Source organism: Undibacterium sp. GW821-FHT11B02, assembly GCF_058808955.1.
On record NZ_JBXASD010000004.1, the window covers coordinates 346029 to 403699 of the forward strand.

At 52.1% G+C, this 57671-nt stretch carries 47 protein-coding genes and 1 tRNA gene (2 of these 48 cut by a window edge); 13 read left to right on the forward strand and 35 right to left on the reverse strand.

The features are described 5' to 3' along the window. The 11 genes from AC1RVX_RS10450 to AC1RVX_RS10500 form a co-directional block, all read right to left on the reverse strand. A protein-coding gene (locus tag AC1RVX_RS10450; RefSeq protein ID WP_493216522.1) for an efflux RND transporter permease subunit crosses the window boundary here: on the reverse strand, nucleotides 1-2065 show its 5' portion. Its footprint begins 1025 nt before the window's first position; the window shows 2065 of its 3090 coding nt (coding positions 1-2065); the start codon lies at nucleotides 2063-2065; its stop codon lies beyond the left edge, outside the window. Next, entirely contained in the window at nucleotides 2062-3312 is a 1251-nt protein-coding gene (locus AC1RVX_RS10455; protein WP_493216523.1) for an efflux RND transporter periplasmic adaptor subunit, read from the reverse strand. Before AC1RVX_RS10455 ends, AC1RVX_RS10450 begins: the two co-directional genes overlap by 4 nt. Before the next feature lie 287 nt (nucleotides 3313-3599). Then, nucleotides 3600-4622 carry a protein translocase subunit SecF gene (gene secF / locus AC1RVX_RS10460; protein WP_493216524.1) on the reverse strand — a complete coding sequence of 341 codons (1023 nt, stop codon included), beginning with the start codon at nucleotides 4620-4622 and terminating at the stop codon, nucleotides 3600-3602. A gap of 33 nt (nucleotides 4623-4655) precedes the next feature. After that, the gene (gene secD, locus AC1RVX_RS10465; RefSeq protein ID WP_493216525.1) at nucleotides 4656-6533 is read right to left on the reverse strand and encodes a protein translocase subunit SecD; all 1878 of its coding nucleotides are present in this window, start codon (nucleotides 6531-6533) and stop codon (nucleotides 4656-4658) included. 76 nt (nucleotides 6534-6609) lie between these two features. Next, nucleotides 6610-6876 carry a preprotein translocase subunit YajC gene (gene yajC / locus AC1RVX_RS10470; protein WP_493216675.1) on the reverse strand — a complete coding sequence of 89 codons (267 nt, stop codon included), beginning with the start codon at nucleotides 6874-6876 and terminating at the stop codon, nucleotides 6610-6612. A 493-nt stretch (nucleotides 6877-7369) separates the two neighbouring features. Beyond that, complete coding sequence (locus tag AC1RVX_RS10475) at nucleotides 7370-8815, reverse strand: YdgA family protein (protein WP_493216526.1); 1446 nt, start codon at nucleotides 8813-8815, stop codon at nucleotides 7370-7372. A 142-nt stretch (nucleotides 8816-8957) separates the two neighbouring features. Beyond that, complete coding sequence (locus AC1RVX_RS10480) at nucleotides 8958-10481, reverse strand: flavin monoamine oxidase family protein (RefSeq protein WP_493216527.1); 1524 nt, start codon at nucleotides 10479-10481, stop codon at nucleotides 8958-8960. 135 nt (nucleotides 10482-10616) lie between these two features. Further along, nucleotides 10617-11015, reverse strand: coding sequence for a DUF4124 domain-containing protein (locus AC1RVX_RS10485; protein ID WP_493216528.1), 399 nt, complete (start codon nucleotides 11013-11015; stop codon nucleotides 10617-10619). Nucleotides 11016-11115: 100 nt separating this feature from the next. Further along, nucleotides 11116-12249, reverse strand: coding sequence for a tRNA guanosine(34) transglycosylase Tgt (gene tgt, locus AC1RVX_RS10490; protein WP_493216529.1), 1134 nt, complete (start codon nucleotides 12247-12249; stop codon nucleotides 11116-11118). Further along, nucleotides 12242-13291 (reverse strand): tRNA preQ1(34) S-adenosylmethionine ribosyltransferase-isomerase QueA, encoded by a 1050-nt coding sequence (gene queA, locus AC1RVX_RS10495; RefSeq protein WP_493216530.1) that lies wholly within the window; start codon nucleotides 13289-13291, stop codon nucleotides 12242-12244. Before queA ends, tgt begins: the two co-directional genes overlap by 8 nt. 14 nt (nucleotides 13292-13305) lie before the next feature. Next, the gene (locus AC1RVX_RS10500) at nucleotides 13306-13446 is read right to left on the reverse strand and encodes a hypothetical protein (protein WP_493216531.1); all 141 of its coding nucleotides are present in this window, start codon (nucleotides 13444-13446) and stop codon (nucleotides 13306-13308) included. Between the two features lie 94 nt (nucleotides 13447-13540). On the opposite strand from AC1RVX_RS10500, the gene recG reads away from it, so the two are divergent. Next, nucleotides 13541-15715: an ATP-dependent DNA helicase RecG gene (gene recG / locus AC1RVX_RS10505; RefSeq protein WP_493216676.1), complete on the forward strand. Its 2175-nt coding sequence runs from the start codon at nucleotides 13541-13543 to the stop codon at nucleotides 15713-15715. Nucleotides 15716-15730: 15 nt separating this feature from the next. Then, nucleotides 15731-16213, forward strand: a complete 483-nt coding sequence (locus tag AC1RVX_RS10510) for a GNAT family N-acetyltransferase (protein WP_493216532.1) — start codon at nucleotides 15731-15733, stop codon at nucleotides 16211-16213. 1078 nt (nucleotides 16214-17291) lie between these two features. Here AC1RVX_RS10510 and AC1RVX_RS10515 read toward each other — a convergent pair. Both AC1RVX_RS10515 and queG read right to left on the reverse strand, forming a co-directional pair. Next, nucleotides 17292-17693 carry a hypothetical protein gene (locus tag AC1RVX_RS10515; protein ID WP_493216533.1) on the reverse strand — a complete coding sequence of 134 codons (402 nt, stop codon included), beginning with the start codon at nucleotides 17691-17693 and terminating at the stop codon, nucleotides 17292-17294. Continuing rightward, nucleotides 17693-18769, reverse strand: a complete 1077-nt coding sequence (queG, locus tag AC1RVX_RS10520) for a tRNA epoxyqueuosine(34) reductase QueG (RefSeq protein ID WP_493216534.1) — start codon at nucleotides 18767-18769, stop codon at nucleotides 17693-17695. The genes AC1RVX_RS10515 and queG overlap by 1 nt, the downstream gene beginning before the upstream one ends. A 79-nt stretch (nucleotides 18770-18848) precedes the next feature. Here queG and tsaE point away from each other — a divergent pair, with 79 nt between their 5' ends. Beyond that, complete coding sequence (gene tsaE, locus AC1RVX_RS10525; RefSeq protein WP_493216535.1) at nucleotides 18849-19334, forward strand: tRNA (adenosine(37)-N6)-threonylcarbamoyltransferase complex ATPase subunit type 1 TsaE; 486 nt, start codon at nucleotides 18849-18851, stop codon at nucleotides 19332-19334. Further along, entirely contained in the window at nucleotides 19298-20725 is a 1428-nt protein-coding gene (locus AC1RVX_RS10530; RefSeq protein ID WP_493216536.1) for an N-acetylmuramoyl-L-alanine amidase, read from the forward strand. The genes tsaE and AC1RVX_RS10530 overlap by 37 nt, the downstream gene beginning before the upstream one ends. Before the next feature lie 14 nt (nucleotides 20726-20739). On the opposite strand, the gene AC1RVX_RS10535 is transcribed toward AC1RVX_RS10530, so the two are convergent. Continuing rightward, nucleotides 20740-22065 (reverse strand): aminotransferase-like domain-containing protein, encoded by a 1326-nt coding sequence (locus tag AC1RVX_RS10535; RefSeq protein ID WP_493216537.1) that lies wholly within the window; start codon nucleotides 22063-22065, stop codon nucleotides 20740-20742. A 114-nt stretch (nucleotides 22066-22179) separates the two neighbouring features. Here AC1RVX_RS10535 and AC1RVX_RS10540 point away from each other — a divergent pair, with 114 nt between their 5' ends. From AC1RVX_RS10540 to AC1RVX_RS10550, 3 genes are all read left to right on the forward strand, one after another. Then, nucleotides 22180-22803: a LysE family translocator gene (locus AC1RVX_RS10540; protein WP_493216538.1), complete on the forward strand. Its 624-nt coding sequence runs from the start codon at nucleotides 22180-22182 to the stop codon at nucleotides 22801-22803. Nucleotides 22804-22934: 131 nt separating this feature from the next. Further along, entirely contained in the window at nucleotides 22935-23585 is a 651-nt protein-coding gene (locus AC1RVX_RS10545; protein WP_493216539.1) for a hypothetical protein, read from the forward strand. A gap of 219 nt (nucleotides 23586-23804) precedes the next feature. After that, nucleotides 23805-24335 carry an REP-associated tyrosine transposase gene (locus AC1RVX_RS10550; protein ID WP_493216540.1) on the forward strand — a complete coding sequence of 177 codons (531 nt, stop codon included), beginning with the start codon at nucleotides 23805-23807 and terminating at the stop codon, nucleotides 24333-24335. A 115-nt stretch (nucleotides 24336-24450) separates the two neighbouring features. Here AC1RVX_RS10550 and AC1RVX_RS10555 read toward each other — a convergent pair whose 3' ends face one another. Together AC1RVX_RS10555 and AC1RVX_RS10560 are read right to left on the reverse strand one after the other, a co-directional pair. After that, nucleotides 24451-24792, reverse strand: coding sequence for a hypothetical protein (locus tag AC1RVX_RS10555; protein WP_493216541.1), 342 nt, complete (start codon nucleotides 24790-24792; stop codon nucleotides 24451-24453). Nucleotides 24793-24823: 31 nt separating this feature from the next. Then, complete coding sequence (locus AC1RVX_RS10560) at nucleotides 24824-25471, reverse strand: VTT domain-containing protein (protein ID WP_493216542.1); 648 nt, start codon at nucleotides 25469-25471, stop codon at nucleotides 24824-24826. A gap of 84 nt (nucleotides 25472-25555) precedes the next feature. Between AC1RVX_RS10560 and mutL the strand changes: the two genes are divergently transcribed. The 3 genes from mutL (at nucleotide 25556) to AC1RVX_RS10575 (ending at nucleotide 28735) form a co-directional block, all read left to right on the forward strand. Next, nucleotides 25556-27475, forward strand: a complete 1920-nt coding sequence (mutL, locus tag AC1RVX_RS10565) for a DNA mismatch repair endonuclease MutL (protein WP_493216543.1) — start codon at nucleotides 25556-25558, stop codon at nucleotides 27473-27475. Nucleotides 27476-27486: 11 nt separating this feature from the next. Continuing rightward, nucleotides 27487-28440 (forward strand): tRNA (adenosine(37)-N6)-dimethylallyltransferase MiaA, encoded by a 954-nt coding sequence (gene miaA / locus AC1RVX_RS10570; protein WP_493216544.1) that lies wholly within the window; start codon nucleotides 27487-27489, stop codon nucleotides 28438-28440. A gap of 218 nt (nucleotides 28441-28658) precedes the next feature. Next, nucleotides 28659-28735: transfer RNA gene (locus AC1RVX_RS10575), tRNA-Met, on the forward strand. Nucleotides 28736-29129: 394 nt separating this feature from the next. On the opposite strand, the gene AC1RVX_RS10580 is transcribed toward AC1RVX_RS10575, so the two are convergent. The 3 genes from AC1RVX_RS10580 to AC1RVX_RS10590 all read right to left on the reverse strand — a co-directional run bounded on the left by AC1RVX_RS10580 (nucleotide 29130) and on the right by AC1RVX_RS10590 (nucleotide 33873). Next, entirely contained in the window at nucleotides 29130-30716 is a 1587-nt protein-coding gene (locus tag AC1RVX_RS10580) for a hypothetical protein (protein WP_493216545.1), read from the reverse strand. A 127-nt stretch (nucleotides 30717-30843) separates the two neighbouring features. Then, entirely contained in the window at nucleotides 30844-31929 is a 1086-nt protein-coding gene (locus AC1RVX_RS10585; RefSeq protein ID WP_493216546.1) for a primase 1D-like protein, read from the reverse strand. 12 nt (nucleotides 31930-31941) lie between these two features. After that, a complete protein-coding gene (locus AC1RVX_RS10590) occupies nucleotides 31942-33873 on the reverse strand; it encodes a patatin-like phospholipase family protein (protein ID WP_493216547.1) in 1932 nt (643 codons plus the stop codon). Nucleotides 33874-34214: 341 nt separating this feature from the next. Here AC1RVX_RS10590 and AC1RVX_RS10595 point away from each other — a divergent pair, with 341 nt between their 5' ends. Together AC1RVX_RS10595 and AC1RVX_RS10600 are read left to right on the forward strand one after the other, a co-directional pair. After that, nucleotides 34215-34655, forward strand: a complete 441-nt coding sequence (locus tag AC1RVX_RS10595) for a hypothetical protein (protein WP_493216548.1) — start codon at nucleotides 34215-34217, stop codon at nucleotides 34653-34655. Between the two features lie 115 nt (nucleotides 34656-34770). Further along, on the forward strand, nucleotides 34771-34920 hold the full coding sequence (locus AC1RVX_RS10600) for a type II toxin-antitoxin system PrlF family antitoxin (RefSeq protein WP_493216549.1): 150 nt from the start codon (nucleotides 34771-34773) through the stop codon (nucleotides 34918-34920). Nucleotides 34921-35019: 99 nt separating this feature from the next. On the opposite strand, the gene AC1RVX_RS10605 is transcribed toward AC1RVX_RS10600, so the two are convergent. The 12 genes from AC1RVX_RS10605 to AC1RVX_RS10660 form a co-directional block, all read right to left on the reverse strand. Further along, nucleotides 35020-37140, reverse strand: coding sequence for an AsmA family protein (locus tag AC1RVX_RS10605; RefSeq protein ID WP_493216550.1), 2121 nt, complete (start codon nucleotides 37138-37140; stop codon nucleotides 35020-35022). 258 nt (nucleotides 37141-37398) lie between these two features. Then, on the reverse strand, nucleotides 37399-39918 hold the full coding sequence (locus AC1RVX_RS10610) for a circularly permuted type 2 ATP-grasp protein (RefSeq protein ID WP_493216551.1): 2520 nt from the start codon (nucleotides 39916-39918) through the stop codon (nucleotides 37399-37401). 43 nt (nucleotides 39919-39961) lie between these two features. Beyond that, nucleotides 39962-43456 carry a transglutaminase family protein gene (locus AC1RVX_RS10615; RefSeq protein ID WP_493216552.1) on the reverse strand — a complete coding sequence of 1165 codons (3495 nt, stop codon included), beginning with the start codon at nucleotides 43454-43456 and terminating at the stop codon, nucleotides 39962-39964. 160 nt (nucleotides 43457-43616) lie between these two features. Continuing rightward, nucleotides 43617-44528, reverse strand: coding sequence for a transglutaminase family protein (locus AC1RVX_RS10620; protein WP_493216553.1), 912 nt, complete (start codon nucleotides 44526-44528; stop codon nucleotides 43617-43619). Between the two features lie 286 nt (nucleotides 44529-44814). Next, nucleotides 44815-45555, reverse strand: a complete 741-nt coding sequence (locus AC1RVX_RS10625) for a substrate-binding periplasmic protein (RefSeq protein ID WP_493216554.1) — start codon at nucleotides 45553-45555, stop codon at nucleotides 44815-44817. 40 nt (nucleotides 45556-45595) lie between these two features. After that, nucleotides 45596-45775 carry a hypothetical protein gene (locus AC1RVX_RS10630; protein ID WP_493216555.1) on the reverse strand — a complete coding sequence of 60 codons (180 nt, stop codon included), beginning with the start codon at nucleotides 45773-45775 and terminating at the stop codon, nucleotides 45596-45598. Between the two features lie 156 nt (nucleotides 45776-45931). After that, nucleotides 45932-46279, reverse strand: a complete 348-nt coding sequence (locus tag AC1RVX_RS10635; protein ID WP_493216556.1) for a copper-binding protein — start codon at nucleotides 46277-46279, stop codon at nucleotides 45932-45934. Nucleotides 46280-46290: 11 nt separating this feature from the next. Further along, nucleotides 46291-46839, reverse strand: a complete 549-nt coding sequence (locus tag AC1RVX_RS10640; protein ID WP_493216557.1) for a cupredoxin domain-containing protein — start codon at nucleotides 46837-46839, stop codon at nucleotides 46291-46293. A 153-nt stretch (nucleotides 46840-46992) separates the two neighbouring features. Next, on the reverse strand, nucleotides 46993-47337 hold the full coding sequence (locus AC1RVX_RS10645; protein ID WP_493216558.1) for a hypothetical protein: 345 nt from the start codon (nucleotides 47335-47337) through the stop codon (nucleotides 46993-46995). A gap of 101 nt (nucleotides 47338-47438) precedes the next feature. Further along, nucleotides 47439-47945: a TPM domain-containing protein gene (locus AC1RVX_RS10650; RefSeq protein WP_493216559.1), complete on the reverse strand. Its 507-nt coding sequence runs from the start codon at nucleotides 47943-47945 to the stop codon at nucleotides 47439-47441. A gap of 2 nt (nucleotides 47946-47947) precedes the next feature. Beyond that, entirely contained in the window at nucleotides 47948-48829 is an 882-nt protein-coding gene (locus tag AC1RVX_RS10655) for a TPM domain-containing protein (RefSeq protein WP_493216560.1), read from the reverse strand. Beyond that, nucleotides 48826-49443, reverse strand: a complete 618-nt coding sequence (locus AC1RVX_RS10660; RefSeq protein ID WP_493216561.1) for a LemA family protein — start codon at nucleotides 49441-49443, stop codon at nucleotides 48826-48828. Before AC1RVX_RS10660 ends, AC1RVX_RS10655 begins: the two co-directional genes overlap by 4 nt. Nucleotides 49444-49796: 353 nt before the next feature. Between AC1RVX_RS10660 and AC1RVX_RS10665 the strand changes: the two genes are divergently transcribed. Then, the gene (locus AC1RVX_RS10665; protein ID WP_493216562.1) at nucleotides 49797-51959 is read left to right on the forward strand and encodes a prolyl oligopeptidase family serine peptidase; all 2163 of its coding nucleotides are present in this window, start codon (nucleotides 49797-49799) and stop codon (nucleotides 51957-51959) included. Nucleotides 51960-52007: 48 nt separating this feature from the next. On the opposite strand, the gene AC1RVX_RS10670 is transcribed toward AC1RVX_RS10665, so the two are convergent. The 4 genes from AC1RVX_RS10670 to AC1RVX_RS10685 all read right to left on the reverse strand — a co-directional run. Further along, nucleotides 52008-52685: a hypothetical protein gene (locus AC1RVX_RS10670; protein WP_493216563.1), complete on the reverse strand. Its 678-nt coding sequence runs from the start codon at nucleotides 52683-52685 to the stop codon at nucleotides 52008-52010. A 183-nt stretch (nucleotides 52686-52868) separates the two neighbouring features. Continuing rightward, the gene (locus AC1RVX_RS10675; protein ID WP_493216564.1) at nucleotides 52869-55313 is read right to left on the reverse strand and encodes a two-component system response regulator; all 2445 of its coding nucleotides are present in this window, start codon (nucleotides 55311-55313) and stop codon (nucleotides 52869-52871) included. Next, entirely contained in the window at nucleotides 55313-57142 is a 1830-nt protein-coding gene (locus tag AC1RVX_RS10680) for a PAS domain-containing protein (protein ID WP_493216565.1), read from the reverse strand. Before AC1RVX_RS10680 ends, AC1RVX_RS10675 begins: the two co-directional genes overlap by 1 nt. Nucleotides 57143-57432: 290 nt before the next feature. Then, a protein-coding gene (locus AC1RVX_RS10685; RefSeq protein WP_493216566.1) for an AzlD domain-containing protein crosses the window boundary here: on the reverse strand, nucleotides 57433-57671 show its 3' portion. 85 nt of this gene lie beyond the right edge of the window; only the last 239 of its 324 coding nucleotides appear in the window; the start codon falls outside the window, past its right edge; it ends in the stop codon at nucleotides 57433-57435.

The following is a 57671-nucleotide window of genomic DNA, read 5'->3' on the forward strand; positions in this document are numbered from 1 at the left end:
TTTCCTGCAGCTTGATGGCCCAGTCACTGAGTGAACTGGCTTCCACGCTTTGCAAGATATACTGATACTGGCTCTTGCTTGGGCGTCCGCCTAATTGCAGGTTTTGCGTAGGTCGCAAAAACACGGCAATGCCAGGCACTTCATTGAGCTTCTTACGCAAGCCATCGACCACATCTTTCATCGGTTTGCGTTCACTGCGCGGTTTGAGGTTGATAAACATGCGTCCGGTATTTTGTGCACCACCTCCGCCGTTAAAAGACGTGGCAGTGGCCACATTCGGGTCATCACGAATGATCTTGGCTACCCTGTCTTGCAAGTTCACCATGGCAGGGAAAGAGGTTTCTTCCGACGCTTCCGTCGTGACATTGATCTGACCGATGTCTTCCTGCGGGAAAAACCCTTTAGGAATGATATTGAACAGGTAAGCAGTCGCGGCAAATGTCCCTAATGCAATCAGCAAAACAATTCCACGGTGACGCAAAGCCAAATCCAGCCCACGGGTGTAAGTACGAAGGGATGAATTAAAACTGTTTTCAAACACATGCAACATGGCTGCCACCGCTTTGGGCGGTTCTTTCAGCTCATGTTCATTTTTCAGGAAACGGCTGGCCAGCATTGGCACCAGGGTCAGCGATACAAAGGCCGAAGCTGCAATCGCCAGGGTAACGATGACAGCAAATTCATGAAACAGTTGACCGATCACACCAGGCATGAAGAAAATCGGGATAAATACGGCCACCAGCGAAGTGGAAATGGAGATGATGGTAAAACCAACTTCACGAGATCCCTGCAGTGCCGCCTTGAACGGTGGTTCGCCATTTTCGACGTGACGCATGATGTTTTCCAGCATCACAATCGCATCATCCACCACCAAACCAACGGCTAGCGTCAGACCAAGCAGAGACACATTATCCAGTGTATAACCAAAGCCCCACAACAGGCTGATCGCCCCCACCAAAGACACCGGCAATGACAAGGTCGGTATGATGGTTGCCATCAAACGACGCAAGAACAAGAAGATAACGACAACGACCAGAAAAATCGTCAACAGCAAAGTCAGGTTAACGTCATGCAAAGCGTCACGAACAGAAACCGAGCGGTCATTCACCAAATTAATTTTGACGGATGCCGGTAGCTGCGCCTTGAAGCCTGGCAAGGCTGCCTTGATGGAATCCACGACCTTGACAGTATTCGCATCCGTCTGCCTTTGAATCCCCATGGTGACCGAACTTTCACCATTGAAATTGGCTGCAGTCTTCACCTGTTCATAGCTGTCTTCGACCTGTGCCACTTCGCGCAAGCGCACTACCTGACCGCCTTTGTTGCTTACTACCAGATCAGCAAATTCGGCCGCGCTTTGTAGTTGCTTGTTCGCCAGTAACGTCAAGGTCTGCTTGTCACCATCAAGTGTGCCGACTGGCGTATTTGCATTGGATGTCTTGATTGAGGCCGATAATTCATCCAGCGTCATGTTACGTGCAGCAAGGGCGTCCGGCATCACGCGTATACGTACTGCATAACGCTTGCTACCAAAAATATTCACCTGCGCTACACCGTCCAGGGTCGACAGATTGGGTGAAATCAGATGTTCGGCATAGCTGGTCAGTTCAGACAGGTTGAGTGAAGGTGAAGTCAGGGCAATAAACAGTACCGGCGCATCGGCCGGGTTCACCTTGCGATATGATGGTGGCGATGTCATGTCCACCGGCAAGGACCGGGCAGCCCTCAATAATGCTGCCTGCACGTCCACAGCAGCTGCGTCGACATTGCGGTTCTGGTCGAATTCCAGAGTCAGCGAAGTAGAACCCAGCGTATTGCTGGAACTGATAACGGATAAACCAGGTATAGTCGCAAACTGCTTTTCCAGCGGCAATGCAACTGAGGTTGCCATGGTTTCCGGACTGGCACCAGGCAAGTTGGCATTCACGCTGATCACTGGCGTGTTATAACTAGGTAAGGCCGCAATCGGGATATAACGGTATGCCAAAATACCAGCCACCACAATTGACAGGTTCAGCAACACCGTCATAACTGGACGGCGTATAAACAGTTCAGACAGATTCATGGCGCACTCGCTGCAGAAGCCGACGACGCACTACCAGGAACAGAAGCTGTGGAAGCACCCGTAGCAGTTATGTCACTTTTAGCAGAACCATCTTGTTTGCCATCGCCATTACGTTCCTTGACGGCGACACCGGGACGCAGATTTTGTTTTCCATCCAGCACCACTTTGGCACCGGCTTCAATACCTGTGACCACCGCATCATTGCCGAAACTATTCGTCACGACAACAGCTTTCATGACAGCCTTGTTTTCGGCATCAACCACATAGACCGAATTACCACGAGCGCCGACGACAACTGCATCTTGCGGTATGACGACAGCATCCTTCAAGGTCTGTACACTCATTTCCAGATTAACAAAAGCGCCGGGCCAGAGCTTCATTTCCTTGTTGTCAAATACAGCCTTGACCTTGATGGTACCAGAAGCAGCATCAACCGCATTGTCGACAAACTGCAATTTGCCTTTGAACTTGGCATTGTTGTCCGGCAGACTGGCTAATACAAAACTGTCCGCCCGCTTCATGCTCTCCAGCGCATCCGGCAAATTGCGCTGTGGCAAAGGAAAGGTAATTGTCACCGGGTCCATCTGTGTAATCGTTACCAGAGCAGCAGCCGTCGGGCTTGGCTGCACCAGCGAACCGGGGAACACGCTGATGATACCGGTACGGCCTGCAGACGGAGCCACGATGCGGTTATAGCTAAGAGCAACACGGGCAGCGGTAACCGCTGCCCTGTCTGAGGCCACTACGGCCTGCTGGGTATCCACCAGAGTCTGGCTGGTATCCACGGCACTTTGCGCAACAAATTTCTTCTCTACCAGGTCTTTACTGCGCACCAATTGACGCTGATTGTCAGCTAACGTCGCCAGGTCCTTGTCAAGTTGCGCCTGTGCCTTGGCCAGATTCACTTCATCCGGACGGCTATCCAATGTGAACAGCACATCACCCGCACGAACAAACTGTCCTTCCTTGATATGTACTTTTGCAATCGTACTGGTGACTTGCGGACGTATATCTACGGTATTGAGAGCAGATACAACGCCATTGGCCGTCAACCGTACCGGATAATCACGTTTTTGTGCAATCACCGTCGACACAGTCACGGGACGATTTTGCGTGCCACCAGGACCATTTGCTGATTTGGCTGTATTTTCAGCATTTGCTTTGACAGAAGATTTCCATACTGTGTAAGTCACTCCAGAAACTGCCGCTATCGCCGCAACGATGATCAAGGTTTTGAATTTACTCATATTATTTTTATCCAGTGCAGAAACTCTAAGAAGTCATTGCAAAATCAGGCTGACAAACTGTCCCCATACCAAACTGGCTACCGTAAAAGTATAAGCGGTTTAAGCATTTTTACCACTGCCATCCAGATGGCGGCGTAAGGAAGACATACCAAATTGCAATTGCTTCTAAGACTCAAATCAACATCAAAAGTTCAGACACGAAATGCTAACAAAGAAAAAGCCAGCACACAGGCTGGCTCTTATTTTAGATACCTTCCGTTACATGGAAGCGACAGAGTTGCTGCGTTTCAAACAACAGCGCCATCTGTATCATCTTTTTCTTTGACCGGCTTGATCAAATCTTCCCGTTTCACGCCCAGCCACATCGCAATCGCGGCTGCCACAAACACAGAGGAATAAATACCGAAGCAAATACCTATCGTCAAAGCGACGGCAAAATAATGCAAAGTCGGGCCACCAATCAGCAACATCGACAATACCATCATCTGTGTACAGCCGTGGGTAATAATGGTACGGGAAATCGTACTGGTGATGGCATTGTCAATCACTTCCGTCACCGACATCTTGCGTTGCTTGCGGAAATTTTCGCGGATACGGTCAAAAATAACCACCGATTCATTCACCGAATAACCCAGCACTGCCAACACCGCAGCCAATACCGACAGATTAAATTCCCATTCGAAAAAAGCAAAAAAGCCAAGAATGATAATCACGTCATGCAAATTGGCGACGATAGCCGCTACCGCAAATTTCCATTCAAAACGTATGGCCAGGTAAATCATCACGCCCAGCACCACAAACAACAAGGCCATCAAACCATCATGCGCCAGTTCATCACCTACCTGTGCGCCGACCAGCTCCACCCTTTGCAGTTTTACCGGTTCATTCTTTGCGGCATCCTGACAGACCATTTTTTCTGCTGCTGAGCCACTTTCAGCACTGCTAACAACTTTTGTCAGATTACCATTTTCAGTCTTGCACAAGGCTTCAAATACCTTGTCAGACACGGGGACTTTGGCATCTTTCTTGGTTTCCGGCAAACGGATCACCACATCTTGCGCCTTGCCAAAAGTCTGCACTGGCGAATCGTCAAAACCCAGGTGTTCTATCGTTTTACGGATAGCATCTACATCTGCCGCTTTCGGGTACGTCACTTCCATGACTGTACCGCCGGTAAATTCGACAGAAAAATGCAAGCTCTTGTGTGCAAGGAAAAACACGGCAGCAACAAAAGTCAGTGCAGAAATGACATTGAATATCAGCGCATGGCGCATGAACGGAATGTCTTTTTTAATGCGGAATAATTCCATAATGTAGTCCTGTATTCTTGTTTGGCTGTGCGCTTATTTCACAGCATTTTCTGTTGGCTTCCAGATCTGGCCAATAGAAATGGAGGACAATTTTTTCTTCCTTCCATACCAATAGTTAACCACACCACGCGATACGAATACAGAAGAGAAAATGGAAGTAATAATACCCAGGCAATGCACGACAGCAAAGCCGCGAATTGCACCGGAACCAAACACCAGCAATGCCAAACCTACAATCAGCGTCGTCACGTTGGAATCCAGAATGGTTGCCCAGGCGTGACCAAACCCTTCTTCGATGGCTTTTTGCGGTGTTTTCCCAGCCCGCAATTCTTCTCGTATCCGCTCATTGATGAGTACGTTGGCATCAATCGCCATACCCAGCGCCAGCGCAATCGCAGCAATACCCGGCAATGTCAGCGTTGCCTGCAACAGTGACAGCAAAGCTACCAGCAGCAACAGGTTGACGGACAAGGCCAGCACGCTGAAGAAGCCAAACATCAGGTAATACGCCATCATGAAAATGGCAATCGCGGCAAAACCATACAACGTCGAATTGCGGCCCTGCTTGATATTTTCCACACCCAGTTGCGGGCCTATGGTGCGTTCTTCGATGATCTCCATCGGCGCCGCCAGCGAACCAGCACGCAGCAACAGAGCCAGGTCACCGGCAGCAGCGGTAGAGCCCATGCCTGTAATGATGAAACGATTACGCAATTCATCATTGATGGTTGGAGCAATCAGCACTTCGCCCTTGCCTTTTTCAAACAGCACAATCGCCATACGTTTGCCGATGCGGGTGCTGGTAGCCTGCCCCATCTTGCGACCACCATCGCCATTCAGGTCAACACTGACGGCTGGCTGCTGGTGCTGGTCAAAACTGGCCGTTGCATTGGTAATATCATCGCCAGTAATGACTGGATCCTTGGTCAGGATCAGGTTTTCACCACGATTGGACTTATACATTTCAGAACCAAATGGTACAGCTGTATTGGCATCAACCGGGCCAATTACGCTATCGTCCAGCAAACGTACTTCCAGTGTTGCCAAACGATTGATGATGCTCTTGGCGCGCGCCACGTCCTGCACACCAGGCAATTGAACAACGATACGATCAGCACCCTGCTGCTGGATAATCGGTTCTGCCACGCCCAGTTCATTTACGCGCTTGGACAAGGCTGTAATATTTTGCTTGATGCCTTCAGCGACAACATCTTTCAATGCCTTGGCCTTGAGACTGATCTGCAAATTAAATTCGCTGGTATCCGTACTTGCCACATCCAGCAGATCCACATCGCTCATCTGGCTGCTCAACACTGCTTTGGCTTTTTCACGGGTATCTGCATCACGGAACTTGACCTTGATCTGATCGCCTTCACGGCTGAGACCGGCATGACGCACGTCTTTGTCACGCAAGGTGGCACGGGTACTGGACAGCAGACCCTGCACGCGCTTATTCAATACTGCCTTGGTATCTACCTGCATGAGAAAATGCACACCACCGCGCAAATCCAGCCCCAGGTACATAGGCAAGGCATGCAGGCTTTGCAACCAGTTGGGTGTATTCGACAAAAGATTGAATGCCAGGGTATAAGCTGGGTCAGTCGGGTCGACATTCAGTTCTTTTTCCAGCAAAGCCTTGGCTTTGAACTGGGTATCCGTGTCTTCGAAACGCACGCGTATCGTGCCTTGCACGCCGTTGTTCTCGTATGCCAGTCCCTTGTTTTTCAAACCACCTCTTGTCAGGGCTTGTTCTACAACAGGCATCATGCTGGAGTCAATTTTGAGCGTGGCTTTGGCGCTGCTGATCTGTACTGCGGGTGATTCGCCAAAGAAATTCGGGGCTGTATACAGCGCACCAAAGACCAGCGCAATCAGAATCAGTAGATACTTCCAGAGTGGATAGCGATTCATAATGGGAAAAATAATTGGAAGCTAAAAAGCACAACGCAGCCCGGTATAGTAGGACTGCGTTGCCTGTATGTGCTGATTACAGCGTTTTAATCGTGCCCTTGGGCAGCAACATCGTAATCGCTACTTTCTGGACCACGATTTCTGTGTCTGCTGCCACTTCGATGGTGACATAGGCATCAGTAACCTTGGTCACTTTGCCCAATACACCACCGGACGTAATGACTTCATCATTCTTGGCCAACGCATCCATCATGGTGCGCTGCTCTTTCTGACGTTTCATCTGTGGACGTATCATCAGAAAATACAGCACCACAAACATCAGGATAATCGGCAGGAAACTCATCAGGTTACCGTCGAAACCGGCACCAGCAGATTGCGCGTAAGCATTGGAAATAAACACGTTCAGACTCCTGTCATTTTAATAATACATAAGCAGTTTTGCGACACAAAAGCGGATACATTTTGTTGCAATTATTGGTATATAGCGCCAAAAGTTTAATTTTCAATTGGCAAAGCCCCGTATTTTAGCATTGCACGTAGCAATTGCTTTCAATTGTCAGCATATACAAGATGATTCAGGGGTGGGAAAGGAGAAAAACTGCTTATAGCCTCAACTTCTTGCCAAAGCTACAAATAAAATAAGGGCAACATCATGGTGTTGCCCTTAGAACCTGTTTACGATCTGTAGCGAGCGAGCGTCAGCGGGGTCAGGCCAACATAAAACGCAGTGCAAAAAGCGGAATGTACTCTGGTACATGAGCATTTTGAGCAGCACATGAGCCCCGCGTGAACTCCGATTGCGCTCGCGCAGTAAGATCGGAAACAGGTTCTTGTGGTCACGGCCTTTCAAAAGCTTTGCCGTTCACTGTCAACTTGCCCTGCGCCCATTCAAGTTTGGCATTGAGCAGTTTACCGTTGCGATTAATATAACCCTGCTCGACAAAGTTGGTGATTTGCTGATTCATGGCATCCAGTGCCGCCTTTTGCAGTTCCGGGTCTTTTTGCGAAGCACCACCCAGCTTGCTGACAAGCACATCCGTCAAGGTAATATCCAGATTACCCTGGACTTTGGAATACAAAGCCATCACATTGCTGATGTCGGTGACATTGGTGTCCGCCAATTTCATTCCACCCGTCAGTTTTGCCTCGCCGTCACTGGTCACAATGCTAATGCGTTCCAATACCAGTTCTGGTTGACCATTGATGATGGTTGGTCCCACCTGCTCCCACATTGCCTTCAGGGCTGCCATTTTTTCAGGATCAGCAGTGGTGCTGGAATAGACTTCAGAAATCCTGGAAATGGAAGGGGCATGCAAATGTTTCAGCCCATAATCATAATGAAAGTCGCTGAATTCCTGCTGATCAAACATGAACTTGCTGACACCCAGCCTGGCAAATACTGACAAAAAATCATCTTTGATGCTGGCATCCGTATTCAAGCTTAACTGCTGCATGGAAAAACTTTTCTTTGCATCAGCCTTGTCGCTGAAACTGATACTGGCCAACGTGCTCTCGGATTTGCCTACATATAAAGATCCGGTAGGATAAGCCTTGCTGGCGTCACCCTTGATGCTGATAGCGCCCATCTTGAAAGACTGGCCTTCCAGGCTATCCACCGTCAAACCTGGTGCATTCAGATTAACGCGGAAATTTTTATAATCCTTGTCAAAATCTAACTCCATATTCAAGCCCTGCCAGGCCAGTTTGTCGCGGTCTCTGTCGGTAATGGTGGAGAAAGCCGGGCTGGACAAGGTCAAATGCCCCGCGCCGCCATAGGTAAGGCTGGAGCTGATTTGCAAGGGATTGGCATTGCCGAATATTTTTTCCAGTTGCGCCTTGCTGGCCGGATCCAACACCAGTTCAGTCTTGATGGAAGCCGCGCCGAAGCTGCGCAGGCCAGGAAAAGGCCCATGCTGGATACGGCTGATGAAATGCAACTGTATCGCCGGCAGCGGCACACTTTTGGCTGCCTGCGCTATTTGCGCAGCCTGGGCTGCGGGATCAGCACCAGTATTGTCACCAGCTGTCTCAGCACCAGAAGGAGCTGGCTGGCCGGGTTTGGGAATACCGGCCAGGTTGAGTTCAATCGTGGTGTCTTCGACAGATGAAAACACACCACGCTGATAATCCTGCTTCACCAGTTTGATGAAAGCCGTCTGCATGGGCTGGTCTTTCGACGCCATGAGTTTGGAAGCCACACGTTTCCCGGTGTACCAGGAGGCGGCAGGATAGGCCACCGCCACTACCACCACCAACACAATCCAGCGCGCACTTATTTTCACAGACTTCCTCCGTAGTGGCAAAAACGCTTTTCATCAATAAGAGCGGAAAGTGTAACAAGCTTCAATTCGCTTGTCATTGTTACACGCTCAAATAAATGATCTGTCTCTGCACCAAAACCACACTTGCGCATGGCACGCGAGATCAGGTGTTTTTTATCGTCGCCAATGCCAGTTCGGACGTATTCAAGGCACCTTCGACAAAGCCCTGGTAGTCGGAATAAGCCTCGCCAACAATATGGATATTCTTGGCACCGCTGCCAAAGTCAAAAGCCTTGAACACATCCATGACTTTCCATGAGCGCACACCCGGTTGCCAACCATGATTGGCTGCACCATATGGCGCCCTGGCCCAGTCGCGGATACCATAGGTGACTATGGAATTCTTGATGTAGTCGCGGGTTTCTTCCAGCGATTTTTCTTCAAACATATGCTGAGCCTGATCCGTCAGTTTCAAGCCAGAACGTTTGATATCAATGAGACGTTTCACATCGCGTGCCACGAACAGTGAGAAAGCGTCCACAATTTTGACGTTCTGGTCGATTTCAGCCCGGTCATGACGGTCAGACTCCATCACATAATGCTTCCAGAATTCAGTCGACGGACGGTCCATGTAGAGCAAGACCATGCCATGACCATCCTTGTCCTTGCCTTGTGGGCGGCGGAAATAATGAATCTCGCGGGTAGGCAGGCAGCTCGCGTACTGCTGCGGTCGTTGCGCATAATCCCACCAGGGTGAATCCGTCACGAAGAACAGTTTCAGCATGGGGAAGCCATTGACGGCATCCAGTTGCGAAGCCACATGTTCGGGCAGGCAGGAAGCCAGTTTCACCAGCGGCATTCTTGGCAGCGCCAAAATCAGTCTATCGGTCTGTAACTGTATGCTGCCGCTTTTGGTACGTACTTCCAGTTCCAGCAAAGGTTGGCCCATGGCAACCTGCTTGAAACTGGTCAGCATATGACCACCCGCCAAGGTGACATTGCTTGAGCCGCGCAATTTTGCCATCAGACTTTCGGTCAGTTTTGCGGTGCCACCATCGACACTGGCCAATTGTTGGCCGACAGTTTTCAACGCGCGCAACCACCAGATAATCCATTCAATGGCATTCAGGTTTTCGGGAATCATATGGTAGAAGGTACCGGTGTCCCTCAGCTTGGTCAGCGCCAGATGGCTGAGCACGCCTTCAGCGGACAGCGCATTCCAGAAGCCCATACTCCACAGCGGCTGTCCATTGAGTTGCGCGTGCTTGCGCATGCGCTGGTAATCGGCTTCAGTCTGATTATCTATCCAGGCCTGATCTTGCGGGTCTTGCCCCATCACCAGCATGATGCCGCGTTTTAGCAATTGCAGGGAATTGAGACCCATTTCTTCCGCAGGCAAATCGTAAGTAGGTGCATTGACCTCTTCCCCCTCAGGCCCGCTGAATTCTGTCAGTTTGACACCCAGATCGCGGCACAGCTTATCAAAGCGTGGCTGCAAGGTAGGCTCAAAACGCATAGGTCCCCATTCGGCAATAAAGCCATCCAGGTCTTCCGTTTCAATGCGACCACCCCAACGGTCAGATGACGCTTCCAACACCACTACTTTTTGCCCTGCCTGCGCCAGACGCCACGCACAATACAAGCCAGAAATGCCGCCACCGGCAATGATCACGGGATGATAATTCATAGAAAACCTTCTTTATTTTGCGTGATCTTTTGCACGCTTATATGTATAAAATCCACTCCATCAATAATGATGAAATGGATTCCGGTATTGAGCACAGTTTTATCAGCGCATGGAACTGGTGCTTAAAATAAAAAACTAAAACCCGTTACGCCTCGCTGCTGCTGCACGAGCACCTTCTTCACGTTGCAACCTTTCTTGCTCGTCAGCAAGTTGTTTGGCGCGCACGGCTGCTCTTTCGTCATCAGCTTTTTTCTTGGCTGCATCAGCTTCTTCTTTACGCAATCGGCTCTGATATCTCTCAGTAAATTCATCACTCTTTCTCATAAAGTCTGCGTGCTGTTTGTTTGATTCAGCCGCTGTAGGAGAGTCCTCTTTAATGATGACTTCAGTCGCACTTTTCGCGTTCTTGTCGCAGGGTTTGTCCACATAACTGGTCCTGCCATCTGCTGACACACATTTATAGACTTCGCGCCCCTGTGCGAATGTCACCAAACACAGGGAAAGCGTGAAAATAACGAATCGATTGCATTTCATAGCAGCTCCATGAATTGAACGACGTTCTCTAACATTCACAATTATGCAGATTAGCAATGCAGATGGCAAAACTTAATCTGCCTGACATACCGATACTACATCAGACACCACGCGCTCTGTCCGCATGGAATTGCGCGACAAATTCCGGGAAGCGTTCATCATCCAATGCCTTGCGGATATTCTTCATCAAATCCAGGTAATAGTGCAGATTGTGGATGGTGTTCAAACGCGCACCCAAAATTTCACCTGTACGATGCAGGTGATGCAGATAAGCACGTGAGAAATTCTTGCAGGCATAGCATTCGCAGGTGGCATCCAGCGGTTCTTTTTCTTCCTTGTAGCGCGCATTCTTGATCTTGATATCGCCAAAGCGGGTGAATATCCAGCCATTACGTGCATTGCGGGTAGGCATGACGCAATCGAACATGTCTATGCCATTGGCCACACCCGCCACCAGATCTTCTGGCGTACCAACACCCATCAGGTAATGCGGCTTATTTTCTGGCAGTCTGGGGCCGACATGGGACAGCACCCGCATCATGTCTTCTTTCGGCTCACCGACAGACAGGCCACCGATGGCGATACCATGGAAATTGAGTTCATTCAAACCCGCCAGGGATTCATCACGCAAGTGTTCAAACATGCCGCCCTGAACGATGCCAAACAAGGCATTCGGATTTTCACCCTGATTGAATTCATCGATAGAACGCTTGGCCCAGCGCAAGGACATGCGCATGGATTTGCCCGCTTCTTCTGTCGTCGCTGGCCTGCCATCAATTTCGTACGGCGTGCATTCATCAAACTGCATGACGATGTCAGAATTCAAAGCACGCTGAATTTGCATGGAAATTTCTGGCGACAAAAACAGGCGTTCACCACTGATAGGAGACGAAAACTTGACGCCTTCTTCCGTGATCTTGCGCATTGCGCCCAGCGAAAATACCTGGAAGCCACCAGAATCGGTGAGGATAGGTTTATCCCAGCCCATAAAACCGTGCAAGCCGCCAAACTTGTTCAGTACATCCATGCCGGGGCGCAGCCACAGGTGGAAGGTATTACCCAGGATGATGTGGGCATCGATTTCTTTCAATTCCAGCGGGGACATGGCCTTGACAGAGCCATAGGTACCCACCGGCATGAAGATGGGCGTTTCGATTTCACCATGGTTGACTTTGACACGGCCGCGACGGGCAGCAGTGGTTTTATCTTTTTTGATCAGTGTAAATTCAAGCATGGTCTTCCCCGGAGGAATTGGTCAACAGCATGGCATCGCCATAGCTGAAAAAACGGTATTGATGAGCAATCGCATGCGCATAGGCAGCGCGGACGCGATCATAACCGGCAAACGCCGATACCAGCATCATCAAAGTGGATTTTGGTAAGTGGAAATTAGTGATAAGCCGGTCCACGGTCTTAAATACATAGCCTGGCGTGATGAACAAACGGGTGTCATCACTGCCTGCCTGCAAGACGCCGCTTTGCGAGGCCGATTCCAGCGCACGCATGCTGGTGGTGCCGACAGCAACCACTTTGCCACCTGCTGCTTTAGTCGCCTGGACGGCTGCCACAGTTTCATCCGGCACGGTATACCATTCGCTGTGCATCTGGTGATCTGCCAGGTTTTCGGTACGTACCGGCTGGAAAGTGCCTGCGCCCACGTGCAGGGTTACATACGCCAGTTTGATGCCTTTATCCTGGCAACGCTGCAACAGCGCCTGGTCAAAATGCAGGCCCGCCGTCGGCGCGGCGACTGCACCCGGCACACGGTTATACACGGTCTGGTAACGCTGCTCATCAAAGTCATCGGCATCATGCTCGATATACGGTGGCAAAGGCAGGCGGCCATAGATTTCCAGCAAAGTGAAAATGTCAGATGGAAAATGCAGGGTAAAAAATTCACCCACACGTTCCCCCACCACGACATCAAAACTATCGGCCAGCCGGATTTTGCTGCCCGGCAGTGGCGACTTGGAAGCGCGCATTTGTGCCAGTACGCTACGTTCCTGCTCATTGTTTGAGAGTACACGTTCGACCAGCATCTGTATCTTGCCACCAGTTTCCTTGACGCCAAAAAAGCGCGCCTTCAACACGCGGGTGTCATTGAATACCAGCAAATCACCTGCCGACAGCTGGTCTATGACATCGGCAAAATGCCGGTCTATCAATTGATCACCGTCGACATGCAGCAGGCGTGACGCCGTGCGGTCGGGCAAAGGTGTTTGCGCGATCAGGGTATCGGGCAGTTCAAAATCGAAATCACTCAGGGAATAGCGCATGCAAGTATCAGACATCACACAAAAATCAGGGTCAAGCGCCGGAAAGCCACAGAAAGCTGCTGCATACTGTATAAAATATCAGTAGAATACACAGTATCAGGTAAAAACTGTTCCAATTGACAATATTTTTTGACGACAATATCTTGCTTCATCATGAATCCAGACACTCTCGATACAATACGGACACAGTTTTCCAGCTATGCTTACACAAAAAATAAGCTAACGGCAAAACCCACCATTTTACACTCCATGGCCGCTGAAGACCAAAGTGCAACAACAAACGCTGAAAATGCGCCTTCCGGCCAGCAGGAGCCTGCTACAGCGGCATCACCAATAAAAACTGCAAAAACAGCGGCAAAAAAGACCAAAGCCGCCTCTGGCAAAGTAACAAATGCCAGCAGTGCCAGCAAAATCAGTGAAAAATTGGCCAAACTGGGCTTGCGCAAAGACATGGATTTTGTCCTGCACCTGCCCATGCGCTATGAAGATGAAACCGAAATCGTCAGCATGCGCGACGCCTCTTTCCGTGGTGGCAGCAGCGTACAGGTCGAAGGCGTGGTCACCGAATGCGATATTCAGTACCGTCCACGACGCCAATTGGTCGTCACCATCGCCGATGACACCGGCCAAGTGGTACTGCGCTTTTTAAATTTTTACGGCAACCAGACCAAGCAGATGGCCGTTGGCATACGCATCCGCGCCAGGGGCGAATTGCGGCATGGCTTCTTTGGTGCAGAAATGGTGCACCCGCATTACAAGGTCGTCAATGAAGGTGCGCCGCTGCCAACCGCACTGACACCTGTCTACCCTTCTGGTGAAGGCGTGCCGCAAGCCCTGCTGCGCAAGGCCATCGCCAACGCCATGACACGCGTCAACTGGCGCGACACACTGTCCCCTGCCCGGCTGACCGCGCTGGGCTTGCAAGATTTTGAAAGCAGCATCCGCATTCTGCACAACCCACCGTCTGACGTGGATCAGTACAGTCTGATAGAACGCGAACATCCCGCCTGGGAACGCATGAAGTTCGATGAACTGCTGGCCCAGCAATTGTCGCTGAAGCGTGCCCAGATCACCCGCCGCAGCAAAGGCGCGAATGCCCTGCCACTGGTTGGCGAACTCAGCAATGCTTTCTTGCTGAACCTGCCGTTTTCACTGACCAAGGCACAAGAAAAAGTGCTGGCCGAAATACGCGCCGATTTGCGCGAAGCCTTCCCAATGCAACGTCTGTTGCAGGGCGATGTCGGCAGCGGCAAAACCATCGTCGCCGCCCTCGCAGCAGCACAAGCGATAGACAATGGTTTTCAGGCGGCCCTGATGGCCCCGACCGAAATCCTGGCAGAACAACATTTCAGGAAAATTGCCGCCTGGCTGGAACCCCTGGGTGTTAAAACTGCCTGGCTGACCGGCAGCCTGAAGAAAAAGGAAAAAGAAGCCGCCAATGCCCTAATCACCTCTGGCGAAGCACAACTGGTAATAGGCACGCATGCCCTGATACAAGACAGCGTGCAATTCAAAAAACTGGGCCTGGTGATCGTCGATGAACAGCATCGCTTTGGCGTCAGCCAACGCCTGAACCTGGCCAACAAGACGGAAGCCGGCAAGGTGCCGCATCAACTGATGATGTCAGCCACTCCCATCCCGCGTACCCTGGCCATGACCTATTATGCCGATCTGGAAGTATCGGTAATCGATGAACTGCCACCGGGCCGCACCCCCATTGTCACCCGCGTAATCGACCAGAACCGCCGCGATGAAGTCATCGCCCGCGTGCAGGCGGCAGGCCAGGAAGGCAAGCAAGTCTACTGGGTATGCCCACTGATCGAAGAATCTGAAACACTGCAATTGCAAACCGCCACCGACACCCATGCCATGCTGGCAGAAGCCCTGCCAGAACTGCGTGTGGGCCTGGTACACGGCCGCCTGAAACCGGCAGAAAAACAGGCCACGATGGAAGCCTTCATCCGTAACGAAAGTCAGGTGCTGGTGGCCACTACGGTGATTGAAGTCGGCGTCGATGTCCCCAATGCCAGCCTGATGGTGATCGAACATGCAGAACGTTTTGGCCTGTCGCAATTGCACCAGTTGCGTGGCCGCGTGGGTCGCGGTGCCGCCGCCAGCGCTTGTCTGCTGCTGTATCAAGGCCCATTGGGGGGCACCGCCAAACAAAGACTGGCCACCATGCGCGAAAGCAATGACGGCTTTGAAATCGCCCGCAAAGATCTGGAGCTACGTGGCCCCGGCGAATTTCTCGGTGCGCGCCAGTCTGGCGAAGCCATGCTACGCTTTGCCAATCTCGAAACCGACCAGTGGCTGGTAGAAAAAGCCCGCAACCTGGCCGACGATTTATTGAAAAACGACCCCGCTACCGTCATCGCCCATCTGGAACGCTGGCTAGGTTATAAAGAAGATTTTTTACGCGTTTAATACAGACAAACAGACATGCTCACCATCACCAACGTAGATCTGAATAACTCCACTCACGCCGCGGACCTGGTACGCATGCTCAATATGTATGCGCTGGACCCCATGGGCGGCAGCGAAGCCTTGTCCGATTATGCCAAGGCCAACCTGATCAAAGAATTAAAACAACGCAACACCGTCCGCGCCGTCCTGGCCTACGTTGACGACCAGGCCGCCGGTTTCGCCATCTGCATAGAAGGCTTTTCCACCTTCGCCTGCAAACCCTTGCTCAACATCCACGACTTTGCCGTCGCCCCCGACTTTCGCGGCCAAGGCGTGGCACAAGGCATCATGCAGCACCTGAGCACCTTGTCCAAACAACTGGGTTATTGCAAGATGACGCTGGAAGTCCTGGAAGGAAATACGCGGGCGCAAAACCTGTATCGTTCTGAGGGCTTTGCACCGTATGAGTTGAATCCTGAGTTTGGTGGGGCGATTATCATGCAGAAGAAGATTGCTTGAGCTTGAATTACATACATGCGCAACAATAGCAATTTTCGCTAGCTGACACCGGAGCGATTTCGTTCGTAGGACCGAATATTTAATGACGTCGCTCCAGCGCAGGCTGGAGGCTACCGGGCTGGCGCTCCAGTGGCGTTCACGGCATACCGTTTCGTCAATTAAAACGATTACCCTTCGTAGACACAAGCCGCATTCCGGTAAATTAACGGCAATCAGCATATCGTCGCTCCAGCGTAGGCTGGAGCCTAGTGGCGTTTGTTTCATACTTGTGTTGTATGTAAAACGATTGCTCTCCATGGAGGCAAGCCGGGTCTCGGCCCGGCTTGTGTCTACGAAGGGCAATCGTTTAAATCAACGTACGGCAGACAACGAACGCCGCTGGGCTCCAGCCTTCGCTGGAGCGACGATAATATGATTGCCGTTGATTTCCTAAAACCCGGCTTGTATCCACGAGTCAAAGCCAACGTCAACACAAGCTCATTCATATTTATTTGAAAGCCGTCAATTAACGTTGGTGTGGGGGTTGCAGTTGTTTTTGAAGTTGTAGTTGTTTTTGAAGTTGTAGTTGTTTTTGAAGTTGTAGTTGTTTTTGACCTTAATCCGCTTGGGCCCTGTGTCCCTGAAGGGAGACACACAGCCTTGCAAGGCTGTGTCGTTACGCAGGCGGAATGCAGGCATTCCGAATTCCCTGCTACACCGAAGCCATTTGTGTAGTGCAGAAAATGGAAAAAGAAGGGCCGATGTTTGAGCCGCAGGCGAGTTGCGGACCTTCCCATTTTTTGCGCTACATAAATGGGTACTCCCGCAGGGAGCGAGCCTGCGGTCGCCTTTCTTTGATTCCTTTCTTTGGCGAAGCAAAGAAAGGAATTCGGCCGCCGGGCCGAGACCCGGCTTGTATCCACGAAGGCTAGTCGGTTTAATTAATGAAACGGTATGCGGCGAACGCCGCTGGAGCGCCAGCCCGGTGGTCTCCAGCCTGCGCTGGAGCGACGATATGATAATTGCCGTTGATTTACCGAAATGCGGCTAGTGCTCATGAAAGGCAATTGCTTCAATCAAAGCACAGCACTTTTGTACATTAAAACTCGCAATTTTTCATATCAGGGAAATCGCACGAATCATCTTCTATCGCCACAAGATGAACAGAAGGCCTCATTTCAAAAACAAGCGCGTGATAATGAAATCCACGACCACCATGACCATACCGTATCGCCCATTTTGAACCAGAATATCCTGCCCAGTTAATCCCGCGCCAAGGCAGCGCTGCGTCTCTTCTAAAATCCGTTTTTTCGTAATCTTCGCCAATGTCTGCAAACGTGCACTGATGACAAAGACCGATCAGGGCCTTCATCACCTCAGTTGGAATGGCTACCTTTGCATTGACTGGCGTATATCCAGGCTTGTTATAAGCTGGCTCCGAATAGCCACAGGCAGTTACAAACAACGCAAAGCATAGAATAAAAATCAACTTGATTTTCATTACATCACAACCCCATGCCGCCCCAACGCCCACTCAACATGCTCCCTCACCATCTCCGAAGGATGCGTCAACCGCGCCTGCAAGGCAGCGACAATCTCTGCATCTCCCCGCATGCTGCTCGCCGCATTTCCCAGGCCAACCGCAATATTGCGTAACCAGCGTTCATGCCCTATGCGCCGTATCGGGCTGCCTTCCAGCATGCGCAGGAACTGTTCTTCGGTCCAGGCAAACAAATGCACCATGCGGGCATGGTCGAGGCCATTGCGAACGGCGAAGTCATCCACCGCCGCAGCCTGGGCGAATTTATTCCAGGGGCAAACCAGTTGGCAGTCATCACAGCCATAAACGCGATTGCCGATCAGGGGGCGCAGTTCCACCGGTATGCTGCCGTGCAATTCTATGGTCAGGTAAGACACACACAAGCGGGCGTCCACCGTGTAGGGGGCGACGATGGCCTTGGTTGGGCAGACATCGATGCAGGCGCTGCACTGGCCGCAATGCTGGCCTACCGGCTCATCCACCGGCAAAGGCAGGTCGGTCAGGATTTCACCCAAAAAGAACATCGATCCGGCTTCCCTACTCAACAGCAGGCTATGCTTGCCACGCCAGCCCAGCCCCGCCTTTTCTGCCAGAGCCACCTCCATGACCGGGGCGGAATCGGTGAATACCCTGTAACCAAAAGGACCAATTGCTTTTTCTATACGTTCGGCCAGTTGCTGCAGACGGGTGCGCAAGACCTTGTGGTAGTCACGTCCACGTGCATATAATGAAATGACAGCTTTATCAGCGGCCTGCTCTTCAGTACGCCAGCTATCGGTTTTTGGCAAATAATTCATGCGGGCAGAAATCACCCTGACCGTACCTGGCACCAGTTCTGCCGGGCGGGTACGCTTGCTGCCGTGGCTGGCCATATACGTCATTTCGCCATGGTAACCAGCGTCCAGCCATGCCTGGAAATCGGTTTCAATATGGGACAAATCAACGTCGGCGATGCGCAGTTCGGCAAAACCCAGTTCCTTGCCCCACAGGCGTATTTGCCCTGCCAGATCGGCCAGGGCGGCGCTGTCCAGACTCATGGCCGTGCCCCTGCGTTGCACACAGAGTGTGGCTGATGTGCTATGTTTAGCGAATTCATGAATAAGAACTTTGCAGGAAATGTCACATTATAAGACCACACTCGCCGATGAAGCAGCCACCCAGGCGCTGGGTAAATGCCTGGCGCATGCACTGACACCCGGTATAAGCATCTTTTTGCATGGCGACCTGGGGGCCGGCAAGACAGCCCTGACGCGTGCCATGATCCATGCTGCCGGTTATGCAGGTAACGTCAAAAGCCCGACTTATACCCTGGCCGAACCCTACCAAATCAACTTAAAGGGGCAAACTGTTACCATCATGCATTTTGACCTGTATCGCATGATCAGTGCAGATGAATTTGCTGAAGCCGGTTTCCGTGATGAGTTTAACGACAGCAATATTTGTGTGGTGGAATGGCCAGAAAAAGCTGATGGTGTGTTGCCAGAACCCGATTTGAATATATTTTTGCGCGTCGCCGGTGACGGTCGTGAGGTAGAATTGCACGCGTTGTCTGCCAAAGGTATCGCATGTCTCGCATTACTAAAGTTTGCCCCGAATCTGTAAGCGCTGTAAATAATACGGTGCGTTCCCAAAAACGCCGCGTCCTGCTCAAGGCAGGTGGCACCCTGCTGCTTTCCGTGATTGCCCCGACAGCAGCCAATGCGGCACAAATACTGGCTGTGCGTGTCTGGCCGGCAGAAGACTATACCCGTGTCACACTGGAAAACGACAGTGAACTGAAAACCAGCCATTTTGTGCTGAAGGACCCATATCGCCTGTTTGTTGATATCGAAGGTCTGGAACTGAATGCCAAGCTGAAAGAACTGGTCGCCAAGATCAAGTCGAATGACCCTTACATCAAACAGGTGCGCGTAGGTCAGAACAAACCGAATGTCGTGCGCCTGGTCTTTGACCTGAAAGAAGAAGTCAACCCACAGGTATTTACCCTGGAACCAGTAGGCAATTACAAACACCGCCTGGTGTTTGACCTTTACCCAGCCAATCCGCCTGATCCTATCGCTGCGATGATAGAAAAAGGTGAATGGAACAAGGATGGCATTCCAGTACCAAATACATCGAATGCACCGAATGCGGTAACAAGCAACGCCAATAAGCCTGACGAAAAACTAGCAACCAAGCCAGAAATCCAACAGCAGACCGCGCCAGAAAAAATGGCCGAGAAACCAGCAGATAAGCCGCTAGACAAACCAACTGACAAGCCAGCTGACAAACCAGTACAGCTAACACGCATGATCACCATCGCCATCGATCCCGGTCATGGCGGCGAAGACCCCGGTGCCATCGGTCGTGGTGGCAGTCGTGAAAAAGACGTGGTTTTGTCAATTGCAAAACGACTCAAGGCAAAAATTGAGCAACATCCCAATATGCGAGTCATGCTGACGCGTGATTCGGATTATTTTGTGCCGCTGAACGTCAGGGTGCAAAAAGCCCGCGCCGTACAGGCTGATTTGTTCATGTCAGTACATGCTGATGCCTTTGTGAATTCCAGCGCGCGCGGATCATCCGTGTTCGTATTGTCAGAAAAAGGGGCCAGCTCTACCGCTGCACGCTGGCTGGCAGACAAGGAAAACGCTGCCGATTTGATCGGTGGCGTCAACATCAAAACCCATGACAGGCAATTGGCCAGTGTCTTGCTGGATCTGTCCACCACAGCCCAGATCAATGACAGTCTGAAGCTTGGCAAGGTCGTGCTGAATGAAATCAGTGGCATCAACAGGCTGCACAAAGGCGCAGTGGAACAGGCTGGCTTTGCCGTATTAAAAGCGCCAGATATTCCTAGCATTTTGATAGAAACCGCCTTCATCTCCAACCCGGAAGAAGAAGCCAAATTGACTGACGATGCCTATCAGGATCAGTTGGCCGATGCTGTCATGAAGGGTATCAAGAAGTATTTCTCCAAGAACCCGCCGCTGGCAAAAAACCGCATGACCTGAAGAATACTCCCAGCTTATATACAACAAAGCCACTGCACCTTGCGCAGGGCAGTCGCCAGTGCTTCCATTGAAATGGAGCCTAGCGCCAATCGCAACCCCTGAGGTGCACTGGCACCAGCAGCAAAGGCATTGGCGGTACTCACCATCACCCCCTGCTGCGCCAGCGTGGCTGCAAGCTGGTCTGCCCGCATGCCGTCCGCCAATGTCAGCCACAAGTAATACGACGAAGGATGCCCCATCACATCGCAGCCCTGCAAAATACTGCGTGCCAGCCGCTGGCGCTGTCTGGCATCTTTACGTTTTTGCGCTTCCAGACTATCAACGACGCCTGCTTCTATCCATTGGCAAGCCAGGCTGACCATCAGTGATGGCGTGTTGCCGGAAGATACCCGTATTGCCGTTTCCAGCGCAGGTATCAAAGCTGGCGGTGCCACGACCATGCCTATACGCAAACCCGATGCCACGCTTTTTGACAAGCCAGATACATACACAGTCTGTGCTGACGCATAGGTGAACACCGGTCTGGGTGCGGGCTCTGCCAAAAATGCATAGGCAGCATCTTCAATGATTAAAAACTGATGTCGTGCTGCCAGTTGCGCCAGCTTTTTGCGTTCAGCATCCGACATCACCGACCCCATGGGGTTATGCATGCTGGGCATCACATATACTGCACGCACCGGTCGCCGCTTGCATAATGCTGCCAGTGCCTTCAAATCAAGCTTGCCATCACTTAAAGGCAATGCCTCTACATCCAGCCTGGCTTGCTGCGCCAGTATTTTCATCCCCGGAAAAGTCAGCGCGTCCATCACCAGAATATCACCCGGTGCCAACAGCCCCAACACAGTGACTGCCAGCCCCTGTTGCGCGCCATTGACGATCAATACCTGATCAGCAGGTACACGCAGGCCACGGTTGCGCAAATGCCTGGCCATGGTTTGCCGTTCATGCATACGGCCACCTTGCGGTGCCGAATGCAATAAGGCATCCAGATCACCCGAACTGGCAATGCTGCGCAAGCCTTCACGCAACATCTCAGCCTGCCCGGGCAAGGTAGGGTAATTGAAGACCAGATCAATGTCCCCTGACTGCAGCGCCTGTTGCTCCAGCCCCAGGCCACGCGGCAGCGTGGTATCACGTACAAAGGTGCCCCGCCCCATTTCACAGGCAACCAGGCCACTGGCTTCCAGTTCAGCATAGACACGCGATGCAGTTGCCAGGGCAATGCCCTGTTCACGCATCAGCTTGCGCAAGGTAGGTAATTGCGTACCGGGGCGCAAGCTACCGCTGGCTATGCGCAGTGAAAAATCATCAACGATGGATTTGTAGCGCGCCTGGGTCATAGAAAATTCATGGAAAGTATCTAGAACAATTTTTTTACTGTATCAGGTCACAAGACTACACTGCCTGCATATTTCCGGCAATCACAAATGACCGCCCTCATCAGGATGCAAACAATGATCAGTCTCAGCACACTCGCCACCTTCAGCCTTGCTGTTTTATTTTTGCTGTGTTCCCCTGGCCCCAACATGGCCTTTGTCATGACTTGCGGTGTGCAATATGGCGTGCGTGGCGGTGTTGCCGCTGCACTGGGTATAGGTGCCGCCGACATCCTGCTGACCGTGCTGACTGCCAGCGGCATCACCGCCATCATCACAGCCTGGCCACCGTCATTTGACCTGTTGCGCTATGCCGGCGCGCTGTACTTGTTGTGGATGGCTTACAAGGCGCTGCGTCGCCCAGCCATGATGATGCAGGCCAGCAAGCAGCAGTTTTCCCTGCAAAGAGTATTTGTGCAGTCCAGCCTGAACAGTCTGCTCAACCCCAAAGCCTTATTATTTTTTATGGTGTTTTTGCCGCAGTTTGTTGATGCGAAAAACGGCATGGTGGCGCAGCAGTTGGTGTTGCTGGGTCTGACACTGACAATAATCAGCAGCCTGTTTCACACTTTGCTGGGCAGCTTTGGTCATGTGATACGCAGTGTACTGGTCAGACATGCCTATGCTGCAACACTGCAAGCACGGTTGCTGGCGGTAGTGCTGGTGATGCTGGCTGCCCGCTTATTGCTGATGACACGCTGACGACACTCCAACGCCGCTGATCACGCAAAATTGGCAGGCACGAATTGTCTGTATGTTATTATTTGTTGGTAATTTATCCATTTCCCAACAAAAGGCAGGCAAAGGTACTGCCGCAGCGACAGGATATCAGTATGGCCATTAAAAGTATTTTGAATGTAACCACAGCAGCAGGCGTAAAACTGTCAACACGCATCATTGGTTATACGGCCTTTGGCATAGTCTTCAACCTGATTTTGCTCATTTTCTTTTCCAGCGCAGCGGGCAGATACAGCAACGGCCTGCCATGGATGCTGTTGCTGCTGATGTGCTTGCTGGCCCCCATTGCGTATTTCATTCTGGGTAAAAGACAAGGTACGGCCACCGCCCTGCATTTTATTGTTGACGAGCATGGTGATGACCTGAGCCGCTTCGTAGTCGGCAAACTGGCCGATACCTATCCACAATTGCTGGACACTGCGCACGCAAAAGGTAGTGCCATCCACGAAAAACTCAGTGCCGTCATCGCCAACATCAGCCAGCAATCAAGCGTCAACAAGGCGATATTCGACAAGTTGCTGGAAAAATTTGACTTTATTTCCGTCATCACCCGCGTGATGGAAAAAAATGTCGTCGATGGCGCAGCCACCCAGGAAGAAAAAGTAGACCGCATCGCCAATGCATTAAAAGCAGAAATCAATGTCGATGCCTTGAAACCAGACATGCGTCAGACACGCATGCTAGTGGCAAGCAATGCCGGAATGGCGCTGGTGTTTGCGTGGATACTGCCACTGATTTTCAGATAAACAGGACTTACGCAAAATTGTTCCAGAACGTAGTACGATTAACGCAGCGTAATCGTACGCATGTCCTTGAATCGTTTTCGTCATTACTGAGATAATATACGTGCGATTACGCTGCGCTAATCGCACCTACGACGGATATACTGAGCCTGTGTAGGTGCGATTAGCAAAGCGTAATCGCACGTATGATGTACTCCCAAATAACCAAAATCCTACAATATCATGTCCAACTATCGCCGCGCGTTCGTTCCCGGAGGTACATGGTTTTTCACCGTTAATCTACTGCAACGGCACGGCAATGACCTTCTGGTGCGCGAGATAAATCTATTACGGCAGGTGGTGAGAAACGTTCGCGATAAATATCCATTTCATATCGATGCCTGGGTAGTTTTACCTGAGCACATGCATTGCATTTTCACCCTGCCCGAAGGAGATAGTGATTTCAGCTTGCGCTGGCGGTTGATCAAAAGCAGTTTCTCACGCGCCTTACCCAAAACAGAATTGCTTTCTACAGTACGTCAGGCCGCCGGTGAACGGGGAATCTGGCAACGCCATTATTGGGAGCACTTGATTCGCGACGAGCTGGATTTCCAAAAACATGTCGATTATGTGCACGTCAATCCATTGAAACATGGCTTGGTCCAACGCGTCTGCGATTGGCCTTACTCCACTTTTCATCACTATGTCGATGCGGGAATATATCCTCTCAACTGGTGTGGCGATGTGGTGGCGGATATAGCTGGCGGTGATTGATACGCATGTTGTGTGTGATTTTTGTATTTTCTTTAGCAAACCTGCGGTTGAAGATAGCAAGTGACGGCTTGCATGCGTGCGATTACGCTTTGCTAATTGCACCTACACAATGTATTCAGGTTTGATCTTCAGGCCGGACGCCGCTGGCGGCAAGGGCATCTGAATCACAGGCCGTACCTGCCGCTATCCAGCGACTGACACGGCGAGCAAACCAGGTTTGCAAGCTTGCTGGCAACCAGGGCAAATAAGCAGATGGCTGTATCAGCATGCCGCAGCGATATTGCTGCACGTCTGCATGCCATTCCAGTGCATGGCAACTACCGCGTAACTGCCATAAAAAGACCCGTGCCACCGGGCAGGGTTCTGCTGCACAACAGACACCACAGCCATTACAAGGCTGACCAAGGGCGGGCTTCATCGGGGCGTCGGCTTTTAACCAGATGATAGTAGAGCTCATTGCATCTCCCCCCTTGGCAGAGTGCCGTCGATTAGCTGGCTTTGCGGGTACCCCGTAACAGCTTCCACAATGCGCCCAGCACCACAGGCACAACAGCAGTACCCACACCGATCAGGACGATGGCGTTCAGATGATCACGTATGAAAGGGATGTTACCGAAAAAATAGCCCGCCAGTACCACGCTGAATACCCACAGCACCGCACCCAGCACGTTATAGACCTGAAAGGTCTGGTGCGTCATGTCTGAAATACCTGCCACAAATGGCGCAAAAGTACGTACCAATGGAATAAAACGCGCCAGCACCACGGTCTTGCCGCCATGCTTTTCATAGAATTCATGCGTCTTCATCAGCGCCTTGCGATCTATCCAGCGAAAGTCTTTTTCCAGCACTTTGTGACCGATCAAACTGCCTATCCAGTAATTGATAGAGTTACCCGTGACAGACGCAATCACCAATAAAGTGATCAGCAGCCACACATTCATAGACCCTGTAGCGCTAAAGGTGCCCGCAATAAACAGCAGTGAATCCCCCGGCAAGAATGGGAAAATCACAAATGCCGTTTCACAAAACACGATGGCAAACAGCACAAAATAAACAAGGGTGCCATATTGCTCAATGACGGTGCCCAGCATTTTATCGACATGCAAGAGCATATCGAGGAGTTGCATAAAATCCATTATTATCCCAGGGTCAATACGAAGCCGCCGCAATCATACACCAGACCGCAATGTCTGAGACGCCCTGACAGGTATAATCATGGCATGAATGCGAACGCCCCTACTTATCGCCCTATACAGGCCCTGCCCGACAACCTTATTTCCCAGATCGCCGCTGGCGAAGTGGTGGAAAGGCCATCTGCCGTTGTCAAAGAAGTATTAGAAAATGCGCTGGATGCCGGTGCCAGCAATGTCGTCATCCGTCTTGAAGAAGGCGGCGTCAAGCGTATTGCGATTACCGACAATGGCCGTGGCATACCACCAGACCAGTTGACACTGGCCGTGGCCCGCCATGCCACCTCCAAAATCGCCAGCCTGGACGAGCTGGAACATGTCGCCACCCTGGGTTTTCGTGGTGAAGCACTGGCCTCTATCGCCTCCGTATCGTTGCTGACACTGACCACCCGCACTGCCGATGCCCCGCATGCCTGGCAGATAGAAAACGGCAAGGTCTCGCCCGCATCTGGCGCGCAAGGCACAACGGTGGATGTGCAAGACCTGTATTACAACACCCCGGCACGACGCAAATTTTTAAAGTCAGAACAGACAGAATTTGGCCACTGCGCAGAAATCGTGCGCCGTATTGCTCTGGCCCGCCCCGATGTCTCGTTTTCTTTAAGCCACAACGGCAAGGCTGTAGACCACTGGAATGTCAGTGCCATCGACAAACGCAGCGCCCAGATATTGGGGGATGCGTTTTCAAATGCCCGCCTGTCGCTTGATGAAAGCGCCGGCCCCTTGCGCCTGCATGGTTTTGTTGGCTTGCCAACGGCATCCAAGGCACGCGCCGATGCCCAGTTCTTTTATGTAAATGGCCGTTTTGTACGCGACAAATTGCTGACCCATGCGGTACGTGCAGCCTACCAGGATGTATTGCATGGCGACCGTTATCCATCTTACGTGCTGGGGCTGGACCTGGACCCTGCGCTGGTCGATGTGAACGTGCATCCATCCAAGATAGAAGTACGCTTCCGCGATAGCCGGTCTGTGCATCAGTTTGTGTTTCATGCTGTCAGCCGTGCACTGGCGCAGACATCTGCCACATCATTTGGTACCGTGCCGGGGCCAGCCACAGCTGTGCCGTCTGGCCAGGGCACGCCCTGGATCAGTGGTGAACAAACCAGCTTTGCGGCGCAGTTTGCCAATCCATCGCCCTATGGTGGTAACGGTGGTAACAGCGGTAGCTATGCAAGTGGCGGCGGTATGAATGGTAGTGCTTACCAAAACCCTTATCAAAACCCCTATCGCCCTCAAGATAATGGCGGCGTATCACAAAGCCTGGACAACTACGGCGCTTTTTTCCGATCAGGCAATGATGGTTCTGGCATCAACCCTGCCTTCAACCCATCAGCCCAAACAGGCAACAGCCTGCCCGAAGGTGAACACCCACTGGGTTTCGCCCTGGCGCAATTGCATGGCGTCTATGTACTGGCACAAAACACCAAGGGCTTGGTACTGGTGGACATGCATGCCGCACATGAACGCATTTTGTATGAGCAGTTAAAAAACGCCCTCGACGAAAACAGCATGCCCGTACAACCCATGCTGATACCCGTGACCTTTTTTGCCGATGCCCTTGAAGTCGGCACCGTAGAAGAACATCAGGACACCTTGAAGGCACTGGGCTTTGACATGGCCGCCATCTCGCCCACCACCCTGGCGGTGCGTGCCGTGCCTGCCCTGTTAAAGAATGCCGATGCCCAATCACTGGCCAGGGATGTCTTGCGTGAAGTGCGCGAATTTGGTGGTTCACGCGTGTTGATAGACAGGCGCAATGAATTGCTGGGTACCCTGGCCTGCCATACCGCCGTGCGCGCCAACCGCAGCCTGACCGTACCAGAAATGAATGCCCTGCTGCGCCAGATGGAACAGACAGAGCGTTCAGACCAGTGCAACCATGGCCGCCCAACCTGGGTGCAACTGGGTTTGAATGACCTCGACAAGATGTTCTTGCGTGGCCAGTAAACACCGTGTGTATGAATACCCCAAACAATAAACCAGCAAACAAAGTCATCGCCATCATGGGGCCTACCGCCTCCGGCAAAACCGCTGCCGCGCTGGAAATTGCGCGCCACTATCCGGCAGAAATCATCTCTGTTGATTCTGCCCTGGTGTACCGCGACATGAACATAGGCACAGCCAAACCCAGCGCCGAAGAACTGGCCGCCGTGCCACACCACCTGATCGATATCATCGACCCGGCAGAATCATACTCCGTCGCCCAGTTTCGCAAAGACACACAAAGACTGGTCGCCGACATACAAGCCAGGGGCAAACTGCCACTGCTGGTAGGTGGCACCATGATGTACTTCAAAGCCCTGATGGATGGCCTGGACGACCTGCCCGGTGCCGACCCCGCCATACGCGCAGAACTGGATGCCGAAGCCGCCCGCATAGGCGTACCCGGCCAGCACGCCAGACTGGCAACCCTGGACCCGGAAACCGCAGCAAGGCTGAAACCACAAGACAGCCAACGCATACAACGCGCCCTGGAAATCATCGCCATCACCGGCCAACCCATGTCCGCCCTGCTGGCCAAACAAGAGCGCACCGCTCCACCATTCGACATGCACGCCATTTCGCTGGAACCATCTGACCGCAGCGTGCTGCACCAGCGCATTGCCCAGCGCTTTGACACCATGCTCAAACAAGGTTTTATCGATGAAGTGAAAGCGCTCAAACAAAGGCCAGACCTGCACGCCAACCTACCGTCGATACGCTGCGTAGGCTACCGCCAGGCATGGGATTATCTGGATGGGCAAACCACCCTGGCAGAAATGCGCGAGCTAGGCATCATCGCCACCCGCCAACTGGCCAAACGCCAGATGACCTGGCTAAGATCCATGCCCAACCGCATCATCATCGACTGCCTTGCAGCCGATGCGCAAGCGCAGATCATGGCCAGCGTGCACCAGGCACTGGCAGCATAAACCAGCAACGCATCTTCGCAATACTGACACTAAACAGCGACAAAACCAGGACAAAGCCAGACCAAAACCAGGCAATAAGCCCCACCAACCACCTGGCAGAAACCCGACAAAGCCACAAAAACCATTGCTTTTTATGCCAAAACAGGGGCGTTTTCCAGCAAAATGAAGTCCAAAGTATTGACACCCCAAGCCCAAACTGACATAATCGCAGGCTTCTTGGTGATATAGCTCAGTTGGTTAGAGCACAGCACTCATAATGCTGGGGTCGGTGGTTCAAGTCCACCTATCACCACCAGAATTTTCTGGCAGAGCGATCTGTTGGATACAAAAAACCCGCTTTTAGCCTTGTGCTTGAGCGGGTTTTTTGTTTTGTCTTACGCTTTACACCTACGTCCAACACTTTTACAGTCAAACTTTGATCAATTATGTTGATTTGCACTGAAAATTGACCCACGGGTCATAATCCAGCGCAAACTAACACTCATTGCTCGAATAACAAATATTGCGTAGTCGCGAGTACAAGGAGTTGAACTAAGTTAGACGTTTTTCGCGCCATGCCAAACCGTCCTTGATTTTTGACTTCTGCAGAGCGTAGCTGTGCACGCTTGGGGGATGCCATGCGGCGGGAGTTGCATAGCATCCCCAAAGAGCGCCAACACGCATTGCGTCATTTTTAGTTGTGATGGCGACTAACTAGCGCAAGATGGGTTGTCATAGTCTACGATGTCCACTTTGGTATGTTGCGATTTCCACGTTGAAATTAGCTCGTGAAGAACGGTTCCGTCACCACTAACCCCATGAGTAGCCTTGTAGACGCAAATGCTGACTCTGTCCACCTCCCGCCTTTCTGCCCATTCCAACGATGTTATGGTTTTTTTAACCCAGTCTGTGATCGGCAAATGTCCATAGTTCCACAACAAATAGAGTCTTATTTTCCCGGAGGCGTTGTGGATCTCGTCGATAGCCCAGTCAAAACATGCATCCACGTCAGGCCTACCGAGTTGGCCCACTGAGAAGTTGTTTCCGGTAGCTTGGAAGCCGAGGGCGATTTCCAATTCGGCTACATTGCTGCGTTCTCTTAGGTATGCGACCCTTGCGCGACTGACAAATCGCGGCGCTGACTCGACACTTAAAGAGGCAACTTTTTGGGCCGCGATTGCATTGCAAATACCGTCCAAAGTTTCAATAGGAATTTCTCGTTCACTGAAGAAATTGCCGTCGTTGTAAAGGGCTAGTCTTCTCGGGCGGTATTGCACGAGCAACTTTTCAACGGTAGCCACAATGTCATAGCGTGGCGAAGAACGTCCGTATAGTGGGAGCGTACAAAAGTGGCACGTCGGAGTACTGCACCCACCCGAATTCAGGATTACCTTTAGTCGATCCCCTTCCATTGTGACCCAGCGCGCGCCTTCTATGGAGTTCAATTTGGGCACATCAATCTTCTGAATAGGAATTCGTTTTCGATTGGAAGTCAATTTGGTATTGCTGGCAGGTAGATTGATTGGTGGATGTTCAACCATAGGCGGCAACCACTGATGGCCCCCTGCATTCCGAAGGGCAGTTTCGAGAAATGCCCCGCTCGAAGAGTTCCCGCATGCCGCGAGTAACTTGAGGCGCTCAACCCTTGGAAGTCCCGGGGCGAAGCCAGTCTCGCATTGCGTTTGAGGATCGCGTAGGACGCCCGACACGAATTGCCTAAGTTTAAGGTAATCTTTGTTATCGCACTGCCACTTCATGGCCACCTGAATGCCCTCCGAGACGTTCGCGCATGCTAAATACTCACTTCGTAGCGTACGATGAGAAAAAACCCTTTCGCTGCCGTGATGGTCAAGAGTGGTAATAACTAAAGTTCGAGCAGCTTCGTGCGAAAGTAGTCGTGAGACTAATGTGCGTTTGATGTCCCTTGCTTCGGTCGCTCCTTTAATCAAGGCTTGAAAAATACTCTCATGTTCATTTTGGCGCAAGGCGCGACTTTTTTTTCTCCAATATTCACTTGCGGATTGCCACAACACCTCCAACGGAAATCCTCTGACCGCTAGTGGAAATGCTTCAGACAACCAATTACCCCACTCAACGTCCTGCGGCGCATTGCGTAACCATTTTTCATCTACGACGTTTAGATCAATTTTGACAGAACCCGCTGAGATTCGTCCATATTCATGAAACGGTGCGGATTCAGTGGAATCCAATATGAGTAGGTCTAAATCGCGTGAGGAATCAAGCCTTGCGATACTACCGAATGCGATAATTGCAAATGAAAAGGATTCTTCAGACATTGCGCCTTCAAATTGTGAGGCCATTCGACCACGAACTACATGCGGCAGCCCTTCTAAACTCAAGTTATTGAGAGATTGAGAGATTTTTTCTGACCACCACGACAATCTGGGCATTTGCTAACCTTGGTCAATAGATTAATAGCACGGAAGGGTACTTAGTTTTCGCTGAAACGCGCAAGCTGCAAGTTTTATGACGGAGGTGATGGGCGATATAATTCCTATCCACAAATGGGCAAAAGAACAGCGCCTGCATCATTATTTCAAGTAATCGGTCCAATTTGACCGGTCGAGTGCCGATAAGATGAAGTGACCGTCCTGAATGGATTACGGCACCACCTTCTGGAATGAGACGGCGCCCAATCTGCCAAGCTAGATACACACCAGAAGCATCAGATTTGCAGCGAAGATCCAACATTGGAATGTGCATTGTATCGCCCGACGTCATCTTGACTGCCGAAAGCATTGCGAGGCATTGGTCAGGAGCTAAGGATTCACATCTCTTCTGAAGTTGGCTCACGGTTAGATCATCCCTCGGTATACAAATTGGTTCAAATGCCCTCGGGTATGAGCGCATTGATGCATCGAGGAGTTGGTCGTCAAGAAGTCCTTGTTGCAATGCAACTGTCAGTAAAGCATCCCAAAATGGCAAATCATGTTTAGCAGCCAGACTTGCGGCAATTGGAATAGCTGGCTGCGCATGCGCATTCGCCGGTAAGCGGAATTGCAATTGCGGAGCAGAGTCAAATTTGACCAAAGAGTACTCGGCAACGTCTTTGTTCTTTCGTGCAATCTCATGCCAGAATTCTCCAACAGTTGGCGAGCTTGCAGCGTCAATAATATCAAACAGACCGTGGGTGCTTGTCCAGCGAGAAGCCATGTCACGAGCGACTTCTTCCTTAACGGAATGGATGTCGCCAAACCTTCCATGACACTCGATGATTCTAATATTTTCTGAAAGTGACAGATATTGATCAAGCTCACTCAGTTCTATAAAAGTATTCGAAACAACTACTCGATCACCATCGCGAAGGGCAGAGCGTGTATCCCTTAGGCAGGCGGCGTGTACCGAGGGCAGTCTGTTAGGTTTAAACTCATATACTCCGTCAATTTCAAAGTATATATCGGCCTCTAGGTTGCGGTATCCGATCATTTGACGCGCCAAAGTCGTCTTTCCACTTCCTGGCAATCCACGTACGAGAATTAATTCGTTCATAATTCACATCTCTCAGGTACGGTGCGGATGGCATGCCCCTTCGATCCGCCGAAAATGTTCATACGCAAAACCTGGCATGGTTGTCGCTGAATCTTCTGCAAAATCTATCAACGAAGCCTCCTGTACAGCGACAGATTTTCCAGGGAGCGGTGCAGATACTCCGCGGACAACAACGGCAACGATGGATTCTAGCTTCCGCCTTAGAGCAAGGAGTGTTCGTGTGTTTCCCTCTACTCCAATATAAAGTTCTTCCCCATGAACTTCGAATACGGGCGGGCACATAAGTGATGTGGTGCCATCGACGAGCGTCACTTTGACCGGAGAAAAAATTTCAATTCCATTTTCTTGGAACAATTCACCGAGCCGCAGCATCTGTTCGTACTTGTACGACCGAACCAACTTCGTAATAGTGCGTAGCTTAATAACTGGGACTCGCTCAACTGCAACAGTTACGGCCTGGTTTACATACTGGCTGACACCTTGCTTTAATGCCTGACATAGTTCGTCGTGGCCTGCTGGAACTACAGTCGGCACAAAGGTAGATGCGGAGTCAGCGACATAAAACTGAGCAGCAAGTTCTTTGTGTATTAGGCGAACGACTTGTTGTTTTGTTCCTCCCTCGTAACGCTCAGCAATTGGACCATGTGCACTTTGTGGTTGGAAAAGTATCGCTACACTCGCTCCAGCCGCATCTCGCACAAACACATAGCCTTGAAGGGTTAGTGCTTCAGACTCCTGAAGGATCACACCAATACCACGCATGCTGTTGCGTCTAAAACGCTCTTTTGCAGCGTCCGGCCCTGAGGTTGGCGCTGGCTCCAATAGAACTCTAACTTTTACTTGGCGAGCTCGCCAATAGAGTACTGTCGGGAAAATTTTCCAATACCAACCGCTGTCTCTCTCCGAAATGAGCACTTCCTCAGGTAAGGTTCCTGTTTGTCGGACCACTTCAAGGTACACTTGATCACGGTCTCTTAGCGGTTCCTTTTTCGGTTCGGCACGTGAGATTTGCATAACCTCGTTTGCAAAAAAATCCCGAACCGCTGTCCGTCCTCCGGCGATAAGTCGGTCGAGTACTTCCTTATTCATCTTGTGAAAATCGGTCGCGAGAATTCCATCAGTGCGAATGTCAATGCAGCTAACAGAGCGAAGTAGATCGACTTGAAGCTGTGCTGCTCCGTTAACTACGGAATCGATAAGCTGGGATGCCATGATCTTTGGCCCCCATTCGGCTGTTTGCATTTCGGTTCCCTGCAGCCTGAACGCAAGGATACGTCTTGCTGAAAATTGTTCGCTCTCAAACACAAAGGCAGGGAGATTGCTCAGGATCCCACCGTCCACAATGCGTGTTCCACCAATAAGTACCGGTTGAAAGAACAGCGGGATCGAGCAAGAAGCACGGACTGCAAGTGCTACACTGTCATTGCGATTTTCTCGTGTGCTCCAGACTTTCGCAGATTGTGTACCTAAATTAGTAGCAACTACGAATGTCGGTATGCGCAGGTCGCCGAATGTGATTGGTGACTTTGCGGCAGGCAGCAACAAACGCAACTGCATCTCAACCCATTCTTCAACGCCGCGCGACGAATAACAACCACCATATCTCATCACCTTGGATGCCATGCCCCAGTGAGTCGATATCCATCCAATTGGGCTACTCAGAATGCCAAAAATTCGAGGCCACAGATGAGGAAATTCACTGTGTCGCTCTGGTGGCTTCAGCAGGGAAATGAAGTCCAGATCGCGGAGCGCCTGCTCTATGAATTCGGGGGTTGCCCCTGCCCCCACTAAGACTGCTGCAATTGATCCAGCAGATGTTCCGGCAACCGCGGACATCTGAACACCTGATTCGCAGGCTTCTTTATATGCTCCAGCCAGAGCCGCTGCTCGAGCTCCGCCGCCTTGAAAAACGCCAAAACAGTCGTCGAAAAAGATAGATTGCAACTGATTTCCCCCTTATATCTAAGATATTGCGTCGATCCAGAATGATCTTTTGACGGCCATTAAACGTCGCCCTATTACTAACCAAAACAAGCTAGACATTAAGACTAAGTTCACGTTCATATAAAAAAACAGAAAAAAAGCCTTCACTCGTAAGTGATGAATGAATTGCAAATTTTTCCTCGGTGGAGTCTATAATATTTTTTTCAAGACGAACAAAGGTTGTAATCCTGTTATCCTGTAATCTTTTTTTCCCTAACCAAATACTTTATGGCCTGCTGCAGATTCCAGATATTCGAGAAAGCGGTCGCCAATGGATTGTCCGAGATCAAGGCAAAAAATACATGATACCCGGTGAATTGGAATTAGGTGTGACTAGCTACCGCCCATGTCAACATCTTATTGAGATTTATGGACATCCAGAAGGACCTTTTAGATTGTCTGGTGCGATTTGTTATGATGCGACGGACATTCGATTGGCAGCAGATTTGAGAGATAAGACCGATTTATTTGTAGTAGCCGCGCATAACCCTGACGTTAATACTTTTGACAATATGGCAGCGGCATTGCACTTTCACATGTTTCAACATATCGTAATCACAAATATTGGCCAATATGGTGGCACAACTATTCAAGCGCCATTCAAATTACCATATCACAGACTTATTTCACATGCACATGGAAGTGATCAAATCTCCATCAATATGGCAGATCTTGACTTAGCAGCATTTCGCCGACGAGTGAAATCATACAAGGAGATTAAAGCCAAACCTGCAGGCCTCTAAACCAAGATGAGTAATTGCATGCACAATAGATTGAAGCATCCAATTGCTTGACAATAAAGTTTTTATGATAACTAACGAGACAATTGCATTACCATATGTAAAAATGAATTTTATTGTGCCATTCTTGAATTTTCTTGCCAAGGATCTTACCCGTCATCCTGAGCAAATCAAGGCGATGGATAACGACTTACGCCAGCGTATTCAAAACCTGGTCGGTGAAATGGATGCGGACCTTGATGCGCCTTTGTCTGACGCTGACGAATGAAGTCGGTATCCAAACGCAAATCGGGGAAAAGCAAATCTGCTGTCAATGTGATTTAGAGATCACTAGCACCTACGAATAATTGCGCGTGTTCGCTTGACCTTACTTGCCTTTTTCGTCCTTCACCTTCCTCATTTGTTCTTTACTAACAGCCTTGGCTGGGGCGGCTACCCGTTCTGTCTTTGGTGCCTGCATGATTTTCGTTGCCTTCGCCAGCGCGCTTGCGCAGTCGGTATTTGGGGTGTTACCCAGATTAACCAGTGGCAGCAGGGCTGCAACTGGGGCGACGGCGACCAGTGCTACTGCGGCACCGGCTTTTAGCGCCAGGGGGCCTTTATAAAGGCCTATGTCCGGGTGCTTGAATGTGCCTTTGGCATATAGCGGCGTCCGTAAAGAAATGATGCGTACGCCTTTGGTTTTGGGGTTGATGTCCAGGTTCAGACGTTCTTGTGCGAGGTTGATGTCACCGGTAACGTCGATCACTGCGTCGTCGGTATCGATGACAAAACGGTTAACTTCTGCCAGACCGTTTTTCACCCTGAAGTCACTGGCGAGGCAATTCAGGTGAATTTGTTTGTCGCCAAAGACTTTAACGAATATGGCATTGGCGAGATTCATGCCTGCGATTTCCAGCATGAAGTGGCTGACTGTGCCTTCGGTGACGACAGCGCCAAGCTGGCCATTGGAGGTAGCCAGCATTGTGGAGATGGAATTACCGTGGCCTGTCAATGCGGCGTCGCCATTGATTTCACCAAAGCTTGCCTGCATTGATTCCAGTGCAGGCAATAATTCGCGGACTTTCAAATGACGTGCGGACAGCTTGATCTGGGCGGTAATTTTTTCGTTGCGGCCATCAAGCGAGATGTTGGATGTCACGTCGCCGCCTGCCATGCCAAAATTCAAAGGCGTCAGGCTCAGTACTTTGTCTTTCATGTGTATTTCTGCAACGACGTCCTGCAGGGGTATTTCATGGGTACGCATCAGTTTTTTGCCTTTGAATATGACATCGGCATCAAGAGCGTCCCATTTTGCGGTATTAAATTGCATCACCGGCAGCACTTTTTGATCCGGCTGACCTGTTGCCTTGTTCCCGGCTACTTTGGCCGCACTGCTATCTGCACCTATTGTTGGCCCCAGGTCTTCCAGCCGCAATTGTTGTGATGTGATCGTGCCGCTTAGTAAAGAGCGGGGTCGTTGCCGCAGGTATTGCAGGCTGCCAGCCAGGTCGCTGCTGCCGACGGTACCGGTAAAGTCCTGATATTGCCAGTTCCAGACTGCGTTCACTTTTTTGCCTGTCAGGTGGCCCTTGGTGGTGTAGGCAGGGGTTTCAGGCAACAATACGCCTGTCAGCGGATACAGGTCTGCCATGCTGGCACCACCCAGTGTCAATTGAAGGTCGATGCCTGAAAGCGACCTGGGGTCGGTCAGGGTGCCAACAATGCCGATCTTGTTTTTGCCAAGATTGGCATGCGCCTCGACCGGGTAAATCGTATGCTGGTCTTTCAGGGACAGCAGCGCGCCTGCCTCGCCGCTGCCGGTGATTGGGGCATTGCGGTAAGTGCCGGCCAGATCAATTTTGAGGGCGAACTTTTGTACCTGGGCTTTCTGGGTGGAAGCTGCTGCGTTGGCTTTGGTGTTGGATCTGGCGACAGCGTCTTTGTCGGCCAGGGATGTGACCTTTGCCTGCATGTCGAGCTTGATGCTTTCGTCCAGGTAACGCACATTGCCTTCTGTGAGGGCTATGCGCTGGATTTCTACGGTCCAGTCTGAAGGTCCGTTGTTTTTCAGCGTCCATGAATTGCTGCCATCGGCCCGTCGCTGCAGCGCCACCAATGCGGAATCAAGGGACAGGTCCGTCACCACAATGTTTTTATGCAGCAAAGCGAACGGATGCAGGGCGACCACGATACGGCGGGCACTGGCCATCTGCGGGCCTGCGGTGCTCCATGCGGGGTTGCTTATTTGCACATCTTCAGCGCTGATTTCTGGCCTTGGCAGGTTAGGCCACCAACCCGGTTCTGTGTCAGTGCCTTGCGTCAACTGTACTTTGAGGTTGCCGCGAATGGCAAATTCGCGCCCGGTGCTTTCCGAAACTTTTCGATTGATATAAGGCCGGGCCTGGTTCCAGTCAAAGGTCGCGATGAAAACAAACAGGGCCACCATTGCCGTAAATAAACCGGCAAAGGTCCAAATGATGATTTTTACTGTTCTGGGAACTGCCATAATTACTCTGTGGGTAGAATTCGGGCCTGCTTCAGGCCATATTACCTCGGCAAGGGGAAAGCTTCTGTGCGCTTTCATACAGAAGGTTTACTACAAAAATCGGGTTTAAAGAGCCTGTCAACATATCTGTGTAAATTCTTCCAGTCATAAGCTCATCTAAAGGCTGTGCATTAATTTATAAGTGGTCGCGCCACGGACGCATTCCGTGTCCGGCATCAGGTGAGTACGGTTACCCGGCATTGGGGGAAAGAGGTGTTGCTAGCTGCCCTCTCCCGCCGGTTTTCCTGTATGGCTGAAGAATTGTACGCCTATCTGTTCCGACAAGGTTTCGCTGGCCTGGATCAGGCGTTGTAGCAGATCGCGCAGGTAGAGACTGCCGCCGACCAAGTCAGCCTCTGGTGTCAGCGCCTGCAATTCGTCTGCCAGCGCTGCCAGTTGTTCGGTGCCAGACGGGCCGCGACCAGGTGCCATTTGCTGCAAGGTCTTGAGGATACCGTCGACCTGGAACACAATGGAGCGGGTATTACTTTCATCCAGCAGCAGCAAGTCTAGCAGGGGCAACCATTCTGGCCGCGCCTGATAGCGCGCACGGTAGGTGATGATGCTATCAGACAACAGCAGCATCCACTCCAAGTCGCCACCATCCATGGCCAGCCCACGCCGCAATATCTGGCACTGGAATTGCAGCCGTTCCAGCCGCCGCCCCAGTGACAGGAAGCGCCAGCCAAGGTCTCGACTCATGCCGTCCAGCGCGTAGCCGGACATTAACATGGCGGTCTCGGTGGCGTCGTCCAGCCTTCGCATTGCTTCGGCCTGGGATGGTTGTTCTTCGACGGCACTGTCCTGCCGCATCTTGCTGATCGCACGCCAGTTATCGAGCGAAATACGCTCGCGCAACTGGCTGGCGCAGCGGTACAGTTGCTGTTGTTGTTGCACCAGCCCTGGCACGTCCGGCGACACCACGGCCCGCAGCAGTGCCGATTCGATTTCAGCATCGGTCAACACTGCGGTTGGTAGCTCTGGTGCACCCGTGGCATCAGTTGGTTCAGGCGGTTCGATCAACGAGTACCAGTGGCACAGGCTGGTCATGGCTGCCCATTCGGCACCGCGATCATCGGGACGTACCTGGAACAGGAAGTTGAGCGTGACGCGCAGCACCCTGGCAATGTTGTCGCAACGTTCTGCGTTGCGGCCAAACCAGTGAAGGTTTTCTGCCACCCGGCTTGACAGGTGAGTGTCATCACGTACCGGCTCGCGCCGCTCGGCGCTACCACGCTCATGATGTGGCAGGTCTTGCTGGGCCTTGGCCTGGACCCAGGTATCTTTGCTGCCGCCACCTTGCTGCATTGTGATCACACGCGCATCTGGCCCGGTGGCCACGCGGGTCAGCCCACCCGGCATCACGACATAGCCCTTGGGCGTGGCGCAGGCGTATACACGCAGGCCAGTGGCGCAGGGATACAATCCGGCGCGGGGTGTCTCTTTCCAAACCGGTGCCTGTGACAGGCGGACCAGTTCTTGGGCCACATAATTGCCGGGGTTGGCGCGCAGTTGCCCAATCAGTGAAGCACGCGCCTCACCGCGCTGGTCAGCACCGAATACCGGCCCCTGACGCAGTTGCGGAAACGCTGGCTTGATCACGAGGCTGTCGAGGCGGCTGACTACTGTATCCAGCGCGGCTGCTTCGCCGCACCACCAGGTCGCCACCGACGGCATCTTGAGCGGTTCGCTCAACAAGCGCTGGCACAGTGACGGCAAGAAGCCCAGCAAGGCACCTGATTCTAATAAACTCGATCCCAGACTATTGGTCACCAGCACCGTGCCGCGCCGGACGGCGTCGGTCAGGCCGGCCACACCCAGCGCGGAATCAGCGCGCAGTTCCAGCGGATCGCAGAAATCATCGTCAACCCGGCGCACAATGACGTGCACGCGCTGCATGCCGGAAAGGGTCTTGAGCCAGACCATGCCGTTACGCACCGTGAGGTCGCCGCCTTCCACCAGCGGCAGGCCAAGGTAGCGTGCCAGATAGGTATGTTCGTAATAGGTTTCGTTATGCGGGCCTGGGGTCAGCAGCACCATTAGTGGCGGCTCGCCCGCACGCAGTCCGGCACCGGCGCTGCGCCGCCCCCAGTGTGCCAGGCTGTCGCGCATGGTGTCGAAAAAACCTTCCAGCTTGCGCACCTTGAGGTCACGCAGCAGGTCGGGGAAGATGCGACCAACGACGGCGCGGTTTTCCAGCGCATAACCAGCGCCGGACGGTGCCTGGGTGCGGTCGCCCACTACCCACCAGCGGCCATCGGGCGCGCGCGCCAGGTCCAGCGCATAGAAATGCAAGGCGATATCGCCCTGATGGCGTATGCCCTGACAAGGCCGCAAGAAGCCAGCATGGCCGTGCACCAGTGCCGGTGGCAGCAGGCCCTCGGCCAGCAGACGCTGCTCGCCGTAGACATCGAGCAGGATGCGATTGAGCAAGGTGGCGCGCTGTATCACTGCTGCCTCCACCTGCGCCCACTCTTCATATGGCAGGATCAACGGCAGGACGTTCAGGTCCCATGGCCGCTGCATGCCTTTGGCATCGGCGTAGACGTTGTAGGTGACACCGTTCTCACGCACCTGGCGTTGCACTACCTCGATACGCTGACGCATGATGCCTGGCGGCTCACCGGCCAGGCTATCGAGCATGGCGCGCCAGTGCCCACGTGGCCGCATGCTTGCTTCCATCATTTCATCGTAACTGCCGGGTGTACCCGGATAACCCGCCAGTAGTGTGTAGTCCATGCGTCTCCTGTTCTGCTTTTTTTTCTGCTTTTTTATTTTGCTTTTAGCCCGGCTGCCAGCGCAAATCCAGCGTCATTGGGAAGCTGGGATTGGGCGCTTCGCGCAGCACGGTCATCGGCCCTGGTGTGTGTCCATAGGCCCAGAACCGGGCGAAGCGGCGGGCCTCGGCGGCGTTGGCGTTGACTGGCGAACCATTCTCGGCACGGCCACCCGGATGGCTGACATGATAGGTGCAACCACCCACTGCGCGCCCGCTCCAGCTATCAACCAGGTCGAAAGTCAGCGGTGCTTGTACCTTGATGCTAGGATGCAGCGCCGACCATGGACTCCAGGCGCGGAAGCGCACACCGGCTACGTATTCTCCTGGCACGCCGGTCGGATGCAGCGGCAGCATGCGGCCATTGCAGGCGACCACGTGGCGCCCGTCCGTCAGGCCACGCACCAGCAATTGCATGCGTTCGACCGACGAATCGACATAGCGTGCGGTGCCTCCAGCGCTCATTTCCTCGCCCAGCACATGCCATGGTTCGATCGCTTGGCGCAGCTCCAGTTCGACGCCCTGGTAGACCACCGTGCCGTAGCGCGGGAAGCGGAATTCGATGAAGGGGTCAAACCAGTGATCTTCAAAGGCGTAGCCCGACTCACGCAGGTCGCGTGCAACATCGCGGATGTCCTGCGCCACCACATGTGGCAACATCCAGCGGTCGTGCAGTGCCGTGCCCCAATGTACCAGTTTGGCCTGGTAAGGCTGACGCCAGAAGCGCGCCACCAGCGCCCGCAGCAACAGCATTTGCAGCAGGCTCATACGTTCGTGCGGTGGCATTTCGAAGGCACGGAATTCGACCAGGCCAAGACGGCCAGTTGGCCCATCTGGCGAATACAGCTTGTCGATAGAGAATTCGGCGCGGTGGGTGTTGCCAGTCAGGTCAACCAGCAAGTTGCGCAACAGCCGGTCAACCATCCACGGCTTATCGCCAGGATGCAGCGTGGGCAGCAACTGGTCCATCTGCTGGAAGGCAATCGCCAGCTCGTACAGATTGTCGTCGCGCGCTTCGTCCACCCGCGGTGCCTGGCTGGTAGGACCGATGAAGGTGCCCGAGAACAGGTAGGATAGCGATGGATGGTTTTGCCAGTAGGTGATCAGGCTCTTCAACAAATCGGGGCGTCGCAGCAGCGGGCTATCCTCAGCGGTAGCACCGCCCAGTGTCGCATGGTTGCCGCCACCCGTGCCGGTATGGCGACCATCGACCATGAATTTTTCTGTGCCTAACCGACACAGGCGCGCCTCTTCATACAAGGTGGACATGTTGTAGACCAGCTCTTTCCAGCTGGCCGCCGGATGGATATTCACCTCGATCACGCCGGGGTCGGGCGTGACGCTCAGCAACTTGATGCGCGGGTCGCGTGGCGGCGGATAGCCTTCGATCCATAGCTTCACCTTCAGCAGCGCGGCAGTGCTTTCAACCGCTGCTACCAGCGCCAGATAGTCTTCGACCCGGGTTAGCGGTGGCATGAACACGTGCAAACGGCCAGCGCGCACTTGCACGCACAGCGCAGTATGGATCACGTCGCGTGGTGCCAGTTTGGACGCTGCACCGGCTGGCTGACCGGCCTTGACTTGTTGATCAACCTTAACTTGTTGATCGGCCTTGAGTTGTTGATCGGCCTTGAGTTGTTGATCGGCCTTGAGTTGTTGATCAGTCTTGACTTGCTGACCTGCCTTGACTTGTTGATCGGACTTAACTTGCTGACTGGCCTTAACTTGCTGACCAGCCTTGGCAGCGGCCACGTTCAGTCCGGGCTGCTTGTCGTAAAGCGGCGGTGCCAGTGCATCACGTGGCGCGAAAGGATCGCGATCGAACACCGGCTCTTCGTCTTCCGGCATCACCCACGGCAGCGCATTCAGTGGCAGGCGCAAGCCCATAGGCGAATCGCCGTCCAGTAGATACAGATGCTCGCGCTTGAGCGGCCAGCGCGAAGTGCGCCACAGGGTGCCGATGGCGAGCGACTGGTCGGTTGGTTCCGGTTTGAGCGGCAGTACGTAGCCGACCACCTCTCCCAAACCTGTCTGCAACAGGCGCGCCAGGCGGCGTCGTTCATCGGACTGGGCCAGGTCAACACTCAGCGGATCAAGATTGACTGGCAGTTCCTGTTCACGCCGGGCCTGCTGCAGTACATCTTCATAGGCCGGCAGGTGGCTGTCGGCGGGCAGGCGCAACGCGCGTGCCAGTGCTGCGGCGAAGCGTTCGGCCTCCTTCGGGCCGTAGCCATCGTTGACCTCTTCGTCAGAGAACAGGCTGACATCCAGCCACATCGGCTGGCCATCCACGCGCCAATAGATATTCAGCGCCCAGCGCGGCAGCGGCTCGCCCGGATACCATTTACCCTGGCCATAGTGCAACATGCCGCCGGGTGCGAAATGGTTTTTCAGACGGTGCATCAGCTTGCCCGCCAGGCGGCGTTTGTCGTCGCCGTGAGCCTCGGTGTTCCACTGTGCCCCATCCATATCATCGATCGAGACAAAGGTCGGTTCGCCACCCTGCGTGAGGCGCACGTCCTGACGCCGCAAGTCGGCATCGACCTGCTCGCCCAAGTGGTCGATCCGTTGCCAGTCCGCGTCTGAGTATGGCTTGGTCACGCGCGGGTCTTCATGGATGCGGGTGATCGTCATCTCATGCTCGAACGTCACATCGGTCTCGTCGGTATAGCCCGTGACCGGTGCCGCCGATGACGGCAAGGCGGTACACGCCAGGGGAATGTGGCCTTCGCTGGCCAGCATGCCAGAAGTCGGGTCGAGGCCGATCCAGCCAGCACCCGGCACATACACTTCGGCCCATGCGTGCAAGTCAGTGAAGTCGACGGTGGTGCCGCTGGGGCCATCCAGCGCTTCTTGATCGGCCCGCAACTGGATCAGGTAGCCTGACACGAAACGGGCCGCCAGGCCTACGTCACGCAGTATCTGCACCAGCAGCCAGCCGCTGTCGCGGCAGGAGCCGGCACGTAGTCCCAGGGTTTGCTCAGGAGTCTGCACCCCCGGTTCCATGCGCAACTGATATGAAATGTCAGTCTGCAGGCGCTGGTTGATGGCGACCAGAAAATCGTTGGTCCCCATGCCGTCCTTGAGCAGCTCGCTGCGCATCCGGCTCACCCATTCCTGACGCATTGCGCCGGGTTCTTCGTTCTGCAGATAAGGCCCCAGTTCGGCCTTGAGCTGGGCCGGATACTCGAACGGGAAGGTCTCGGCATATTTCTCGACAAAGAAATCGAAGGGGTTGATGACCGTCATGTCGGCCACGAGATCGACCGTGAATTCCAGCCGGTCAGTCTTCTCGGGAAACACGAAGCGACCGATATAGTTGCCATAAGGGTCTTGCTGCCAGTTGATGAAATGCTGCTCTGGCGTCACTGTCAGTGAATACGACAGGATAGGGGTACGGGCATGTGGCGCCGGACGCAGGCGCACTTCATGGGGTGACAATGCGACCAGGCGATCATAACGGTAGCTGGTTTTGTGGTGCAGCGCGACTCGGATTGCCATGCGGAGACCTTTGTGTGAGTGAGGGGCGACCCAGTTAATCTAGCAGGATCTATGCCATTGGTGCAAGGAAATACTCTGCTGCCAGCGGTGTGTGTTGCGCCCGGCTTCGCCCGGCACACCCCATGCTGGTGCAATGCGCACCGACATCGCCCGCAACGGATCAGGACAAGGGGGTGACCGTCACGTTGACCTGCAGCTCGTGGGCGCCACCACCCAGCACCACACCCCGCATCGGGGTGACATCGCTGAAATCACGTCCCCAGCCCAGTGTCAGATGTTCGCGCTGCACCAGGCAACGGTTGGTCGGGTCGAAATCGACCCAGCCCAGTACCGGGCAAAATACCGCAACCCAGGCGTGTGAGGCATCCGCCCCGACCAGCCGTGGCTGCCCTGCCGGGGGATGGGTCTGGATATAGCCGCTGACATACCGGGCTGGCAGGCCCAGGCTGCGCATGCCGCCTATCATCAGTTGGGCAAAGTCCTGGCACACGCCACGCCGGCCAGCCAGCACCTGTTCGAGCGGGGTGGCGATGTCGGTTGCGTTGCTGTCAAATTCGAAATCGTCAAAGATGCGACTGGTCAGATCCAGCGTAGCGTCCAGCAAGGGCCGGCCAGGGGTGAAACTGGTCCGTGCATAGCGCTCTACTGCCGCATTCCAGCGCACATGTGGCGACTCGTACAAATAGCTGCAGGCGTCGAGTATGACTGGCTGGCGCGACTGTTGCACAGTGTCGCGCACTGTTTCCCACCGCGGCGAAACGGCAATACGCTCAATGCCGGGACGGGCTGCCAGCGCAACGGTCGACTCGGCCCGCACACGCAGCACCTTGTGTGGCGTGGTTACGGTAAAGCGGCGGGTGGCATTGCCGAAAAAATCGACCCCATCGGCACCTTCGTCCGCATCGGGATCGACCAACAAGTGGTGCGATTCGGTCTGCTGTACGGCAAAACAACGCGGTGCCATGTGCAGCAACTGCTGCGACAGTGTCACCAGGCTCTGGTAAGTGTAGCGGGTTTCATGTACCACGCTGTAGCGCAACAGGGGCATGGTGCGGGCCACGGTTGAATTCATGGCGAATTGAGTAAGAAGCAAAAGACGTAATGTAGCATGGTTGCTTGCACACATCACCTGCAAGTTCAATTGAGGGAGATGGATATACCACCGCCCCCAGGCCATAAATTCGATCTGGATCACTGATTTTGTATGCAAGGCTCAGTAACATGCGTCCATGCGGCCCGTCTGTATCTCCCATCCTGGCAGTTTGAACTGAACGCCGAACGTAACAACCATACAACAATGGGCATGCAACTACGATTTGCGGTTCAGTCCAAATTTTTCCCGCTTCACTGTGCCATTCTTAAGCTTTACCGTAGGTTTTCTTGTTAGTCGCAATGTAGGCATTCAACTGCTCAAGCAATCCTGCACTGGCCTTGCGCGTGATGAAATTGAAGGTTTCATTGCTGCCGTCGATATGATGAATATCCGCCAATGCCAGGCCGCCTTCAATGTCCTTGCCGTAGGTTTTGCAGAGGTATTGGTTGCTGACATCGCCTTCACCGAAGGCATCGATCTTGTTTTCTAACAGCATCCTGACGATGTACTCTTGCGCGTCAGGCTGACCATCAGGAACAAGTTTGTCAACGAATTCTATCGGGCAACGCGGGTAGTAACGCGCTTTTGCGTCGATGTCTGCGGTTGACCCTTTGGTCACGACTATCGTTTTTCCGGCCACGGTTTTGTAGTCGTCAAACGCTGCTTTGTCGGCGCTGCGCACCAATAATGATCTTTGTACCTGGAAATAGGCTTCGCTCCAGCAGCCGCCCGGCCCTACATCCCGGTTATCACGTTGCTGGATGCCAGCTGCGGCGATGTCGCATTTATTTTCGTTAGGCATGGTCCAGATGAGATCGAATTCATGTTCTATCCAGACGATCTGCAAGTCCATGCAAAGTGCGAATTTTTCCAGGAAGGTGACGTCAAAGCCAATGGGCTTATCTTCTGGATTTTTTTTGTAGCAAACTGGCGCAAATCCGCCGTAAGTGCAGACGGTCAGCTTTCCGGGGGTCAGGGTTGTGAGGGTTGTTGCGTCGTTTGTCATTTTGTTTCCTTTTTTTGGTGTTGATAGGAAAAACTATCTGCTACTCCTGCTTGGTACGTGCCTTGTCAGGTTCATCGAGGTTCTCGGCCTTCAGCAATTTTGCTGTGGTCAGGATACCGATCTTGACGACTTTGTAGCCTTTCAGGGCTTCACAATGTATCGCGCCTTCAGTCAAGGTCAGGGAGATAGCTATCTTGGGAAAACAAGCCAGAGCAAACAAATTTTGCTTGCAACATTGCTCACATTAAACACCAGTCGTTCATCCTTTGACAATGTTTTTGTACATTATTTACCGCACGTGCGCGGCCCCACAATGTAGATTGAATGCAGCCTGCCACGTTTAACACAACATTGGCAGACTGCACTGGCTATCAATTTATTTTACGACTTGAATATCAACAACATAGATTGCGCCATTGGCTTTTTCTGCCCTGAACTTCACTTTGTTGCCGGGTTCCAGTTTATCCAGCATGGATGGTTCTTTGATTCTGAACACCATGGTCATGCCTGGCATGTCCAGGTTTTTGATGGGGCCATGCTTGATAGTGACTTTGTTGCTGCTCTTGTCAATTTTGATGACTTCACCATCGGTTGCATCTGCCATTGTGCTTGCAGCCGCTGAATTGTCCTGCCCTGCAGGGCTGGCGTTGTCAGCATAGACATTCGCAAATGGCAGGCTCATGCCAAACACCACAGCAAGCGCCATTATTTTCATACTTTTCATGGTACGCCCTTTCATTGTGCCTGGTGTTGGTGGTCATCTGCACTGGCAGTGGTTTTGGCTTTGCCGACTTGAACTTCACCTTTCATGCCTGCGTCGTAATGGCCAGGTTGCAGACAGGCGAAATCGATCTTGCCGGCCTTGGTAAATTGCCATAGCACTTCACCGGTCTGGTCAGCGGCCACAGTCACCATGTTGGGGTCGCTATGTTCCATTTCAGGATTTTTTTTCATCACTTCGTAATGTTCTTTCAATTCTTTTTCTGTACCGAGCACAAACTCATGTTTCAACTTGCCAGAATTTTTGATGACAAAGCGTATGGTTTCGCCTTGCTTTACCTGAACACTGGCTGGCGTGAAACGCATGCTGTCGCTCATGTCGATATTGACGGTGCGTGTCACTGCACTGGCTATGCCGGGCTTGCCGATTGCTTCTTCATGATGGTCATGCCCACCTGCATGTGTGCCAGACGCCAGCACGGCACCCGAAGAAAATAACAGGGAAGCAGCAAGGCCAGCGAGGCCCGTCGACAAGGTGTTTGATTTTTTTAAAACGGTTTTCATAAGATACTTTCTTTTCCATGAATGTGGAAACGCAATGCCGCTACCGTTCAACATCCAATACTGAACGTGCGCGCATGGTTCGCAGGCATACGATGCCTGCGGAAATGATTTAATGACCTGGCAATGCCAGCTTATATCCGGGTAAGGGAAGTATCAGAACCTGGGTGGGCGTTCCAGGCCATCACTGATGTGGCCTGTATATGAAGAAAAAATCAGGTCGATTCTTTCTGAGGAAGGGCGAAGAAGTGGAAGCACGACATCCTGGCTGAGGATGGCAGTCGCTATACAACACGCATCGACGGATGCAGCATGATCTATAGGGTGTTGCTCTGCTGACGTGTCAGTATGGTGCTGGTGTAATTGCTGCTGTGTCGCGGAGACAGAAGAGACAGGATGCGGTTCGTCAGCGCAACATAGCCTGGTGGCTGCCAGGACACCCTGCACAGGGATAGTCAGCATCATGATGCACAACAACAATAAGCGAACCAGTTTTTTCATGGGCCTGATTATAACTGCTTTTTGAATTTGCTTATCTTTGTGGCTCGACAGATGTTGTTTGACCTGATTACTGGGTTGCCAGATTATTCTCTTCCATACGGCTATAACACTACAACAGCGTCTGGCAATTCATTCAAATTATCGCCATCCGCAGGGAAGTGTTTCGTCAAATGCTGGCCTACGGCCTGTATGCCACGGATCACGCCTTCTTCGTACTGCCCCAGCTTGAAGGCACTTTCCATCATGCGACATATTTGTTCCCATTCGTCAGCTGTTGCCTTGGCATGGATGCCACGGTCTGCCACAATTTCTACGTCACGGTCAGCCAGTAGCACGTAGATAAGCACGCCATTATTGTGGGCTGTATCCCAGATATGTAATTGCGAAAAAATTTCTATGGCGCGTGCGCGGGCTGTCTGGTCGCAAAACAAGGGGCTGCAGTCAAGCGCCGTTTCGACAACGAAGCGAATTTCACCCAGGTGATTGGATTCACAGGTTTTGATGGCTTGCTCTATGGCCTGCAAGCTAAGTGGCGGAAAGGCACGTCTAAGTTGATGATGGGTGGTCAGCAAGTGTTTGGTGATGCGTTTGAAATTGAAGTTACTCATGATTACCACCGCCCCGATGCGCCACCGCCGCCAAAACCACCACCGCCACCACTGAAGCCGCCGCCACCTCCAAAGCCACCTCTGCCACTACCGCCATAATATGCACCAATACCACGAGCCCCAAGACTGCCGCTTAGCAAGGTAAAGAACAATGCCAGCACACCCGCAATCAAGGCCATGGATATGGCACCTGCGATCAGCCAGGCAATTCCACCGACGATGCCGCCAGTGACAATGGCACCTGGCAGTCTGCCAAACAGTGCACGTAACACACTACCGACCACCAATGCCATGATAAATAGTACCGGGGCATATTGCTGGAAGCCGTCTACATCGCTGGTCCGGCGCAAGGGTTTTGCGGGCAAGGGCTCACCATCAACCACACGCATCATTTGATCAACACCAGCCTGTATGCCGCCGCTAAAATCACCCTGTTTGAAATAGGGGGTGATGGTGTCGCTGATAATGCGTTTGCTGGTGGCGTCGTTGAGTGCACCTTCCAGCCCGTAGCCGACTTCTATGCGCAGGCTGCGATCATTTTTTGCAATCACCAGAATGGCACCATCATCAATTTTTTTGCGCCCCAACTTCCATTGCTCGGCAACGCGCAAGGCATACTGTTCTATTGTCTCTGGCGCTGTAGTGGGGACGATGAGGACAGCAATCTGGCTGCCTTTTTTACTTTCAAAATCACGCAGCTTTTGTTCCAGTTCGGCTTTTTGTTCAGTGGTCAGCGTTGCAGTCTGGTCAGTGACGCGGTTCTGTATGGGTGGAACCACGATCTGGGCAAAGGCGGCACCGGCCCACGCCAACATGCAGCTCAACAGCAGCGCCTTTGCTGTCTTTGCTACCTTTGCCGCCTTTACGTTTAGCAGGATATTCATTGCGCGCTGCTGGGCTTGGCCGCGGGTGCACCAAAATCCACTACCGGTGGTTTGGCCAGTTCTTTTTCATTTTCGACAGCGAAGTTAGGTTTGACCTTGTAACCAAACATCATGGCTGTCAGGTTGGACGGAAAAGACCTGACCAGTACATTGTATTCCTGCACTGCCTTGATGTAACGGTTGCGGGCAACGGTGATGCGGTTTTCTGTGCCTTCCAGTTGTGCCTGTAAATCACGGAAATTGGCATCTGATTTCAGTTGCGGATAATTTTCTGTGACGACCAACAACCGTGACAATGCACCGGACAATTGACTCTGGGCCGCCTGGAATTTAGCAAAGGCTTCAGAATCATTCAACAGTTCTGGCGTTGCCTGTACGCTGCCGACTTTGGCACGGGCATTGGTGACGCCCAGCAAGACATCTTTTTCTTGGGCGGCAAAGCCTTTGACGGTGTTGACCAGATTAGGTACCAGGTCGGCACGGCGCTGGTATTGGTTCAAAACTTCTGACCAGCTGGATTTAACTTGCTCATCCCCACTTTGAAAACTGTTATATCCGCAGCCAGAGAGGTTCAGTAAGAGTATTGCTGACAACAGCAGCCAAAACTTGCGCATGGGAATTTCTCCTGATTGTTTCGTTTCTCTCACCCAAATGATGAAAGCGGTACACATGCCCACAATATTAACAATAATACATCACGAGCAGCTTGCCATACAGACCGGAAAATCACTGTGCGGTAACGTACTATACAAGGCAATTGACTTTCACTATCTGTACTATCGGTATCTAAGTCCAATTTGGTTTATTGTGATTTGATAAAGCGCAAAAAACTGCCTGTCAGTTTTTGAAAGCTTCGTTTTGCCTGTCTACGATTAGCATGTCGCCATCATGGAATTTGTATATTGTCACTCCGTTGCGAATCCATCTATACTCGTCAGCACAGTCTTTTACTGAGAGGAAACCGCTGATGATCACCCGTCGCAGATTTGCTTTGTCGCTTTCGACACTAGCCTTGTCACCAATCAGTTCACATGTTCATGCTGCGATCAGGAAAATACCGGCCCTTTTGCGCCAGCCTGTGGCAAGAGAAGAAGCGGTGACCGACACTCTGTGGGGCAAGTCTGTTGTGGACCCGTATCGCTGGATGGAGCAGAAACCCGATACCGACGAATTTGTCAGCTACCTGAAAGCGCAGGGTGCCTATGCAAGGCAGATGCTGGACCGCCTGCCGGGCCGGCGTCAGGTGGAAGCATCGGTGACACGTTTCACCACAGCAGTGACCGATGTGGCAATACGCCTGATCAGCAGTAGCTATATCATTTTTGCGCGCCGCCTGCCCGGGCAACAGACTTACAAAATTTATGCGCGCCCACATACAGGAGGTGCCGACCTCTTGCTGATAGACCCCGAAGCCAGCACCAAGGATGGAGCCCCGCGCCGGGTCACCGGTTTGCTGATGTCACCAGACAGCAAACATCTTGCTTACACCATCGATACGGGCGGCAATGAGATACGTGAATTGCGCGTGCTGACACTGGATGGTGGCAAGGATGTATTGATCACCCAGCAAAATGGCTTGCCGGCCAGTTGGCTGCCCGATTCCAGCGGATTTTTTTATTCGCGTCTGCGTGATGGCGCTGTCAAGGGCAAGGTCGATTATTCGTTCGACACCGCAACCTGGCTGCACAGGATGAACACTGAGGCAACGCAAGACACGATGGCATTGCGCTGGTCAGATGGCCCGGCCATGGGTCAGACCGAACGCGAAATGCCGATGGTACTCACGAGCACTGTAAGTGACTGGGCGCTTGGTGCCATTTACAGTAATGGCGAATGGCCAGCCTACGGGATGGTGGCACGCACGAGTGAGCTGACACAGGGCAAACCCAATTGGGTGGCCGTATTTGGCAAGGATGATGTCGCGGTCCATGCATTGACGGTTGGTGATGACGTGTATGTGCTGGCCAAGGGCAAGGCCGAAAGGGGAGAAGTTTTCAAGGTCAGCATTCGTGACCCGGACAAGGCCAAACGTGAAGTGGTGGTAGCGCAAGGCGAATATGTCATTGACAGCCTGAGTCTCGCAAAAGATGGCTTGTATATTCATGAGTTGCGTGGACAGGTGGGTGCGCTGCGCCGCTACAGTTTTACCACCGGTAAGGTGGAGGACGTTGCATTGCCTTTAAGCGGTGCCGTGTGGGATGTCAATTGCAACCCCATGCTGGAAGGCGCATGGTTTGGCATGGACGGTCTGACCTGGTTTGCCCGCACCCTGCACACTGGTGCCGATCTGAAGGCGAAAGATATTGGCCTCAGCCCGAAAGCACCGTTTGATACCTCCCCTTTCCTGACCACACGTCGGGAAATCACGGCGCGCGATGGTGTAAAAGTACCGATAGAAATCCTGCATAAAAACAATACCAAACTCAACGGCAAGAACCCTGTACTGATCGAAGCCTATGGCTCCTATGGCATCATCCTCGACCCGGGTTTTCAGGGTTCAAAACTGGCTTTCCTGGATCAGGGTGGTGTGATTGTGTATGCCCATGTGCGCGGTGGTGGTGAAAAAGGTGACAACTGGCATTTGGCGGGGCAAAAAGCCAACAAACCCAATACCTGGCGTGACACGATAGACGTGGCAGAAGCTTTAATCAAAGATGGCTGGACTTCACGGGGCAAGATCGCACTATGGGGCACATCTGCCGGCGGTATCATGGTGGGCCGCGCCATTACCGAGCGCCCCGATTTATTTGCGGTTGCCATTGGTGAGGTGGGAATCTTTAATACCTTGCGCTTTGAGTTGACATCGAATGGCCCAGGCAATGATGAAGAATTTGGTACCGTGAAAAAGGAAGACGAGTTCCATGCGCTGCTGGAAATGGATAGCTATCACCATGTGCTACCGGACGTCAGCTATCCGGCCACACTGTTGATGACTGGTGCCAACGACATTAGGGTAGAACCCTGGCAAGTCGCCAAGATGGTGGCACGCATGCAAAAGAGTCACGATCCCAGACGTCCGGTATTAATGCGTGTCGATTTTGATTCTGGCCACTACTCCACAACCAGGAAGAATGGTATCACCAAGAATGTCGATGTATTCACATTCATTTTTGAACATACACGTGGCTAAACGCCTTTACATGGATTGATGACATGCCAGGTCAATCCGGTTCAGATTTTAGTCGTGTAACGCGGCAGGCTGTGTTGGACTGACACTACCGGTCTTGGCACGTGCCAGTAACAAGGCTGACAATGCGGTGCCTGATAAATTTTCATCCTGCGGTGATTGATGCTCTCTTACAAATAACTTTTTGACGAGATAGGACATGCGGTTTTTTTGAAAATCGTCGTACCCAGCCAAAATTTTTTGTATGACAGGCACTTGTTCCTGCAACTCATTGTCAACAACGGGTGAAATCCAGTCTATACGCCAGTCTATATGCATGTCGTTACCAAGAGCGAGGCTGGCCAGCATGACTTCATCGCCCAGAACTTCACTGGCAAGCGCCTGGGAAAAATCACTGACAAAATATTTTCTCAGTGCGCCCAGACCAAAATCGACCAGATATTTTTCATTGATGATGCAAACGGCATGTCCTTCTCTTTGCCTGTCGCGCACAAAGCCCTTATAGCCCAAATAGAAAGTCCCGTTGTTTTGCCGGATTTCGGCATAACAGCCCTGTACTCTGGCGGTATAACCTTTTTCTTCAAGGATATGTGCCAGCATGGCAGAAATGGCGAAGCAACAGCTGCCGTACTTATCAAAAAACTCAAGGAATTGAAAGTCATCAGCAATCTGCCTCAGGTCGTGAGCCAGTTTACTGTCGGCAATTACATCTAAAAATGCGGTGTTCATTGGGAAGGAGACTAATGAAATTGGTATTGGTAATACCTGTCCATTGGCGAGACTGTTTACTTATAGCAATAATAGTAAAAATCCAATAAAAAGGGGGTGATATATAGTAAATACTTGTAATAATTTGTATCAATTTTATTAATTTCCAGCCATTTACTACCTATGTGCACAAAGGCAAGCAGCTTACCGGCCAGGGCGGGGCAAGAAATAGTTCTTACCCATGCCCAGGCTAATCCAGTCGCAGGAATAGTCGTAAGCAGCCATCGGATGGCCAAAGTAATAGCCTTGTATTGCCTGACACCCCAGTTCACGCAGCATGTACGCCTGCTCTGCCGTTTCTATACCTTCTGCCGTAACGTCCAGATCCAGGCTCTTTGCCATTTGCATAATGGCTGCGACCATGCCCACATCGCGTTGTGCACCAGGTAAGGCAACCACAAAAGAACGGTCTATCTTGATGCGTGATACCGGCAGGTGCTTGAGCAAGGCAATGGAAGAATATCCAGAGCCGAAATCATCAATTGCAACGCGTACCCCTGTTTCACGCAGACTATTGAGCGCTTTGCGGCTCTGATGAAAGTCTTGCAGCATGGTTTCGGTAAGTTCAATTTCCAGCAAATGGGCTGGCAATTGATGTGTGTCCAGTTCACTCTTGATATGCATGGCGAATCGTTCATTCCTGAACTGGCCAGGCGAGACATTGACTGCCATGAATAACTGCCCCTGCCCTGCTTCGTTCCAGCTGCGCAATTGTTTCAACGCCTCTGTTAGCGCCCAGTTACCTATACTTTCAACCAGCCCGATTTCCTCGGCAATATGAATAAATTGCCCGGGCTCCAGCAAGCCGGAATCGGGATGGTTCCAGCGCAACAGTGCTTCAAAACCGATCAGGCGGTAATCACTGAGATCGACGACGGGCTGGTAAAACAGTTCGAATTCTTTTCTTTCCACAGCTCCGTACAGGCTTCGTTCAATATTCAGGCGTGTGCCTGACTTATCGCTGAGGTTATTGGCATAGGCACAGATTTTCCCTTTGCCACAACGCTTCGCTTCATACATGGCGCTATCAGCGGCGCCAAGGATTTCATGGCTGGTATTGCCATCCCCGGGAAATTTGGCAACGCCTATGCTGGCGCCAATCACAAAATGATGGTCGTTGATGATCACCGGCTCTTCAAAGGATTTAAGAATTTTTTCAGCGACCAGCAACCCTTCTGAGGGATGATTGAGGCTGGACACGATGACGACAAATTCATCTCCCCCCAGGCGTATGGCTTCATCGTGGCGACGGATCTGCCGGACGATGCGCATCGCAGCTTCCTGTATGACGCGATCACCGACATGATGTCCCATGGTGTCATTGATGGATTTGAATTCATCCAGATCAACAAAGATGACAGCAAAATGATTATCAGCATTGATTGTGTGCTGGATTTCGTTTTCCAGTCGCTGATCCAGCAGGTAACGGTTGCCCAGGCCGGTCAATGGATCATGGTAGGCCAGATGGGCCAGTTGCCGCTGCGCTTCGCGAATGAAGCTGATGTCAGAAATGGCGTGTACATACTGCTTTGCCACACCTGCCTCATCGCGCACCACGCAGATATGCTGCAGTGCAGGGAAAATACGGCCATCCTTGCATTTGCAGGCGACCTCGCCTGACCAATGCCCTTCGGGCATGGTGGCAATGTCCTGGTAGGTGGGGTCATTGTCGCGCCGCCCCAGTAAAATTTCATCGGGATAGAAACCACGTATTTCTTCCTGATGATAGCCAGTCAGTCGTGTCAGTGCCGGGTTGATTGAGCATACCTTACCGACCTCATCCAGTATCATGATGCCTTCTGCCGTTGAATTGAAAACCACACTGGCCTGCCGCAGATTTTCTTCTGTCAGTTTGCGCAGGGTGATATCACGCAAGGCACCGATCACGGTTTGCTTCCCGGCATGCCCTGTATGCAGTTTTCCTACCATTTCCAACCAGGCATAATCACCACTGGCACGAAGCGCACGAAAGCAACAGTTAAATACTTCAGACTGCGTCAATGCATATTGGACATCCGACCTGTCGTCAGGATGTATGCATTCCAGCATGGTGAGCAAATTGGCCTGAAAGGGGCTGAGGGCGCTATCCCACATGCGATGAAAGCGCTCGTCACCGTTCACCGTATCAAGCTGCGCTTCCCATTCCCAGATACCAAGCTCAGCAGCCTCCAGGGCTATCACCAGACGTTCCTCGGATTTTTCCAGGGCAATTTCAGCATCATGACGAGAGCGCGCGACCTGTATCACTGCTGCCAGTTCTTTGGCACCAAATGGTTTCATGACATAACCGAAAGGCTTACTGGCAATGGCGCGCTTGACGGTATTGTCATCAGCATAGGCAGTCAGGAAGATGACGGGTAGTTTCCAGCGCTGGTAGATCATCTGGCAGGCTTCAATGCCATCTTCTGCGCCATCTAAATGGATGTCCATCAGCACCAGCGTAGGTTCAAGCTGGGAGACTGCAGACAGGGCATGGGTAACATTGCTACGTATGCCGCATACGCGATGCCCCAGTTCCACCAGCGTCTGTTGCAGATCCAGTGCCACCACGGGTTCATCTTCCACGATCAGAATTTGTTCAGCCCGCATCAGGCAATCCCTTTCCTTTTTGGGCTCAGTTCTATCGTAAAACAGGAACCCGAGGTAGACGAAGTTGTCACCAGTTCGCCATGCAGCTGTGCGACAAACATGGGGATCAGTTGCGTTCCCAAGCCTTTCGCTGCATCCCAATTGAATTCAGCCGGCAATCCACACCCATTGTCAACAACCTGCAAGTGTAACTTGTCGTCAGTAACTTCTCGCAGACGGATATCAATACGGGGTTGAACATGGCCATTGTCAGATAAGCGGTCTGCAGGAAAAGCATGCTTGATCGCATTGAGTATCAGTTCATTGATGATCAAACCTAGTGGAATCATGCGGTGTGCGCTCATGAAAATATTTTTTTCCGGCCCTGAATATTGTAGCTTGATCCCTAGCTTGGTCGTATCGTGACTGGCAACTGTCAGGGCAATCAGACGGTTGATAAATTCCGATAATTCAATTTCGGACATCGTTTCCGAGTCATACAATAATTGATGCACCAGCGCCATGGCCCTTATCCTGCCCTGACTCTCGCCTAGCACACGAGCCACCTCTTCTGACGCTTGCCGGGCCTGCAAGTTGAGCAGGCTGGAAACAATCTGCAGATTGTTTTTGACGCGGTGATGTACTTCATGCAGCAAGGCTGTCTTTTCTTCCAATGCTTGCTCCAGTGCTTCCCACTGTCTTTTCTTGCTGCCTATGTCATGGGCTAGCTTGCAGGCACCGATAACAGTGCCATTGCGGTCACGTAATGGTGATATCGTGATTGATACATCCACCAGATGCCCGGATTTGTGTATGCGCACGGTATCGAACGGTGGAATACGTTCGCCATTGGCGATACGACGTAGCAAATGCTGCTCTTCATTCAACAATGGTGCTGGAAACAGAATAGCTATCGATTTACCCAGTGCTTCTTCGGCACGGTAACCAAGCAGTCGTTCAGCAGCCGGATTCCAACCTGTAATAATACCGTCCAGTGACTTGGTGATAATGGCGTCATCAGACGATTCGATGACAGAGCGATAGCGTTCTTCTGACTGGTGCAACGCTGCTTCGCTGTCGTGACGTTTTGTGATGTCGATACCAGACGGTATCAGGTGGGTAACCTTGCCGGTTTCGTCGCGCAATGGAGCAAGCATGAAATCTACCCACATGCGACTGTCATTGATCATTTTGGCATGTACGTCATAACGTATGGTTTCGCCCTGACGACAACGACTGATTTCATCTTTCAGGCGCTCAGCCAATTGGGGGTCATGACTCCACCAGTACGTGTCCCACAGTTTTTTACCGCGTACGTCTTCAATGCCAATACCTGCCGCTTCCAAAGGAGCACGGTTACATGTCAGCAAGGTGCCATCAAGATCCAGCACGCCAACAAAGGCAAACAGATTATCCAGCACCTGCAACAGACGTTGCGAGCTTTCTTCTGCCACCTGCGCTTCAAATGAGTCAACGGAAGCATCTTGTATCAGGGCAAGGATGCCACAGATATTGCCATTATCATCTCGCCTGGGGTAATAAGAAGCCAGGCGGAACAGTTTTTCCTGTTCATTTCCTGGAGCATCGCCGTGTATCTCCTGACGCACCAGCGGGATACCCGTCTCAAGAACGAACCGCAGTTTGGGTTCGATGACGTCGGCCACTTGGGGTAAATAATCACGCACGTGATGACCAAGCTGCGCCGTTATCGGAATGCGATTCAGGTCCGCATGCCGACGGTTGATGAATTGCAATCGCAGGTCAAGGTCCAGCACTGCCACACCTATTGGCAAGGTATCTGTCATGAGCAAAAACAACTGCTCCATTTCTCTACCTTGAAGACCATGCATGGCGCAGCCCCCTGTGCGAAAGCTTTATTTTATCTATAAATCCTGGATTATTGAAATTTAAATAATTCTTCTAAGAATTTATAGATATCTTTTGTTGATATGTTGTTTGTTCGACATAGCTGTGCGGTGCAGTATTCGTTCACATGTCAATCGCAACAAAACCAGGCGCCGAGTGTGGCCTGAAACTACGAATTTTCCCCCTCGGCAACATTGGCGCTTACTAAAGCATTATCCAGTTTTCAGCTGTGAGTGACAAAGAAAGCCTCTTGGTCACCCGGCCGGTACCTGACTCACAACCCCAGGCGAATATAAGTAAATACCGCCATTCCAAAAAATATCGTTTGCAACATATTCTTGCGCACCAAAAAAAATGCCGTCGCCAGCAGGCCCGCCAGCAGACGTGGGTTGTTCAAGCCGATTTCCACCTGGCCATTGGACAACAACAGATCCGGCACAATAATGGCAGCCAAGGCACAGGCTGGTGCATAACGCAAAGCTTCCTGCACCCGTTTCGGCAAACTGATGTGAT

Bases quoted from the DNA above. Each gene is read 5' to 3' on its own strand.
- queG (WP_493216534.1), bottom strand. From the start codon at position 18,769: ATGAGTCTGGACAGCGCCGCCCTGGCCGATCTGGCAGGGCAAATACGC.
- AC1RVX_RS10650 (WP_493216559.1), bottom strand. From the start codon at position 47,945: ATGAGTAACTTCAATTTCAAACGCATCACCAAACACTTGCTGACCACC.
- AC1RVX_RS10605 (WP_493216550.1), bottom strand. From the start codon at position 37,140: ATGGCAGTTCCCAGAACAGTAAAAATCATCATTTGGACCTTTGCCGGT.
- AC1RVX_RS10585 (WP_493216546.1), bottom strand. From the start codon at position 31,929: ATGAACGAATTAATTCTCGTACGTGGATTGCCAGGAAGTGGAAAGACG.
- AC1RVX_RS10535 (WP_493216537.1), bottom strand. From the start codon at position 22,065: ATGACCCAGGCGCGCTACAAATCCATCGTTGATGATTTTTCACTGCGC.
- AC1RVX_RS10670 (WP_493216563.1), bottom strand. From the start codon at position 52,685: ATGAACACCGCATTTTTAGATGTAATTGCCGACAGTAAACTGGCTCAC.
- AC1RVX_RS10455 (WP_493216523.1), bottom strand. From the start codon at position 3,312: ATGAGTAAATTCAAAACCTTGATCATCGTTGCGGCGATAGCGGCAGTT.
- AC1RVX_RS10625 (WP_493216554.1), bottom strand. From the start codon at position 45,555: ATGACAAACGACGCAACAACCCTCACAACCCTGACCCCCGGAAAGCTG.
- AC1RVX_RS10485 (WP_493216528.1), bottom strand. From the start codon at position 11,015: ATGAAATGCAATCGATTCGTTATTTTCACGCTTTCCCTGTGTTTGGTG.
- AC1RVX_RS10660 (WP_493216561.1), bottom strand. From the start codon at position 49,443: ATGCGCAAGTTTTGGCTGCTGTTGTCAGCAATACTCTTACTGAACCTC.
- AC1RVX_RS10545 (WP_493216539.1), top strand. From the start codon at position 22,935: ATGGCCATTAAAAGTATTTTGAATGTAACCACAGCAGCAGGCGTAAAA.
- AC1RVX_RS10555 (WP_493216541.1), bottom strand. From the start codon at position 24,792: ATGAGCTCTACTATCATCTGGTTAAAAGCCGACGCCCCGATGAAGCCC.
- AC1RVX_RS10595 (WP_493216548.1), top strand. From the start codon at position 34,215: ATGATACCCGGTGAATTGGAATTAGGTGTGACTAGCTACCGCCCATGT.
- AC1RVX_RS10665 (WP_493216562.1), top strand. From the start codon at position 49,797: ATGATCACCCGTCGCAGATTTGCTTTGTCGCTTTCGACACTAGCCTTG.
- miaA (WP_493216544.1), top strand. From the start codon at position 27,487: ATGAATACCCCAAACAATAAACCAGCAAACAAAGTCATCGCCATCATG.
- tsaE (WP_493216535.1), top strand. From the start codon at position 18,849: ATGTCACATTATAAGACCACACTCGCCGATGAAGCAGCCACCCAGGCG.
- AC1RVX_RS10635 (WP_493216556.1), bottom strand. From the start codon at position 46,279: ATGAAAAGTATGAAAATAATGGCGCTTGCTGTGGTGTTTGGCATGAGC.
- AC1RVX_RS10580 (WP_493216545.1), bottom strand. From the start codon at position 30,716: ATGTCTGAAGAATCCTTTTCATTTGCAATTATCGCATTCGGTAGTATC.
- AC1RVX_RS10615 (WP_493216552.1), bottom strand. From the start codon at position 43,456: ATGGCAATCCGAGTCGCGCTGCACCACAAAACCAGCTACCGTTATGAT.
- recG (WP_493216676.1), top strand. From the start codon at position 13,541: ATGGCCGCTGAAGACCAAAGTGCAACAACAAACGCTGAAAATGCGCCT.
- AC1RVX_RS10500 (WP_493216531.1), bottom strand. From the start codon at position 13,446: ATGATGAAGCAAGATATTGTCGTCAAAAAATATTGTCAATTGGAACAG.
- AC1RVX_RS10640 (WP_493216557.1), bottom strand. From the start codon at position 46,839: ATGAAAACCGTTTTAAAAAAATCAAACACCTTGTCGACGGGCCTCGCT.
- mutL (WP_493216543.1), top strand. From the start codon at position 25,556: ATGAATGCGAACGCCCCTACTTATCGCCCTATACAGGCCCTGCCCGAC.
- AC1RVX_RS10655 (WP_493216560.1), bottom strand. From the start codon at position 48,829: ATGAATATCCTGCTAAACGTAAAGGCGGCAAAGGTAGCAAAGACAGCA.
- AC1RVX_RS10540 (WP_493216538.1), top strand. From the start codon at position 22,180: ATGATCAGTCTCAGCACACTCGCCACCTTCAGCCTTGCTGTTTTATTT.
- AC1RVX_RS10610 (WP_493216551.1), bottom strand. From the start codon at position 39,918: ATGGACTACACACTACTGGCGGGTTATCCGGGTACACCCGGCAGTTAC.
- queA (WP_493216530.1), bottom strand. From the start codon at position 13,291: ATGCGCTATTCCCTGAGTGATTTCGATTTTGAACTGCCCGATACCCTG.
- yajC (WP_493216675.1), bottom strand. From the start codon at position 6,876: ATGAGTTTCCTGCCGATTATCCTGATGTTTGTGGTGCTGTATTTTCTG.
- tgt (WP_493216529.1), bottom strand. From the start codon at position 12,249: ATGCTTGAATTTACACTGATCAAAAAAGATAAAACCACTGCTGCCCGT.
- AC1RVX_RS10645 (WP_493216558.1), bottom strand. From the start codon at position 47,337: ATGAAAAAACTGGTTCGCTTATTGTTGTTGTGCATCATGATGCTGACT.
- AC1RVX_RS10560 (WP_493216542.1), bottom strand. From the start codon at position 25,471: ATGGATTTTATGCAACTCCTCGATATGCTCTTGCATGTCGATAAAATG.
- AC1RVX_RS10480 (WP_493216527.1), bottom strand. From the start codon at position 10,481: ATGAATTATCATCCCGTGATCATTGCCGGTGGCGGCATTTCTGGCTTG.
- AC1RVX_RS10680 (WP_493216565.1), bottom strand. From the start codon at position 57,142: ATGCATGGTCTTCAAGGTAGAGAAATGGAGCAGTTGTTTTTGCTCATG.
- AC1RVX_RS10675 (WP_493216564.1), bottom strand. From the start codon at position 55,313: ATGCGGGCTGAACAAATTCTGATCGTGGAAGATGAACCCGTGGTGGCA.
- AC1RVX_RS10530 (WP_493216536.1), top strand. From the start codon at position 19,298: ATGTCTCGCATTACTAAAGTTTGCCCCGAATCTGTAAGCGCTGTAAAT.
- AC1RVX_RS10550 (WP_493216540.1), top strand. From the start codon at position 23,805: ATGTCCAACTATCGCCGCGCGTTCGTTCCCGGAGGTACATGGTTTTTC.
- secF (WP_493216524.1), bottom strand. From the start codon at position 4,622: ATGGAATTATTCCGCATTAAAAAAGACATTCCGTTCATGCGCCATGCG.
- AC1RVX_RS10510 (WP_493216532.1), top strand. From the start codon at position 15,731: ATGCTCACCATCACCAACGTAGATCTGAATAACTCCACTCACGCCGCG.
- AC1RVX_RS10515 (WP_493216533.1), bottom strand. From the start codon at position 17,693: ATGAAAATCAAGTTGATTTTTATTCTATGCTTTGCGTTGTTTGTAACT.
- secD (WP_493216525.1), bottom strand. From the start codon at position 6,533: ATGAATCGCTATCCACTCTGGAAGTATCTACTGATTCTGATTGCGCTG.
- AC1RVX_RS10620 (WP_493216553.1), bottom strand. From the start codon at position 44,528: ATGAATTCAACCGTGGCCCGCACCATGCCCCTGTTGCGCTACAGCGTG.